52 protein-coding genes, 1 tRNA gene and 1 CRISPR repeat array (1 of these 54 running past the window's edge) are annotated in these 57,203 nt (G+C 56.7%); of the genes, 32 read left to right on the top strand and 21 right to left on the bottom strand.

The features are described from left to right. On the top strand, positions 1 to 30 hold the 3' portion of the coding sequence (locus tag RAH42_RS12390) for an LUD domain-containing protein (protein ID WP_317539619.1). Its footprint begins 573 nt before the window's first position; only the last 30 of its 603 coding nucleotides appear in the window; the start codon falls outside the window, past its left edge; it ends in the stop codon at positions 28 to 30. A gap of 185 nt (positions 31 to 215) precedes the next feature. Here RAH42_RS12390 and RAH42_RS12385 read toward each other — a convergent pair whose 3' ends face one another. Then, on the bottom strand, positions 216 to 587 hold the full coding sequence (locus RAH42_RS12385; protein WP_078016390.1) for a RidA family protein: 372 nt from the start codon (positions 585 to 587) through the stop codon (positions 216 to 218). 172 nt (positions 588 to 759) lie between these two features. On the opposite strand from RAH42_RS12385, the gene RAH42_RS12380 reads away from it, so the two are divergent. From RAH42_RS12380 to RAH42_RS12335, 10 genes are all read left to right on the top strand, one after another. Further along, complete coding sequence (locus RAH42_RS12380) at positions 760 to 1,608, top strand: endonuclease/exonuclease/phosphatase family protein (RefSeq protein ID WP_317539618.1); 849 nt, start codon at positions 760 to 762, stop codon at positions 1,606 to 1,608. Between the two features lie 3 nt (positions 1,609 to 1,611). After that, complete coding sequence (locus RAH42_RS12375; RefSeq protein WP_317539617.1) at positions 1,612 to 3,591, top strand: DUF2207 domain-containing protein; 1,980 nt, start codon at positions 1,612 to 1,614, stop codon at positions 3,589 to 3,591. Between the two features lie 285 nt (positions 3,592 to 3,876). After that, on the top strand, positions 3,877 to 4,974 hold the full coding sequence (locus tag RAH42_RS12370) for an ABC transporter substrate-binding protein (RefSeq protein ID WP_317539616.1): 1,098 nt from the start codon (positions 3,877 to 3,879) through the stop codon (positions 4,972 to 4,974). Continuing rightward, a complete protein-coding gene (locus tag RAH42_RS12365; RefSeq protein WP_078016386.1) occupies positions 4,974 to 5,993 on the top strand; it encodes an iron ABC transporter permease in 1,020 nt (339 codons plus the stop codon). The genes RAH42_RS12370 and RAH42_RS12365 overlap by 1 nt, the downstream gene beginning before the upstream one ends. After that, the gene (locus RAH42_RS12360) at positions 5,990 to 6,778 is read left to right on the top strand and encodes an ABC transporter ATP-binding protein (RefSeq protein WP_168170054.1); all 789 of its coding nucleotides are present in this window, start codon (positions 5,990 to 5,992) and stop codon (positions 6,776 to 6,778) included. The genes RAH42_RS12365 and RAH42_RS12360 overlap by 4 nt, the downstream gene beginning before the upstream one ends. A gap of 6 nt (positions 6,779 to 6,784) precedes the next feature. Then, a complete protein-coding gene (locus RAH42_RS12355) occupies positions 6,785 to 8,344 on the top strand; it encodes an aldehyde ferredoxin oxidoreductase N-terminal domain-containing protein (RefSeq protein WP_078016384.1) in 1,560 nt (519 codons plus the stop codon). Between the two features lie 152 nt (positions 8,345 to 8,496). After that, on the top strand, positions 8,497 to 9,297 hold the full coding sequence (locus RAH42_RS12350) for a transporter substrate-binding domain-containing protein (RefSeq protein WP_078016383.1): 801 nt from the start codon (positions 8,497 to 8,499) through the stop codon (positions 9,295 to 9,297). Between the two features lie 106 nt (positions 9,298 to 9,403). Further along, complete coding sequence (locus tag RAH42_RS12345) at positions 9,404 to 10,078, top strand: amino acid ABC transporter permease (protein WP_078016382.1); 675 nt, start codon at positions 9,404 to 9,406, stop codon at positions 10,076 to 10,078. After that, positions 10,078 to 10,848, top strand: coding sequence for an amino acid ABC transporter ATP-binding protein (locus RAH42_RS12340; protein WP_078016381.1), 771 nt, complete (start codon positions 10,078 to 10,080; stop codon positions 10,846 to 10,848). Before RAH42_RS12345 ends, RAH42_RS12340 begins: the two co-directional genes overlap by 1 nt. Continuing rightward, on the top strand, positions 10,832 to 11,935 hold the full coding sequence (locus RAH42_RS12335) for a uroporphyrinogen decarboxylase family protein (RefSeq protein ID WP_078016380.1): 1,104 nt from the start codon (positions 10,832 to 10,834) through the stop codon (positions 11,933 to 11,935). Before RAH42_RS12340 ends, RAH42_RS12335 begins: the two co-directional genes overlap by 17 nt. Before the next feature lie 234 nt (positions 11,936 to 12,169). Here RAH42_RS12335 and RAH42_RS12330 read toward each other — a convergent pair whose 3' ends face one another. From RAH42_RS12330 to RAH42_RS12295, 8 genes are all read right to left on the bottom strand, one after another. Continuing rightward, positions 12,170 to 13,531, bottom strand: coding sequence for a TIGR00366 family protein (locus tag RAH42_RS12330; protein ID WP_205948275.1), 1,362 nt, complete (start codon positions 13,529 to 13,531; stop codon positions 12,170 to 12,172). Positions 13,532 to 13,612: 81 nt separating this feature from the next. Further along, entirely contained in the window at positions 13,613 to 14,797 is a 1,185-nt protein-coding gene (locus tag RAH42_RS12325) for a thiolase family protein (protein ID WP_078016379.1), read from the bottom strand. A gap of 1 nt (position 14,798) precedes the next feature. Next, a complete protein-coding gene (locus tag RAH42_RS12320) occupies positions 14,799 to 15,497 on the bottom strand; it encodes a 3-oxoacid CoA-transferase subunit B (protein ID WP_078016378.1) in 699 nt (232 codons plus the stop codon). Continuing rightward, positions 15,481 to 16,170 carry a CoA transferase subunit A gene (locus RAH42_RS12315; RefSeq protein WP_078016377.1) on the bottom strand — a complete coding sequence of 230 codons (690 nt, stop codon included), beginning with the start codon at positions 16,168 to 16,170 and terminating at the stop codon, positions 15,481 to 15,483. The genes RAH42_RS12320 and RAH42_RS12315 overlap by 17 nt, the downstream gene beginning before the upstream one ends. Before the next feature lie 34 nt (positions 16,171 to 16,204). Then, positions 16,205 to 18,163, bottom strand: a complete 1,959-nt coding sequence (locus tag RAH42_RS12310; RefSeq protein WP_078016376.1) for a TRAP transporter permease — start codon at positions 18,161 to 18,163, stop codon at positions 16,205 to 16,207. Between the two features lie 96 nt (positions 18,164 to 18,259). Beyond that, positions 18,260 to 19,213, bottom strand: a complete 954-nt coding sequence (locus RAH42_RS12305; protein ID WP_078016375.1) for a TAXI family TRAP transporter solute-binding subunit — start codon at positions 19,211 to 19,213, stop codon at positions 18,260 to 18,262. A gap of 287 nt (positions 19,214 to 19,500) precedes the next feature. Continuing rightward, positions 19,501 to 20,838: an aminotransferase class III-fold pyridoxal phosphate-dependent enzyme gene (locus tag RAH42_RS12300; RefSeq protein ID WP_078016374.1), complete on the bottom strand. Its 1,338-nt coding sequence runs from the start codon at positions 20,836 to 20,838 to the stop codon at positions 19,501 to 19,503. A gap of 563 nt (positions 20,839 to 21,401) precedes the next feature. Beyond that, a complete protein-coding gene (locus tag RAH42_RS12295) occupies positions 21,402 to 22,985 on the bottom strand; it encodes a PucR family transcriptional regulator ligand-binding domain-containing protein (protein ID WP_158606310.1) in 1,584 nt (527 codons plus the stop codon). 283 nt (positions 22,986 to 23,268) lie between these two features. Here RAH42_RS12295 and RAH42_RS12290 point away from each other — a divergent pair, with 283 nt between their 5' ends. From RAH42_RS12290 to RAH42_RS12280, 3 genes are all read left to right on the top strand, one after another. Next, the gene (locus RAH42_RS12290) at positions 23,269 to 23,964 is read left to right on the top strand and encodes a 2-phosphosulfolactate phosphatase (RefSeq protein ID WP_317539615.1); all 696 of its coding nucleotides are present in this window, start codon (positions 23,269 to 23,271) and stop codon (positions 23,962 to 23,964) included. Between the two features lie 219 nt (positions 23,965 to 24,183). After that, on the top strand, positions 24,184 to 24,666 hold the full coding sequence (locus RAH42_RS12285) for a winged helix-turn-helix domain-containing protein (protein WP_317539259.1): 483 nt from the start codon (positions 24,184 to 24,186) through the stop codon (positions 24,664 to 24,666). 52 nt (positions 24,667 to 24,718) lie between these two features. Next, the gene (locus RAH42_RS12280) at positions 24,719 to 25,051 is read left to right on the top strand and encodes a transposase (RefSeq protein WP_317539176.1); all 333 of its coding nucleotides are present in this window, start codon (positions 24,719 to 24,721) and stop codon (positions 25,049 to 25,051) included. Between the two features lie 275 nt (positions 25,052 to 25,326). Here the strand turns inward: RAH42_RS12280 and rbr are convergent, their stop codons facing one another. The 5 genes from rbr to RAH42_RS12255 form a co-directional block, all read right to left on the bottom strand. Then, entirely contained in the window at positions 25,327 to 25,869 is a 543-nt protein-coding gene (gene rbr, locus RAH42_RS12275) for a rubrerythrin (RefSeq protein WP_317539614.1), read from the bottom strand. Between the two features lie 110 nt (positions 25,870 to 25,979). Then, positions 25,980 to 26,357 carry a transcriptional repressor gene (locus RAH42_RS12270; RefSeq protein WP_078016371.1) on the bottom strand — a complete coding sequence of 126 codons (378 nt, stop codon included), beginning with the start codon at positions 26,355 to 26,357 and terminating at the stop codon, positions 25,980 to 25,982. A 144-nt stretch (positions 26,358 to 26,501) separates the two neighbouring features. Next, on the bottom strand, positions 26,502 to 26,996 hold the full coding sequence (locus RAH42_RS12265) for a hypothetical protein (protein ID WP_078016370.1): 495 nt from the start codon (positions 26,994 to 26,996) through the stop codon (positions 26,502 to 26,504). 24 nt (positions 26,997 to 27,020) lie between these two features. Continuing rightward, positions 27,021 to 27,758, bottom strand: a complete 738-nt coding sequence (locus tag RAH42_RS12260) for a hypothetical protein (protein WP_317539613.1) — start codon at positions 27,756 to 27,758, stop codon at positions 27,021 to 27,023. Between the two features lie 8 nt (positions 27,759 to 27,766). Then, on the bottom strand, positions 27,767 to 28,315 hold the full coding sequence (locus RAH42_RS12255) for an HD domain-containing protein (protein WP_317539612.1): 549 nt from the start codon (positions 28,313 to 28,315) through the stop codon (positions 27,767 to 27,769). Between the two features lie 198 nt (positions 28,316 to 28,513). Between RAH42_RS12255 and RAH42_RS12250 the strand changes: the two genes are divergently transcribed. Together RAH42_RS12250 and RAH42_RS12245 are read left to right on the top strand one after the other, a co-directional pair. Continuing rightward, positions 28,514 to 29,377, top strand: coding sequence for an ISNCY family transposase (locus RAH42_RS12250; RefSeq protein WP_317539600.1), 864 nt, complete (start codon positions 28,514 to 28,516; stop codon positions 29,375 to 29,377). Continuing rightward, entirely contained in the window at positions 29,341 to 29,868 is a 528-nt protein-coding gene (locus tag RAH42_RS12245; protein WP_317539599.1) for a hypothetical protein, read from the top strand. Before RAH42_RS12250 ends, RAH42_RS12245 begins: the two co-directional genes overlap by 37 nt. Positions 29,869 to 30,083: 215 nt before the next feature. Here the strand turns inward: RAH42_RS12245 and RAH42_RS12240 are convergent, their stop codons facing one another. The 3 genes from RAH42_RS12240 to RAH42_RS12230 all read right to left on the bottom strand — a co-directional run bounded on the left by RAH42_RS12240 (position 30,084) and on the right by RAH42_RS12230 (position 33,773). After that, the gene (locus tag RAH42_RS12240; protein ID WP_078017064.1) at positions 30,084 to 31,802 is read right to left on the bottom strand and encodes a phosphodiester glycosidase family protein; all 1,719 of its coding nucleotides are present in this window, start codon (positions 31,800 to 31,802) and stop codon (positions 30,084 to 30,086) included. A gap of 35 nt (positions 31,803 to 31,837) precedes the next feature. Beyond that, positions 31,838 to 32,026: a hypothetical protein gene (locus RAH42_RS12235; RefSeq protein ID WP_168170123.1), complete on the bottom strand. Its 189-nt coding sequence runs from the start codon at positions 32,024 to 32,026 to the stop codon at positions 31,838 to 31,840. Between the two features lie 628 nt (positions 32,027 to 32,654). Then, positions 32,655 to 33,773, bottom strand: coding sequence for a putative CRISPR-associated protein (locus RAH42_RS12230; protein WP_240496170.1), 1,119 nt, complete (start codon positions 33,771 to 33,773; stop codon positions 32,655 to 32,657). 215 nt (positions 33,774 to 33,988) lie between these two features. On the opposite strand from RAH42_RS12230, the gene RAH42_RS12225 reads away from it, so the two are divergent. The 8 genes from RAH42_RS12225 to cmr6 all read left to right on the top strand — a co-directional run bounded on the left by RAH42_RS12225 (position 33,989) and on the right by cmr6 (position 43,100). Further along, positions 33,989 to 36,190 (top strand): hypothetical protein, encoded by a 2,202-nt coding sequence (locus RAH42_RS12225; RefSeq protein ID WP_078017066.1) that lies wholly within the window; start codon positions 33,989 to 33,991, stop codon positions 36,188 to 36,190. 269 nt (positions 36,191 to 36,459) lie between these two features. After that, entirely contained in the window at positions 36,460 to 37,674 is a 1,215-nt protein-coding gene (gene cmr1 / locus RAH42_RS12220) for a type III-B CRISPR module RAMP protein Cmr1 (RefSeq protein ID WP_078017067.1), read from the top strand. Beyond that, entirely contained in the window at positions 37,671 to 38,933 is a 1,263-nt protein-coding gene (cas10, locus tag RAH42_RS12215; protein ID WP_078017068.1) for a type III-B CRISPR-associated protein Cas10/Cmr2, read from the top strand. The genes cmr1 and cas10 overlap by 4 nt, the downstream gene beginning before the upstream one ends. Continuing rightward, a complete protein-coding gene (locus tag RAH42_RS12210) occupies positions 38,930 to 39,547 on the top strand; it encodes a hypothetical protein (RefSeq protein ID WP_078017069.1) in 618 nt (205 codons plus the stop codon). Before cas10 ends, RAH42_RS12210 begins: the two co-directional genes overlap by 4 nt. Beyond that, positions 39,544 to 40,689, top strand: a complete 1,146-nt coding sequence (locus tag RAH42_RS12205) for a type III-B CRISPR module-associated Cmr3 family protein (RefSeq protein WP_078017070.1) — start codon at positions 39,544 to 39,546, stop codon at positions 40,687 to 40,689. Before RAH42_RS12210 ends, RAH42_RS12205 begins: the two co-directional genes overlap by 4 nt. Positions 40,690 to 40,703: 14 nt before the next feature. After that, positions 40,704 to 41,624, top strand: coding sequence for a type III-B CRISPR module RAMP protein Cmr4 (cmr4, locus tag RAH42_RS12200; protein WP_078017071.1), 921 nt, complete (start codon positions 40,704 to 40,706; stop codon positions 41,622 to 41,624). Further along, positions 41,617 to 42,000 (top strand): type III-B CRISPR module-associated protein Cmr5, encoded by a 384-nt coding sequence (locus RAH42_RS12195; protein ID WP_078017072.1) that lies wholly within the window; start codon positions 41,617 to 41,619, stop codon positions 41,998 to 42,000. The genes cmr4 and RAH42_RS12195 overlap by 8 nt, the downstream gene beginning before the upstream one ends. Further along, entirely contained in the window at positions 41,997 to 43,100 is a 1,104-nt protein-coding gene (gene cmr6 / locus RAH42_RS12190) for a type III-B CRISPR module RAMP protein Cmr6 (protein WP_078017073.1), read from the top strand. The genes RAH42_RS12195 and cmr6 overlap by 4 nt, the downstream gene beginning before the upstream one ends. A gap of 525 nt (positions 43,101 to 43,625) precedes the next feature. Continuing rightward, positions 43,626 to 43,899: a CRISPR direct-repeat array (repeat unit 29 nt; unit sequence CAAACCTCCGCTCATGCGGAGATGGACCT). A 642-nt stretch (positions 43,900 to 44,541) separates the two neighbouring features. Here cmr6 and RAH42_RS12185 read toward each other — a convergent pair. Continuing rightward, the gene (locus RAH42_RS12185; RefSeq protein WP_317539611.1) at positions 44,542 to 46,101 is read right to left on the bottom strand and encodes an IS1634 family transposase; all 1,560 of its coding nucleotides are present in this window, start codon (positions 46,099 to 46,101) and stop codon (positions 44,542 to 44,544) included. 42 nt (positions 46,102 to 46,143) lie between these two features. Between RAH42_RS12185 and RAH42_RS12180 the strand changes: the two genes are divergently transcribed. The 4 genes from RAH42_RS12180 (at position 46,144) to RAH42_RS12165 (ending at position 48,854) form a co-directional block, all read left to right on the top strand. Further along, on the top strand, positions 46,144 to 46,431 hold the full coding sequence (locus RAH42_RS12180) for a hypothetical protein (RefSeq protein WP_317539610.1): 288 nt from the start codon (positions 46,144 to 46,146) through the stop codon (positions 46,429 to 46,431). A gap of 268 nt (positions 46,432 to 46,699) precedes the next feature. After that, on the top strand, positions 46,700 to 47,014 hold the full coding sequence (locus RAH42_RS12175) for a DUF4236 domain-containing protein (RefSeq protein WP_078014943.1): 315 nt from the start codon (positions 46,700 to 46,702) through the stop codon (positions 47,012 to 47,014). 204 nt (positions 47,015 to 47,218) lie between these two features. Continuing rightward, positions 47,219 to 47,428, top strand: a complete 210-nt coding sequence (locus tag RAH42_RS12170) for a TOBE domain-containing protein (RefSeq protein ID WP_078014944.1) — start codon at positions 47,219 to 47,221, stop codon at positions 47,426 to 47,428. Between the two features lie 220 nt (positions 47,429 to 47,648). After that, positions 47,649 to 48,854 carry a DUF3798 domain-containing protein gene (locus RAH42_RS12165; RefSeq protein WP_078014945.1) on the top strand — a complete coding sequence of 402 codons (1,206 nt, stop codon included), beginning with the start codon at positions 47,649 to 47,651 and terminating at the stop codon, positions 48,852 to 48,854. Positions 48,855 to 49,281: 427 nt separating this feature from the next. Here RAH42_RS12165 and RAH42_RS12160 read toward each other — a convergent pair whose 3' ends face one another. The 3 genes from RAH42_RS12160 to RAH42_RS12150 form a co-directional block, all read right to left on the bottom strand. Then, positions 49,282 to 50,304 (bottom strand): IS30 family transposase, encoded by a 1,023-nt coding sequence (locus tag RAH42_RS12160; RefSeq protein ID WP_317539274.1) that lies wholly within the window; start codon positions 50,302 to 50,304, stop codon positions 49,282 to 49,284. 363 nt (positions 50,305 to 50,667) lie between these two features. Continuing rightward, a protein-coding gene (locus RAH42_RS12155; protein ID WP_317539161.1) for an IS5 family transposase occupies positions 50,668 to 51,458 on the bottom strand; the annotation gives its coding sequence in 2 pieces (ribosomal slippage) (positions 50,668 to 51,087 and positions 51,090 to 51,458; 789 coding nt in all). 58 nt (positions 51,459 to 51,516) lie between these two features. Beyond that, on the bottom strand, positions 51,517 to 52,476 hold the full coding sequence (locus RAH42_RS12150) for an IS30 family transposase (protein WP_317539609.1): 960 nt from the start codon (positions 52,474 to 52,476) through the stop codon (positions 51,517 to 51,519). 529 nt (positions 52,477 to 53,005) lie between these two features. Between RAH42_RS12150 and RAH42_RS12145 the strand changes: the two genes are divergently transcribed. From RAH42_RS12145 to RAH42_RS12130, 4 genes are all read left to right on the top strand, one after another. Next, complete coding sequence (locus RAH42_RS12145; protein ID WP_078014946.1) at positions 53,006 to 54,220, top strand: DUF3798 domain-containing protein; 1,215 nt, start codon at positions 53,006 to 53,008, stop codon at positions 54,218 to 54,220. Positions 54,221 to 54,352: 132 nt separating this feature from the next. After that, positions 54,353 to 54,428, top strand: a tRNA-Ala gene (locus RAH42_RS12140). A gap of 140 nt (positions 54,429 to 54,568) precedes the next feature. Further along, complete coding sequence (locus RAH42_RS12135; protein ID WP_078014947.1) at positions 54,569 to 55,558, top strand: NADH:flavin oxidoreductase; 990 nt, start codon at positions 54,569 to 54,571, stop codon at positions 55,556 to 55,558. Between the two features lie 434 nt (positions 55,559 to 55,992). After that, positions 55,993 to 57,159: a hypothetical protein gene (locus tag RAH42_RS12130; RefSeq protein ID WP_078014948.1), complete on the top strand. Its 1,167-nt coding sequence runs from the start codon at positions 55,993 to 55,995 to the stop codon at positions 57,157 to 57,159. Positions 57,160 to 57,203 lie beyond the last annotated feature (44 nt).

Raw genomic sequence — 57,203 nt, 5'->3', positions numbered from 1 at the left:
GTGATCGTCGGCGAAAAACTGGGGTACTGAATTCGGAACAAATTCCACCGCGGAAGCGCCAAAACACGAAAAAAAAGCAAAAGACCATCGATATCGACAAATAAAAGCGCGAGTCTCAACGTCGAAATACACGCCGACGTCGAGACTCGCGCTTTCTGTTAAAAAATTTCCTCCGCGTCTCTGTGCCCTTTGTTTCAAAGCCGTGCGACACGACGTTACTTGACGGCCACGACCTCGATCTCGACCTTGCCGTCCTTGGGCAGTTTGGCGACCTGCACGGCGCTGCGGGCGGGGAACGGCTCCTTGAAGTACTGGGCGTAAATGCCGTTCATGACGGCGAAGTCGTTCATGTCCTTGAGGAAGACGGTGGTCTTGACGACCTTGTCCATCGAACTGCCGGCGGCTTCGAGCACGGCCTTGACGTTTTCGAGCGACTGCCTGGCCTGCTCTTCGATCGTCTCGGGCAGTTTGCCGTCGGGCGTCAGGCCGAGCTGGCCGGATGTGTAAACCATGCAATCAGTGGCGATGCCCTGCGAATAGGGACCGATAGCGCCGGGAGCTTTTGTCGTTGCGACTGCGCTTTTCATTGTGATGCTGCCTCCTTGGAATGACCGATATGAACTTCACGGGAAAAATCCCGGAACCTTTTTTGATTATACCCATCTGCGCGCGTTAAGGCAAATTCCAAACGGACGCTTCCGCGGACGCCGTCTGTGCTAGAATAGATTTTAAGATTTTTTGCCTTAAGGAGGAATCACCGTGAACAAAACGTTCCGCCGCGCTCTGGCCGCCGCGTTCGCCATGCTTCTAAGCGCCGCGCCGGTTTTCGCCATGACGATCGGCACGTTCAACATCGAATTCTTCACCATGAGCGGTTCCAGCGAAGACCGCTCCCAGCCCTACACGCCCGCGGACATGCGCGAGCTGGCGGATTCGATCCGCCGCAGCGGCGCCGACGTGCTGGCGCTGCAGGAGATCGAGGGCAACGCCACGATGCGCTTTTTCACCGCCACGGCGCTGCCGGGCTGGAAATATTTCGGCAACGACACCGACGGCACGCAGGACCTGTTCTTCCTCTGGAACCCGGCCAAGGTCACGCTGGTCGGGACGCCCCAGCTGTATTACGCCAACCGCACGGGGATTTTCGAAGGGCGCAAGTTCAAGCTCTTCGACCGCCCGCCGCTGGTAGCGCGCTTCAAGGACAACGCCTCGGGCAGGATCTACACGCTCGCGGCCGTCCATCTCAAGAGTATGACCACCGTCGGCAAGAGCGACGCCGAAGCCGCCCAGCGCTACAACCTTGCCAAGCGCGCCGCGCAGACGGAAAAACTCAACGAGCTTGCCGCCCGCATGGAAGGCCCGCTGTTCATCCTCGGCGACTACAACAGCCCCGATCCGCAGAAGGAAGTGAGCTTCCCGCTGCTGGGGCTGCGGCACGGCTACAGCTTCGACAACTGGAACAACAATCTCGACTACATCGGCTATGTCGGCATCGGCCGCGACAAGCTGGGCGAGGTGAAGGAGACCGAGACGCGCATCCGCCACCGCTCCACGAGGCGCAAGGATCATCCAGACCACGACATTATCGCCGTCGAGATCCGGGATTAGGCCATGAGCGCCCGCCGTTCCTCCTTTGTGCGGCTTCTCGCGCTGCTTGGCGCGCTCTGTCTCGGCGGCGCGGCGCAGGCGGCAGGCGAGCCGCGGCGCGAGCGCATCCTCCGCTTCGACGTCGGCGCCACGGTCAACGAAGACGCTTCGCTGACCGTGCGCGAAGACCTCGAGTTCATCGCCATGGGAGTCAAGATCAGCCGCGGCATCATTCGCGGCATCCCCGTCCGCTATCGCGACGAGAACGGCCGTCCCGTCGCCGTGGGGCTGAAGGTGCTGTCCACCTCCGTCGACGGGGTCGAACTGCCGTGGAAAGAATCAAACGAAGGGCGCGGCCGTTTTATCCGCATCGGCGACCCCAAACGGACGCTTTCACCCGGCGTCCACCGTCTGTCGCTGACCTACCGCACCACAAAGCAGCTGGGGTTTTTCGCCGACCACGACGAACTGTACTGGAACGTGACCGGCAACGACTGGGCCCTGCCCATTCAGAACGCCTCATTCCGCCTCGCCCTGCCGGGCAAGTCAGCGGGCGATGGATTCAGCCGCGTCGGCTGGTACGCGGGGCGCTACGGCAGCACGTCGAGCGACGGCGCGCGTCTCGACGATTCCCGCGCCGTCGTCACCACACGGGCGTTGCAGCCCGGCGAAGGACTGACCGTCGTCTATTCGTGGCCGAAAGGCGTCGTCGCGCCGCCGCAGCCTTCCTTCGGCGAGCGCTTCGGGGATTTCGTCTCCGCCCACGGCGACGCCATTGCCAGAGGGCTGATGTGGGCCGGCACGGCGCTGGCCGCCATCTGCCTCGCTTGGGGCGCGCTGCGCGCCCGCGGCAAGCACAGCGGCGAGATCACCGTGATCCCGCTCTTTCACGCGCCCAGGGACATGACGCCCTCGCTGGCGCGGCGCCTCACGCGCGGGACCGACGACTTTGCCAGCCTCGGCGCCGAGCTGATCGCCCTGGCGGTAAACGGTGCGCTGAAAATCAGCGGCGACCGGCGCAGCGGCTACCGCCTCGAAAAGACCGGCGGCGCGCCGTCCGACGGATTGCCCGCCGCGCTGATGGACACGCTCTTCCCTTCTTCCTCCCAGGAGGCGCTGAACGTGACCAACGCCCATCGCAAACGTTTCGAAAAGTCGCTCGAACTGATCAAAGGCGACGCCCAAAAACGCGCCGAAAGCAACTTTCTCGACCGGCGCGCGCCGCTGCGCCGCGCTTATTCGGCTTTGCTGGCCGGCGCGGCGGCGGGGGCGTTGTTCCTGCTGACCGAGGCCGTCTCCGCCGAGTGGGGAGCCGTCGCCCTGCTCCTGGGCGCGCTGGCGCTCCTGTCGCTGCGGCATGCGCGGCGAGAGCCCACGCTCGCGCCGCGAAGCTTCGCGCGCTCGCTGCGAAACTCCTTCGGCCTGAAGGGCTTCTTTGCGGCGCAGGCGGGCGTCCTCGTTGCGGCATTGCTGGCGATGGCCGCGGCGCACAGCAGCGACCGTCCCCTTACCTTCGCGGGCGCAGCGCTGGCGCTGCTGGGACTGCCTCTGGGGAAAAAGCTGATCTTCTGGACGGACAAAGGACGGAAACAGTTCGAGCAGGCGCTGGGACTGAAAATGTTCATCACCGCCGCGGAAAAAGACCGCCTGGAGATGCTGAACGCCCCCGACGACACGCCGCAGCTCTTCGAGGAACTGCTCCCCTACGCCGTCGCCATGGACTGCGCCCAAACGTGGGCGAACCGCTTCGAGAAAGTCCTCGCCGCCGCGGCCTGGCAGCCTTCGTGGAGCGACGGCTCCGCCTGGCGCTCGGGCGCCGCGCACGCCCTCTGGAGAAGCGACGGCATCGCCCGCGGGCTGAGCGATTTCTCCAAAGGCTTCTCGTCCAGCCTCGGCGCCGCCTCGTGCGCCCCCGGCTCGTCCTCCGGCGGCAGCTTCGGAGGCTCGTCCGGCGGCGGCTTTTCCGGCGGCGGGGGAGGCGGCGGCGGGGGACGCGGATGGTAATGCGTTTCATATAAAAACGCCAGGAAAGACGACGCGAAACGGCGGTCGGAATCCGATAAAAAATTATCGGTTCCGGCCGCCGTTTTTTAGAGTGAAGAGCTTTTTCAAGAGAGTCTTTCCACCTTGCGCTTAAGATTCCTTTACGTTATACTCACTACTGAAAATAATTTTAAACATGCCGCTCGACCAACGCGGATAAATTCATTGAAACGCGTTATTCAAAAGGGATCCCCGGGGCGAACGAAACACGCGCTCCGAGAAACAAGAAAAGGAGAATTCGGCACCATGAAAAGAATCGCGGTACAGCTCTTGGCAACGCTGGCGTTTTTCGGCGCGAGTGCGGCGGTCGCGCAGCCAAACGTTTCGGAATTTCCGCTCACAGTCACGGATCAAATCGGAAGGACGGTCACGCTGAAAGCGCTTCCGAAACGCATCGTTTCCGGCTATTACATTTCTTCTTCCGCCTGTCTGGCGCTCGGACTCAAACCCCGCCTGGCCGCCCTTGAGGAGAAGATTGAGGTGCGCCCTATTTACAAACTGGCCGCGCCCGAGCTGATCGGAACCGTGGGCAACGTTGGATCCGCCAAAAACTTTGACCTGGAGGCCTGCATCGCCGCCAAACCCGACCTCGTCATCCTGCCCAAGCGGGGCAAGGATTACGCCGCCACCCTTGCGGAGATGGACGTCCCCGTGCTCGTCGTCAATCCCGAGAACCACCGCCGCCTCGTCGAGATGATCACGCTCATCGGCCGGGCGACCGGAACCGCCGATGCAGCCAAAAAGCTGATCGCCCGTTACGACGAGATCAGCGCCAAGGTCAAGAAGCTGACCGCCGCGATTCCCGACGGCCAGAAACCCTCGGTCTATCTCTGCAGCCCCGCTTCGTACCTGAGCACCGCCCCGCGCGACATGTACCAGGCTTCGCTGATCGCCTCGGCTGGCGGGAAAAACGCAGGCAGCGTCCTCGACGGCGACTCGTGGACCAAAGTGTCCTACGAGCAGATCCTCGCTATGAATCCCGATGTCATTATCATCCCGACCAACAACATGGCCAGCGGACAGCCTGGCTTCACGGCCGCAGAGATTTCCGCGGACGAACACCTCGCCGAGGTCAAGGCCGTCAAGAACGGCATGGTGTACAACATGCCGACAGGCTTCGAGGCCTGGGACTCGCCTGTACCGTCGGGCGTGCTTGGCATGCTCTGGATGGTTTCGGCGCTGCACCCCAAGCTTTATTCCGCGGCTGAGTTTGCGGCGGACGCGGCCAATTTCTACAAGACCTTCTACGGCTTCGACATGGACGCCTCGAACCTCGCGCCCCGAAAACAGGACGCACCCGTCGCCTTCCTCGGCATGCGGGGCGCAGGGCGCAACGTCGCTTGATGAACGCTTCCGAACCTCTGGAAAGGCCGGTCGCGCCATTCTTCATCCTGACGCTTCTGGCGATTCTGGTCGCGGCGGCGACCTCGATCTGCGTGGGGAAATACCGCATCTTTCCCGGCGAGATACTCGCCATGTTCCGTGGCAGCGCCGACGTACCCGCGATGACCCGCAAGGTGTTTTTCACGCTGCGCCTGCCGCGGACGCTGATGGCCATGCTGGCCGGAGTCGGGCTCGGCTTCGCCGGCAGCGTCTACCAGACGATTTTCAAAAACCCGCTGGCCTCGCCCGACATCATCGGCGTGGCCGGCGGCGCGAATCTCGGCGCTGCGGCGGCCATTGTCGCCATGTCGGCCCTCAGCGTGCCCGCCATCGCCGTCGGCGCGTTCACCGGCGGATTTGCCGCCGTCGCGGGCGTCATGCTGCTGGTCAGGGTGACGCGCTCGCACTCCACCTCCACCTACGTTCTCGCGGGCATCGTGATCAACGCTCTGTCGCGCGCCATGATCATGGCGCTGAAATACTTCGCCGACCCGGAAAACGAGCTGGCAGCCATGGAGTACTGGGAGATGGGGACCTTCGGCAACATCACCCGCGCCAAGCTGCTGGCAGTGCTGCCGATGTTCGCGGCCGGGCTCGCCGGGCTGATCCTGCTGCGGCGTCAGATCGACCTGATGGGACTGAGCGAGGACGAATGCCGCGCGCTGGGTGTGCGCCTGAAGCCCACGCGAATCGCCGTACTGATCCTCTCCACACTGCTGGTGGCGTCGATCGTCAGCGTGACGGGACTGGTCGCTTTCGCCGGGCTGATCGCGCCGCACACCGCGCGGCTTATGCTCAGGCGGAACAACTCGACGACGCTCTGCATGAGCGGCGCAACGGGCGCTTTCATCGTACTCGCCGCGGACATCCTCGCGCGCGTGCTCTACAGTGCCGAGCTGCCCATCTCCATCCTCACCACGGTAATCGGCGTGCCGCTGCTGCTCTACTTCATGTGCATCGGAAGAGAGCGTCTGCTGTGAGCAGGATCTTTTCCCTGCGCGGGCTGCGCATCGCCTACGCCCGCGACGAGATCATCCACAGCGTGAGCTTCGACATTCGCGCCGGCGAGTTCTGCGCGCTGCTCGGACTCAACGGCAGCGGCAAGACGACGATCCTGCACGCTTCCTGCGGCCTACTGCCGATGTCCGGAAGCTGCGCTGTGAACGGGCAGGATTGCTCCGCCATGAACGAGAGAGAACGCGCGCGGCTGATCGCCTTTATCCCGCAGAACTGCGGCGTCATGGCCGGCAAAACGGCGCTCGAAATCGTCATGATGGGTTTTAACACGCAGCTGGGACTGTTCGAATCTCCCTCGAAAGCACAGAAGCAGGCCGCGCTAGTCACTCTGGACCGTCTCGGCTGCGCCGCGTTCGCGCGCCGGGATTTCGCCGCGCTGAGCCAGGGACAGCGGCAGATCGTAATCCTCGCCCGCTGCCTCGTTCAGAACACGCCGGTGATGCTCATGGACGAACCCGACAGCGCTCTGGACTTTCTGAACCGCCAGATGGTACTGGAAAAGATCCGATCGGTCATCCACAGCGAACGCAAAGCGGGACTGATCACCCTACACGACCCCAACTTCGCCATGCGCTACTGCGACCGCTTGCTGCTGCTCAAAGCGGGCGCTCTGACCGGCGAGATCACCATGAAGGACGCTTCGCGCGAGGAACTCAGAGAAAAACTGTCCCTCGTCTACGGAGACATTGAGCTGTTCCCCTGCAGCCACGGCTTCTTCATGGCCCCCAATACCACACGAAAAGAGTGAACGTCCGTGGAAAAAATCTATACCGTAGACCTCTCGACGGGACGCATCGAACACAGAGAATACGACATCCGCAGGGAAAAGCTCTACGGCCGCGGGCTGGCAGTGGCACTGCTGGCCGCGGAGACACCGCTGAAAACGGGCCGCTATGCGCCGGAGAATGCGCTGGTTTTCGCGCCGGGGCTGTTCGCCGGCTGCCGCGCCCCCAGCGCCGGGCGGATGACCGTTCTCGCCAAAGGCGGCGAGACCTCGATCCAGGTCTGCAACGTGACGGGCAACATGCCGCAGAAACTTGGCTCGCTGAATGTCTGCGCGGTAGTCATCAAGGGCGCGGACCGCGACGGCAATGCCGTGCTGCACATCGGCGAAGACGGGGCAGAACTGCTTCATATGCCCGAGCTTGGTGCTCTCTACACCGACGACCTCGTCACCGCGCTCAAATCCCGTTTCGGCCGCGAAGCGGCCATCGTCGGCACGGGAATGGCCGGTGACATGAGAATGCCGCTTTCCACCTTTTTCTGCACGTACCCCGACGGTGAACCCGAGTACAGCTGCCCGCGCAGCGGCTTCGGAGACATCCCGGGAAGCAAGGGACTGCGCGCGGTCGTCGTCACCGGCAGCGCCTACTTTTCGCGCGAATGCGCCGCGCCGGAGGAGTTCGCCCGCACCGGAAAAGAGTTGGCTTCGCTCATCGTCCGCAACGAAATCTGCGGTTCCGCTCTACCCGCACACGGTTCGATCACGCTGCTGCGCCTGCTCAAAAGCGGCGGCGCGATGGAGAAATCGCCTCCCCCGCCGCGCGTCGCCGCGTCTGAAAAGCGCCCGTCGTCCCGAAAGAAAAATTACTGCTGCGCCCCCATGTGCGTGATCGGCTGCCTCAACCGGCACAGCGCTGCCGACGGCGCGACCTACGACGCGCCGGATCAGAGCGAACTCGTCGCCGCCCTCAAAAACTGCTTCGGGATCGACGACGAAGATTTCACGCGGCGGCTCCAGCGACGGCTCCGCAGCCTGTGCCTAGTGCTTCCCGAGTTCGTTACGGCCGCCAGAAGCTACTTCGCCGCCAAGGGACTCGCTCCCAGCCAGCCGGCGCTGCTCGCGCTCGTCGACGAGATCGAACGCGGCAGCAAAGCCGGGCGTCTAATCGGTTCCCGCACGGAAGGTATCGCCGCCGCCTTTCCCGATAACCCGGCGCTGCGCAAGCTGACGGATCGGCCGGCCATCACCGACGAGAAAAGCTTCACCGTGAAAATGGACCTCGCCTACGAAGAACTCACCGGAGTCGACGACATGACACTGATGTACCGTCAGATCTTCGTCCTCGAGAACCTCGGCATCTGCATGTTCGCCGCCTTCGCCCTCGTGAGCAGCATGGAAGCCGTCGAGCTGCTGGCCCGCCTCTTCCGTTGCAAAACGGGGCTTTCCGGCGTCACTGGCGCAACACTGATCGCCGATGCCGCGAACTGCCTCGCCGCGGAGAGCGCCTACACCGCCGCCAACGGCGCCGCAGCGCCCCAGACCAACATTCCTTCGTTCACCAAAGTGCTGTACCGGTATTTTTCCAGATAAAAAACGGCCGGACGACGTTTTCAGAAAGGCTCGCAAGAGGAGGTGAACGCTTTTCCCTCGCTGGCCAGCGCCTCGGACGGCTCGGAAGCGCCGCCGTCATCGAACGGCAGCCGCTAGTTTTGTATTGATCGATCATCAAGGAGGAAATCCAAATGGGTCGCAAAAAAATGGTCGCGGTGCTGGCTCTGTTAATGGGAGCCCTCGTGTGCGAAAACGCGGAAGCCGCTTTGGCGAAAAAGGATCTCGGTATCGTCCGGGCCGGCATCGACGGAGCGTATCCCCCGTATTGCTACCTGAACAACAAAGACGAAGTGGACGGTTTTGAAGTCGCCGTCATGAAAGAAATCGCCAAAAGAAACGGTCTCGACATCCAGTGCCAGGTCACCGCATGGAACAGCATGTTCGGCCAGCTGGACTCGGGACGCATCGATACCGTCGCCGAAACGATCACGATCACCGAGGAGAGGCAGGCGAAATACGTTTTTTCGAAAAGCTATATCGAGGATAGCAACCGCTTCCTGGTCAGGGCGGGAAAAGAGGATTCCATCTCTTCCTTCAAGGATCTGGCGGGAAAGAAAATCGGCGTTGCCAGCGGCCAGTCCGCTTACAATCAGCTGCTGGCCATTCAGAAGGAACAGGGCGTGCAGTTTGAGATCGCGCCCTACGAAACGTCTACCAACGCCTACGACGTTTCTATTGGGAGAATTGACGCGTCTTACATGAATCCCGTCGCCGGCATGGATATGAGCAATAAGGGCAACATGAACCTCGCCGTCGCGTCTTGCCCCGCCTTTATGGCGGCTCGATGCGCCTACCCCTTCCGCAAGGATACGGAGCGCGGTCGGCTGCTGGCGCAGATTTTTTCGGACACTCTGGCGGAGATGGCCAAAGACGGCACGCTGAAAGCGCTGTGCGTCAAGTGGCTCGGCGTCGACATCTCCCGCGTCGAATAGAAGGACGTATCGCGTATCGTACGCCGCAGGAAGGTACAACGTACAGCGGGGCTCCGAGGAGTCCCGCTTTTTTACGGGACCAGAGATTCAGGAGAATTGATAAATCATGAATTTTAATTCGGCTTATGCCATTCGACAATTCCCGACCATCTTCAAATACGCAGGCATGACGTTCAAGATTGCCGTTGTCTCCATGCTGTGTACTCTGGCGCTTTCACTGGTGATCACCCTCGTCCGTTATTATCGAATTCGGGGATGGTGCACCGTCGTCGACGTTTACGTCGATCTGTTCCGCGACACGCCGCTTTTAGTGCAGCTGTTTTTCATCTATTATGGCCTCCCGCAGATCTTCCCAGTCTTCGTGAAGCTCTCCGGTTATACGGCGGCCGTTATCGGCCTGACGCTGAACGCGGCGTCGTACATGACCGAAGACATGCGCGGCGCGCTCGAGTCCGTACCACAGGGCCAGATCGACGGCGGGCTTTCCGTCGGCATGACAGATCTGCAAGTAATGCGCCATATCATCTTGCCGCAGGCCGCCAAAGTCGCCCTTCCCGTCCTGGGCAACGAGTTCGTTTCCCTCGTGAAAAACTCGTCGATGGCCTTTACCCTCGGCGTGCGGGAAATCATGGCCGAAGCCTCGCTGCTGGGCACTTCCAGCAGTCGTTACATGGAGACCTATATGGACGCCTTCATCATCTACTTCATTCTGTGCAAGCTGATTTCCCTCGCGCAGAAAAGGCTGGAAAGGCGTCTGAACAGGCAGAGAGGCGGCGTGTGATGATCAGCATCCGAGGGCTTCGCAAGCAGTTTGGCCCGTTGGAGATCCTGAAGGGGATCGATCTGGACGTCGCGAAAGGCGAAGTCATCGCGATCATCGGCCCATCGGGAACGGGCAAGACCACGCTTCTGCGGTGCATCAACTTTCTGGACGAGCCGACGGCCGGTTCCGTCGCCATCGACGGCCTGGAGCTCCAAGCCGGAGACCATACCCGCCAGCAAGTCTATGAACTGCGGAAGCGCGCCGCCATGATTTTCCAAAACTTCAATTTGTTCAGCAACATGACGGTCCTGCAAAATATCACGCTGGCGCTGAAGGTCGTTCAGAAGCTCGGCCGCGATCAGGCGATCCGGCGCGCGGAAGACGTTCTGGGCCAGGTCGGCCTAAGCGGCAAGAGGGACAGCTATCCCTCGACGCTCTCCGGCGGTCAGCAGCAGCGGGCCGCCATCGGACGGGCAATGGCGCTGGGCACGAAAGTGATGCTCTTCGACGAGCCGACCTCCGCTCTGGATCCCTGTTTGGTGGAAGAAGTCCTCGCCGTCATCAAACGCCTCGCCATGAAGCACAGCGTCGCCATGCTGATCGTCACTCACGAGATGCAGTTTGCACGCGACGTGGCGGACAGAGTTCTTTATATGGACGACGGGATCATCGTGGAAGACGCGCCTCCGAAGAAACTTTTTCATTGTCCGGAAGACGCGCGAACGCGTCAGTTCCTGCAATACTATCGGGGAACGGGAGGCGGTGAACGCTGTGAAGAGCTCGACTGACGACGCTCCGGCAACACATACGGAACGGCTGCAAAATCTGCTGCACGGAAAATCGTTGGATCGCCCGCTCTTTTCCGCGTGGGGACACGTAATGAACTTCTGCGACCGAAACGCCAAAGATTTTGCCAAGGCGACGATTGACTTTCAAGACGCCAACGATTTCGACTTCATCAAAATCATGTCAAACCCCTATTACCTGCTGGAGGACATGGGGATTCTTCTGAATGCCCCAGAGCGCTACGACCAGTGCGTCACACGTTCGAACCGGCTGCTTGTCCCTTCTCCGAAAGACTGGGGGACCATCGCATTTCCGGACGTGAACGCCGGCAGCCTGGCGCGGGAGAGGGAAGCGATCCGCCGCGTGATCGGGCATTATCAAGGCACGGTCCCCGTCCTCGCGACCATCTTCACTCCCGCCATGTGGATCGCGTACTCGTCGCTGCGGAGCGAGGATATGGATCAGTTCGGTTCCTATATCCCGCTTTTGGAACGATATCTGACGGGTCATGAACGCCACGTTCGCCCCGCGCTTGACCGCTTTGCGGAGCTCAACCAACGATACATGGAGGCGCTGCTGTCCGACGGCGTTTCGGGATTTTTCTACTGTACCGAGTACGCCAGGGATCTGTGGACCGACCGAACCGTTTTCGAAGATTTCGAGAAAAGGTACGACCTTCGGATCCTGGATTCCGTGCGCAAGGACTCGCTGTTCAACATCCTCCACGTGTGCGGCGTCGGCAAACTCCGCATGGACTGGGTGCTTGACTATCCCGTCGACGCCTTCAACTGGGACGACCGGCAGCCGGGCAATCCTTCGCTGGCCGACGTCAGAGCGGCAACCGAAAAGATCCTCGTTGGCGGTCTGGATCGTTTCCGAGACCTCGCGGGCGCGTCCCGCGAAGAAATCAAAACCCGCCTGCTGGAAAAAATCCGCCGCGCGACGGAGCAGGCGGGGCGGGACCTCATCGTCTCCGGCGGATGCGACTGGACGATCGGCGCGAGCCACCGCTTTTACATTTGGCGGGAAGTCATGGAGGAACTGAGAACAACGGGACAGGGAAGCGAAACGTTTAAGCTGTACCAGTAATTTTTCCAGATAAGAACCGGCCGGAAATCTTCACCTAAAAGAGATGACAATATCATACTATTTCTCGATAAAAAGCACTAACATAATTTGCAAGGCGCTGCGAGGGAGTTCAGCCGCTCAGAGCTACTTCGACTGCTGCGCAGTCTGCGCACCTCGCTTTGTGAATCTCCCTCGCAGCGCCTCTGTGTTCGGTATTTTAATTAAGAAATAGTATAACAATCGTTAAATCTATAGCTATAACAGAATAAAAGCCGCCGAGATAAAAATTCCTACCAACAATGCGATCGACAAGCAATATCCCATGATATCCCGTACGCCCAATCCCGCAATGGCAAGGATTGTCAAAGCCCAGAACGGCTGAATCTGGTTCGTCCAGCTGTCTCCCCAGCACAGAGCCATCGCGACTTTTGCTCCGTCGGCGTTCAGTGCCCGTGCCGCCTCCATCATGATCGGCCCCTGAACAGCCCATTGACCGCCGCCGGACGGGATAAAGACGTTGATCAGACCGCCGCTCCAGAACGTAAATAACGGAAGCGTCTTAGCCGAAGAGATACTCACAAAGAAATTGGCGATCGCTACTGTCAGACCGGAATCTCTCATCATTCCCATCATGCCCGCATAAAACGGGAACTGCAGGATGATGCCGCCGACGCTTTTCACCGCTTCGCCGACTGCTTCGGAATATCTCGCGGGCGAACCGTGCACCAGCAGTCCGAGCATCATGAACGCAAAGTTGATGGTATTCAGGTTGAGATTGAATTTCTGCTGGCCGGCAAAGAAATTATACAGATACCAGAAGCCTGCAGCGACAAGAAGAATCATGATAATGACACTATTATCAAGACGTTCGGCCGGACTTCTGTCCGCTTTCTTGATACGCCCAGCCCGCTCTTTTTCCTGGCGTTTTAACTCTGCCTCAATGATGGCGGAATCGAGTTCCACAGGCGGATACTTGTCATTTTTGCTCGGAGACAACAGGGCACACAGCCCGGGGATGATGAAAAACAGCACTACCGTAATAAACATGTTCCAGCTGCTGAACAACGTATCGGAAACAGGGATGATGCCGCACACTTTCTCCAGGAAATGTCCAGGTGTCGCGATCGACAGGGGGATTGCCGATGAGGGGCCGCGAAGCACATTGCCGCCGTAGACCGCAGCGATCATAAGCGGATAATGGATGCCCATGCCGCGTTTCTTGATTGCCACTTCCTTGGCGATAAGAGCTCCAATCACCAGTCCGAAACCCCAGTTGATATAACTGACAAGGCAGGAAATAAAACCGACAATGAAGATTGCAGATTTTGGCCCGCGCGGTACGGAGGCGAGAGCGCCAAGCATACTCTGCACAACCGGCGCGCTTGCCAGTGCGTGCCCTGTTACGACGATCAGCACCATCTGCATAGTAAAGGGGAACAGTCCAAAAAAGCCCTTACCCCAGTAATTTACCATATCAGCTGCGGACTTGCCGCAAATCATCATCCCCAGCACGCCGACAAGTCCGCTGAGGATAATGGAAAGGGTAAATGGGCGGGGAAGCCAGCGCTGGACTAAGCTAATAAACACATTGGTCATTGCCTGCAGAAACTTTCTCACTATTGTTTTCTCCTTCTGTGGGGGAACCGAAACAATTTTTATTCTGATGCCGTCACAAAGACGGCATCAGAAAAGAGCATCTTACAGTTTGCGCACCACCATAGCCACGCCCTGGCCGCCGCCGATGCAGGCGGAAGCGATGCCGAGCTCCTTGCCCCGCTGACCGAGCGCGTTGATCAGCGTGGTCGCGATCTTGGCGCCGGTCGCGCCGATGGGGTGACCGAGGGCGATCGCGCCGCCGTGGACGTTCAGCTTTTCCATGTCGAACGGCATTTCGCGGTGACAGGCGATGACCTGAGCCGCGAACGCTTCGTTGATCTCGATCAGTTCCATGTCGCTCAGTTTCAGTCCGGCTTTGGACAGCGCCTTGGGCATGGCGACGACGGGGCCAAGCGGGAAACGCTCGGCGTCGAGCGCTGCGGCGCTGTAGCCAAGGATCTCGGCCAGCGGCTTGAGCCCGCGTTCTTTCGCCCATTCGCGGTCGGCAACGATGACGATCGCGCCGTTGTCGCACAGGGCCGAACTGCTGCCGGCGGTGATGGTGCCGCCGTCTTTTTTGTAGATGGGAGGGAGTTTGGCGAGTTTCTCCAGCGAGGTATCGGTGCGGAAGATCTCGTCGGTGTCGCAGACGATCTCGCCCATCTTTTTGTCCTTGACGGCGACGGGGACGATCTCGTTCTTGAAAAGCCCGGCTGCCGTCGCGGCGGCGGCCTTTTGATGAGAGGCGAGCGCGAACTCGTCCTGTTCCCGGCGCGAGATTTCGTACTCGGCGGCGATTTCTTCGCAGAGTTCTCCCATCAGGTGCTGAGCGACGGGGCAGAAGAAGCCGTCTTTGTGCAGGGCGTCGAGGACTTTCTGTTCGCCCATGCGATAGCCCCAGCGCGCCTTGGGCAAAAGGTAGGGGACGTTCGAGGCGCTCTCCATGCCGCCGGCGACGATGACTTTGGCGTCGCCGAGGCGGATGCGGTCGGCCGCCAGCATGATGGCGCGCAGGCCGGAACCGCAGCGGATGTTCACGGTGAACGCGGGAACGGAGCTGGGGATGCCGGCGCCGTACATGGCGATACGGGCGGGGTTGGCGCCGACGCCGGCCTGCCAGCCGGTGCCGAGGATCACCTCGTCGACGTCTTCGCCTTTGACGCCGGCACGCTGAACGGCCGCTTTCAGTGCGACGGCTCCCAACTCGGGGCCGCTCAGCTTGGAAAGCGTGCCGCCGAACTTTCCCCCGGCCGTACGCGCTGCGCTGATAATGACAGGGTTGCTCATTTTATTTCACCGCCTCCGTTTCTGACACTTCCGTGCCTTTCATCTGCGTGATATTTTCAGCCTCGACATAGTTCGCTTCGGTGTGAGAGCGAACGTCTTCCTTGGTCACTTCGGGCGCGATCTCCAGCAAGGTCATCGTGCCGTCCTCGATGGAGAACACGGCGAACTCCGTGACGATCAGGGAAACCACGCCTACTGCCGTCAGGGGCAGGCGGCACTTTTTGAGGATCTTGGGATGGCCTTTTTTATCGCAGTGGGTGGTGGCGACGATAACGCGTTTGGCGCCGACGACGAGATCCATCGCGCCGCCCATGCCGGGCAGCAGTTTGCCGGGGATGATCCAGTTGGCGAGATTGCCTTCCTGATCGACTTCCAGCGTGCCGAGCACGGTGGCATCGACGTGTCCGCCGCGGATCAGGCCGAAGCTCATGTCGCTGCCGAAGAACGAGCAGCCGGGCAGCGGCGTGATAAAACGTCCGCCGGCGCCGATGAAGCGGTAATCTTTCTGCTCGGGTTCGGGGCCGGCGCCGAGACAGCCGTTTTCGGTCTGGATGACGAGGCGGCGCCCTTCGGGCACAAAGTTGGAAACCAGCGTGGGGATGCCGATGCCGAGATTGACCACGTCGCCGTCTTCAAACTCCAGCGCGATGCGTTTGGCGATGCGATTGCGGACGACGTCTTCGTTAAGTACGGGCAGCATAGTAGTTGTCTCCCTTCACGACCAGAATATCCACCAGGATGCCGGGGGTCACGACGTTGTCGGGGTCGAGCTCGCCCACGTCGACGATCGAATCGACTTCGGCAATCACCAGATCGGCCGCGGTGGCCATGGTGGGATTGAAGTTGCGGTTCGTGCCGAAATAGGTCAGGTTGCCCATGCGATCGGCCCTGTGGCCCCGGATCAACGCCACGTCGGCGCGCAGCGGCAGTTCGAGCAGATATTTTTTGCCGTTCACTTCAATGACTTGCTTGCCCTCCTCCACTTTGGTGCCGACGCCGGTAGGCGTCAGGAATCCGCCCAGACCGAAGCCGCCGGCGCGGATGCGCTCGACGAAAGTCCCCTGGGGAACGAGTTCCAGTTCGAGCGTGCCGGCGTTGTACTGCTCGCCGGTCTTCTTGTTGATGCCGATATGCGAGGCGATGACTTTTTTGATCTGCCCCGCGGCCACGAGCCGGCCGTGGCCGACGTCGGCGTAACTCGTGTCGTTGGAGATCATGGTCAATCCGCCGGTGCCGGCTTTTTCAAGCGCTTCGACGAGCGTGTAAGGAACGCCGCCGAAGTTGAATCCTCCGATCATGACGGACATGCCGTCTTTGACGTTTTTAACGGCTTCATTGGCCGACATGACCGGCTTGATCACATTTCGTGCCATATTCTTCCTCCTTAGTCCGATCTTTGAGAACCCCTTATTTTTCCACTGCAAGATTTACACGCTGGCGGTACTTCTGCCACAGGAAGAGGGTGGCGATAATGGCGCAGCCTATGACATTGCTGGTCAGCGTGGGATAGATGATAAAAAACGGCACGGAGACAAGAGCCATTCGCTGCAAAACGTTCAGATCGTCAACCAAAAAACCTTGGACGCCCGCTGAAAGTCCTACAATGCCAACCAAGGCGGTACCGCAACCGATAATGATGTGCCAAATATCACCCTGGAGCAGTAAATAGGGATTGTAGACAAACATATAGGGAACCAAAAAACCTGCCACCGCAGTCACCAAGGCAGTATAACCCGTTTTCATGGGGTTTGACTTCGCTATGCCGGCTGCCGCGTAGGTAGCGAGCGCCACAGGAGGCGACACATCGGCCAAAACGCCAAAATAGAGACAGAACAAGTGGGCCGATATCATCGGAACTCCCATCTCGTAGAGCGCCGGAGCTGCCAACGTAGAGGTGATGATATACTGCGCCGTGGTTGGGATGCCCATGCCCAGTATGATGGAGCCTATCATGGTAAGAAATAGCGCCAGCGGCAGGATACCGCGGGAAAGACTCAGCACGTAGGACGAAAAAGCCAGTCCCACGCCAGTAATGGAGATCACGCCTATGACAATGCCGGAACACGCACAGGCCGCCGCCACCTCGATTGCGCCGAGACCTCCCGCAATGAGAGCCTGAAGTATCCGGGCAGGCGTCAGACGGTGTTCAGGCTTGCCGAACCAGGATACGACAATGAGCATCACGATGGACCAGAACACAGCCTTGACAGGCGAGAACCCCTTGCCAAGAAACATGACCAGTACGATGATGGGCGCCAGCAGAAACCATCCTTCCTTAAGGGGTTTCAGGATGCTGGGCACTTCGTCGGCATTAAGGCTTGCCATACGTTGTTTGCCGGCACGAAAGTGCACCATGGCAATGATGGAGATGAAGTAAAGCGTAGCAGGAATGGCTGCCGCCACCACGATATCCCAATAAGCGATTCCCAAAAATTGAGCCATGATGAAGGCAGCCGCGCCCATGACCGGTGGCATGACTTGCCCTCCCGTGGAGGCCGCCGCTACGATAGCCCCTGCGAAATTAGACTTATAGCCCGACTGTTTCATCAAAGGGATGGTAAAAGCGCCGGTGGTCACTGTATTGGCGCAAGAACTCCCCGATACCATGCCCATAAGGCCGGAGGCAATTACCGCGGCCTTGCCGGAACCGCCACGACTGCGTCCCGCTACCGCTACGGCCAAATCGATGAAGAATTGCCCGGCTCCGGACAAGTTCAAAAACGCTCCGAAAAGCACGAACAGAAAGATGAACGAGGCCGATACGCCTAAGGGAGTGCCAAAAATCCCATCGGTTCTCAGATAGAGGAAGGGGGCTATTTCCTCCAGGGGAAACCCCCCGTGGGCCAGCATACCCGGGAAATAGGGGCCCCAAAATGCATAGGCCAAAGCCACAGCAGCCATGATGGGCAGAGGCCAGCCCATGGAACGCCGAGCGCCATCAAGCACCAACAGCGTCATGATTGTGCCTATCCAGATATCCGAAGGAATCGCCATTCCCTCGCGCATGGCGATATCCTCAAAATTGAGGAGGATATTGAGGCATCCTGCGATGGAAAGGGCGATCAGCACCCAATCCCAAAGGTCGACCTTGTTCTTGGGGCGACTCTTCGTACAGGGATAGCGCAAAAAGAGCATGGCGCTGATGAACATCCAGTGCCACCCTCGTTGATACATGGCCGAAAGCTGGCCAAAATAGGCCGTATAAAGGTGAAAACAGGACGCACAAAGAGCTAACCCGCACAGCAAGTAGTTTTGCCAGCCCGACAGAATTCGAAACTTGGCTTCCTCGGGGTTGTCTATTTTTACCCTCTCGGCCTTTGGAGGATCGATTTGAGACTCCCTCTCCTGCAAACGCGGTTCTACCATGAAATGCCTCCTTAAAAAATTAAGAGGGGGCCGGGAGAGTTTTCCAGCCCCCTTCCGGGACACCGAATCTTGCTCACTTGCGAAGGCTGGCACGTTTTATTTGAGAGTGTCAAACCCCTGCTCTTTGAAATACTTTACGGCGCCAGAAGCGAAGCGAATGATACCCACGCTGGCCTCTTTGGGATTGAAGTGCTCCGCCTGGGTCGTTACCTTTTTAAAAGCCTCGCGGTTTTCCACGATGGTCTTGACGAGACGATAGGAGAGGTCTTCCTTCATTTTGCCGTTGACCACCAGGAAGTTGCCATCTGCCACGGTCAGGCAGTCTTCTGCCTGATTGTATATATTCTTGTCAATAGTGTAAGAAAACAGGAAAGGATTCGCCTCGCATACTTTCTTGACCACGTCCTCAGGAATCGGAATCAATACTACGTCGCGTACCGCTGCCACTTCGAGCACCGCCGAACCGGGAGCCGCGAAGTTCCAGAATACCGCATCGATGTTGCCATCTACCAAAGCGGTAGCGCCCTCGGGTTGGGTCAGCTGCTCCCGCTTGATATCCTTCTCTGGATCCCATCCAGCCGCTGCAAGAATGAGGTTGGTCAACACCTGATCTCCGCCGCCGGGGGCACCTACAGAGACCCTCTTGCCTCTCAGGTCTTCGAAGGTTTTGATGCCCGTCCTGCCGGTAGTAACAATATGCTGGGGGGCCGCGTACATATTCATGAGGATGTAGAGATCCAGCTTGCCATCCTTTTCGAAGGCTTCAGTGCCCGTATAGGCCTGCCACAGCGTGGAGCCCATAACCATACCTATCTGCACGGCGTCGCGAGCCAGCAGGCGGCAGTTTTCGCGAGAGGCTGAAGTGGCCCGGGAAGTCGCTTTTACGTCAATTTTGGCGTTGTTCAAGATCTCCGCCATGGAACCGCCCAGTGGATAATACGTGCCGCCCACGCCGCCGGAGCCAATGGTGACGAAGTCAAGAGCGAGGGCAGAATTTACGATGGCAAAAAACAATGCACACGCCATCAACGTAATCTTCGTCTTTCTCATGGATAGTATGCCTCCTTCAAAAATGGAATAAATGGACGATACTCTCGAACTCATGGACCATCAAGCGCAAAAAAATGCCTCTTGTCTCTTGTGCATAAGACTAATCCTTGATAGAAAGTATTAGCATAGTTTTCTGGGCGCTGCGGGGGAGTTCAGTCGCTCAGGACTATTTCGACCGCAGCTCGCTTTGTGAATCTCCCCCGCAGCGCCTCTGTATTCGGCATTTTAATTGAGAAATAGTATAAGACATCTTCCCCGATTCCTTTCGGCGCTGGGAAAGACTTTAGCTATGCCAGCTTCGCTGCGGCGGCCGCAAGTCCCATTTCAAGTTTTTCAAGCAGCTCGTCAATCTGCTCTGACGTGGTGATCAGCGGCGGAGCTACCAGGAAATTGTCGCCGTCAATGTAGTCGACCATGCCACCGCCGGGATAGATGACCAGCCCGCGGGCAAGGCATTCTTTCATTGCCACGTTAGCAGCGCCGACATTCTTTGCAAACGGCGTCTTTGCAGCCTTGTCCTGAACCAGTTCAAAGCCCCACATGAAACCTTTGCCGCGGACATCGCCCACGATAGGATTGCTTTCGCCAATTTTCTTGAGCCCCTCGCCAAATTTGATCCCCAATGTAGCTACGTTCTCCACAAGCTTATGTTTCTTCATGTACTTGATCACGGCCGCAGTGGCAGCTCCGCTCAACGGATTACCCGTGTAGGTGTGTCCATGAGTAAAAGCCCCGGTACCTTTCTGGATCTCTTCAGCAATCCAGTTCGAGGCAATCACGCCGCCGGTAGGAATGTAACCTGCCGCCATGCCTTTTGCGGTCGCAATGATGTCGGGCTTCACTCCCCAGTGATTGACGCAGAAATTTTTCCCCGTGCGTCCCATGCCCGTCATCACTTCGTCGGCAATAAGCAAAATGTCATATTTGGTACAGATCTCGCGCACCAAAGGCCAATATTCGCCCGGCGGCACCAAGGCCCCCACAGAGGAGCCCACGATAGGCTCAGCAATAAACGCCATGACATTGCCGGGGCCTACGCGCTTGATGACCTCCTCGAGCTGACGGGCACAGCGCATATCGCAGGAAGGATGCGCCAGACCGAAAGGACAGCGGTAGCAATAGTGAGGCACAATATGGGGATTCTCTTTGAAGAGAGGGGCGTAGATGCGCCGCCTGGGAATTGAGCCGCCGATGGCCATAGTGCCCAGAGTACTCCCGTGATAAGCGTTCCACCGAGATATTATCGTCGACTTGCTGGAGTACCCTCCGTCCCGTTCGATGTAGTATTGGCGCGCTAGCTTGACTGCCGCCTCGATAGCCTCGGAACCTCCGCAGGTAAACCACACATACTCCATACCCTCCGGTGCCAGCGAAGCCATTTCTTCTGCCGCCTCCGAGACGCTGTCCAGACGCCAGCGTGACGTGTGGGCGAACTCTATTTTGTGCATTTGCGCCACTACAGCTTCGATAACTTCTTCGTTGCAGTGTCCCAAATTGCAGATCAGAGCTCCGCTGCATCCATCCAGATATTTCTTTCCTTCCTTGTCATAAATATAAATACCCTCGCCTTGGACCGCCGTGAGATATTCCGTCTTAAAACTCCGCGGAAACAACTTGCCAGTCATCTTCGCTCCAACTCCTTTCCAAGACTTATGATTTATGGCCCCCTGCAAAGAATGCGCTTTATGGTGATGCAGGACAAACTCGCCTCTCGTTTGAGAGTTCTTTCACACCTCGTGACATCCTTCAAAACCAAAAGCTTCGCTGTTCATCGTCATCGGGAAATCAGCCATTTAGCGAGAGAGACTTCTTGGCGCTACAAATAATACTATAATTCATATTTAATCAACAAAACCGACAAACATTTTCTCTCTCCAAGATACTCAAAGCAGAGCCACAAACAATTTTATGGTACGCTTACCGCTTTCTTTCTACATGACCCATACTCATTTCATTACTTAGATAGCTGGTTTAATATTAATAGAAAACACAACTGCAGTCTTTATTCAAACAAACAGAAATAATAAACAAATTTTGTAGAAAACAACAAGAGGTCACTTCGAGAATAAACCGAAGTGACCTCTTTAATTACCATCTCAAGAATACCAGACGCACATCATAGGTAAAAAAATGAAAGTAATCTCTCCTGTTTTCAAAGGCTGTCTTCATCGTCTGAAATGAACGTCGGTCATTCTCGGCTCATTTCAAAACAGAACAGCGCGCGGGCCAGCATCGCCCGGTCTCTGTAGCGGAACAAATCGAGCCCCGTCAAATCCTTCATGCGCTGCACGCGGTAACGAAGCGTGTTTTCATGCACGTGAAGAACCCCTGCAGCCTCGCTGAGGTTCTCCGTTCGGTTCATTGCCCTCAACGTATCCTGAAAAGCGGTATTGCCGTGGTCGCGGTCATACCGAAGCAGAGGATCAAGAACTTTCTTCACGAGCAGGCGGCTCTCCAGCGTATCCGCCCCTTCGATCTGGGACAGTTCGAAGAGCCAATCGTCACAGCAAAGGAGCGATTCCGGCCTGTCATATCGGCTGCAGACCGCGCGGAAACAGTTTTTCGCCATACGGTAGCTGTCGCGGATCTCTTCGATCCTCCTTACCGACGGTCCGACCGATAAAACGGCCGATGGATCGGGGGCCAGCAGTTCTTTGGCCTTGATCATATACTGAGGCAGTTTCTGCCCGCCGGTCGACGAACACAGCAGCACGCATTCCGATGGGGTCACCCAGAGCAATATCTTATGCGGGATCAGACGTCCAAGGCTCCCCATGGTAAACTGCGCTCCCCGCCGAAACGCCTCGTCCAGTCCCGGACGGGCCGAGAACACCAGCACGCGGAACGCTTGTTCGGCGTCCAGTCCGCAACGTTCCAGCGTATGGCTGATGAACTCTCTTTTATCTTTGGGATTGTAGAGCAGGCTGTTCCACAGGCTCATCAGCGTCCGGCGCGTATCCTCGAAGCGCTCGTTCCACTTCATCGTCAGTCTCATCTGCAGCTGTTGGATCATCAAACGTTCCTTGTCGCCCAGAGCCGGCTTATGATGCACGACCAGATAACCAAGACAATAGTTCTTGCCTGTCAGCGGGAAGATATGCCACGGAGGTTCATGAAACTCTCCCTGCGTCACGCAGGCCTTGCGAAAGACTTCGTGCGCTCCCTGCAAAAGCGTGTTTTCAGCTCGCCCGATCTGCCGTTTTTGCGGCCATATGGGCCCCTGCAAGTCGGGAGGAAGAAGAAAGCAGAGCGCGCGAATCCGCTCGGAGAGCTGCGACAAAAGGACGGAATCCCGGCTGTCTTTCATCGCCAGTTCGTAGAGGTCGTGAAAATACTGGTTCACCTCCATCAAAACGCTGGCCTGGTAGAGATTGATCTCGGCCATGATGGACTGGATGAGCCACCTGAACTGACAGTCTGCGCGAATCTCGAACAGAGGGACGTTTTTCTCGTCGGCGATCTTGATGAACTCAGCGGGGATTTTGTCGATATGCGGCCCGAGTTTGAACCCCATCGCCGATACAACGTTCGTCAACGCCCGAAAACCTTCCAGCGCCAGAGGCGGATTGGTTCGCGCCAAATAGCCCACGCTGAAGACAAACTCCTGCCCTTCGAGGCGGCTCGCCAGTTCCGGCGATTCCCAGACAGTGGTATATGCTACCGTGCGGTCGAGCCCTTTCTCGCCGGCGACAAGGCGCGTGTATTTCTTGAAATTGTGCAGCCGCGCGATCTGCCGCACCGTCACCGCCTGCGGAGCTCCAAGCGTTTTCACATGATGTTCCCCCTTTCCTTGAAGGCAAATTCGCCCGCGTCTCAGCATCATCATACAAAAAAACAACGAAATTGAAAGGCCCTGCCCCGTTTTTATGCCGCAGCGCCGTTACTCCAGAGCGAGAAACGCGGCGGCCCGCGTTTTCGCCGGACGGTTTTCGGCGCGGAGTACGTCGCCCGTCCCAAAAGCCCCATTCCCAGACGGCGCCGTTCATCATATAATGGACGGGAAGCGCTCCCGGAAGAGATTCACGCGGCGCAATCCCACGAAAGCGGGGGATCCGATGGACATACAAATTCTCGAACTGCTCGACGGCGCGCGGCGGGCCCGCGGGCTGACGGTCGTCATCGACGTGTTCCGCGCTTTTTCGCTGGAAGCCTGGCTGTTCGCGCGCGGCGCGGCGTCGATCTTCGCCGTCGGCGCGGAATACGAAGCCCGGCGCCTCAAAGCAGAACATCCCGGCGCCGTGCTGATCGGCGAGCGCGGCGGCGCGATCCTGCCGGGGTTCGACTTCGGCAACTCGCCGTCGCAGACGCGCGGCGCGGATTTTCGCGGAAAGACCGTGATCCACACCACCAGCGCCGGCACGCAGGGGCTGGCGGCCGCTTCCGGCGCGGCCGAGATCGTGGCCGGCAGCCTCGTCAACGCCGCGGCCACGGCGCGCTATATCCGCAGCCGCGATCCCGAGCGGGTGTCGCTGGTGGCGATGGGCCTGGCGGGCGTCTCCGGCACGCCGGAAGACCGCCTGTGCGCGCGCTGCATCGCGGCGCGGCTCAGGGGGGAAACGCTGGACATGGAACGCGAACTGGCCGCCGTGCGCGCCGACCCGGAGGGGCGGAAGTTCTTCGATCCCGCCCGGCAGGACGTGTTCCCCGAGGACGACTTCTGGATGTGCGTCGACGCGGACCGCTTCGACTTCGTGATCCGCGCGCAGCGCCTCGGCGACGGGCTGTTCCGCATGAGCGCGCTCGCGTGCTGATACTATTTCTCAATTAAAATACCGAACGCAGAGGCGCTGAGAGGAAGATTCATAAGGCGAGCTGCGCAGCAGTCGAGCTCCTTCTGAGCGACTGAACTCCCTCGCAGCGCCCTGCAAACTATATTAGTGCTTTTTATCAAGAAATAGTATGATACTATTTCATTATAGTATAGCCAAAGTATCCGTACCTCAGTTATAATGCACCCGAGGTGATGGAGAATGCCCGTAAAATACGAGATCACATCGGAACAGCAGGCGGAAATCGAAGCAGCGCGGAAAAAGAATCGCAACAAGAAGATCGAAGCCAAACTGAGAATCCTCAGCTTGCGCGCCGAAGGGAAAACCCTGAAAGAAATCAGCGAAATCACGGAATACCACTTCACGAACGTCAGCAAGATCATCTCGCAGTTTATCCATCGCGGTCTCTCGTATGTGCTGCAATGCCATTACCTCGGCAACCATCGGAACATGACCTATGAGCAGGAAGAAGCCGTACTTGCTCCTTACCTGGAGAAAGCCGGGAAAGGAGAAATCGTTTCGGTGGCGGAAATAGCCCAAGCCTATCAGACCGCGGTGGGACATACTATCAGTCCGACTCAGATTTACGCGGTCCTGAAACGTCATGGCTGGAGAAAAGTCATGCCGCGCAGCCGTCACCCCAGGAAAGCGAACGAGGAGGCCATCGAGGCCTCAAAAAATTAACGCTCAAGTTCAGGAATTAAAAGAGTTATCCACAACAGGGAACGTCAGACTGATGTTTCAGGACGAAGCCGGCTTCGGCAGAATCAACACGCCCAAATACTGCTGGTGCAGGAAAGGCATTCGACCGAACGTTCCCTGCCTTCACATCCGCGAATACCGCTATGCTTACGGTGCCGTAGAGCCGCTTACGGGAGAAAGCCTCTTTCTGATCATGCCCAACTGCGACAGCGATTGCATGAACGTTTTCCTGCGGGAACTTTCACACCGATTTCCGGAAGACCATATTCTGCTCTGCTGTGACGGAGCTGCCTGGCACAAGTCCAAAGCGCTTCAGGTTCCTGCCAACATCACCCTGTTCCATATTCCCCCTATACCCCCGAGATGAACCCCATTGAGCAGATCTGGAGAGAGCTGCGCTGTCAGGGCTTTCGAAACGAGATTTTTTCGACGCTTGAGAACGTTGTCGAGCGTCTGTGCCGCACGATCAGAAATCTCACCGCTCAGACCATAAGGAGTATTACCGCAAGACAATGGATTGTTAGGTGCTTTAAATGAGAAATAGTATGAAACACCCGCGTTCCACGCGGAACAAAAAACGGCCGGAAGCCGACGAATGGGCGTTCGTCAGCTTCCGGCCGTTTTCACTTTTCCGCCTTTTCCCTAGTAGTTCTCGGCGTGGATCTCGAAGTAGCTCTGCGGATGGGCGCAGGCGGGGCACACGGCGGGCGCCTTGACGCCGACGACGATGTGGCCGCAGTTGCGGCACTCCCAGATCTTCACTTCCCCCCTCTGGAAGACCTCGCCGCTTTCCACGTTCTTGAGCAGGGCGCGGTAGCGCTCCTCGTGATGCTTTTCGATGACGGCGACAAGGCGGAACTTGGCGGCCAGCGCGGGGAACCCCTCTTCCTCCGCGGTCTTGGCGAAGCCGTCGTACATGTCGGTCCACTCGTAGTTCTCCCCCGCGGCGGCCGCGGCCAGATTGGCCTTGGTGTCGCCGATGCCGTCCAGCTCCTTGAACCACATCTTGGCGTGCTCCTTCTCGTTGTCGGCCGTCTTCTGGAACAGCGCCGAGATCTGCTCGTAACCTTCCTTCCTGGCGACCGAGGCGAAATAGGTGTACTTGTTGCGCGCCTGCGATTCGCCGGCGAACGCCGCCTGCAGGTTCTTGAGCGTCTGGGTGCCTTCATACTTGTTCTGCGCCATTTCCAATGATCCCCCTGATCTTTTCAAAACATGTCTTCCTCCGTCCCCCCGGACGGAGGAAAATTTCCCCCTGGCTGCCGGCAGGACCGCCAGCCTTCCCACACACGCGCTTACGGCGCCGTCCCCTCCGCCTTGCGGCGGCATTCGGGGCAGACGTAAAAGACTTTGAGGTCATAGGACGTGACACGTTCCCCCAGCTGCTCTTCCAGCCCCCCGGTCAGGTCGGCCAGCGTCACGTCCGCCAGCTTGCCGCATTTCTGGCAGATCAGATGATCGTGCTTCTCGATCCGGTCGTAACGCTCTGGCGACCCCTCGACGTGAACGCGGCGGATCAGCTTTTGCGCGCAGAGCGCGTTGAGATTGTTGTACACCGTCGCCAGAACGACCTTCGGCTGCGTCTTTTTCAGCTCCCAGAAAATCTGTTCCGCCGTCAGGTGGCTGCGCGAAGCGTTCACGATGTCGAGAATTCCCCGAGCGTATTTTGTCATGGCCTCGCCTCTTTTCTAGAATTATTCTAATTCTATTTTTTGATCTGTCAAGCGCCTCTTTTTTTCCGCCCGGCGCAAAAAAACGTCGGCTCGGTTTCGTCAGCCACTCCGGAACGAAACTGCGCCGACGGCGTATTTTTCCTCTCACGCCGCAGTAATATAACCCGTGGATTTCAGCCGTTCAATCGCGGCGTCAATCTCCTCGTCAGAATATTTGCTCCCCTTGATCTTTTTGACGCCGGCCGAGATCTTTTGAGGATTTTTATGTACCTGAAGGTAAACATAAAGCGCCGTTGCGATCAGTTCAAGCCTGCTGGGCGTTTCTTTAGCAAACTCGTCGACGATTTCGTTAACGGTTTCATCGTTATAGTCGTTGCCAAATGAACTCTTTCTCACGGAAATCCGGTGCTCTGTCGGCGTATAGTCGATCTTCAAAATACCTTCATCGCTCAGTTCCCTGACCGCAAAATCGAGATCCGCACTGTAAGGCCCATAGAAATGAATGCCGTAATCACAGCCGACATCTATTCCTTTCATTTCAACAAGGAATACGATTTTCTGGAGCTTTTTTTTGCAGGGATTCTCGCTCTTACAAGAAATCCTGTCGATGATTTTTACGACAGCCGCTTCGTTAACCATGGGCTCCCCTCCATTTCACATTATTTACTCGCTTCGAATCTTTTGTATTTCCTTCCTAACCTCAGCAGCTATATTTTTATCTGCATAGATCCGATTGATGCTGATCGGTTTTACAATGGACTCCCAAATAATGGACTCCTCCATAATGTTTTTGACATCTCCCGTCCCCTCGTCAAGGATCATGATTCCCCTACCGCTGTCATCCTGTGGGGCCAATAGTGCCGGCGCTAGTCTGTGCGCCGCTTTATCGACGCTGTCATAGAGCACGCGACCGCCGTACTTCCTTTTTAGCTGATTAAAGATCAGCTTTGTGTTCTGTTTATCGACCTGGTCGGCATGGGTTTTGGATTCAAATACACAGGTCATGATCCCCCGGTTCTTAAAGGGCACGACGTCGCTATCTTCCGATCTCGCAATCAGATCGAGTATTCGCGCGTCATTCCATCTCAGGTATTCTGAAACGTCGTCGGGATATTTTCCTCCCGGCAAGACAGCTTTCAAACTCTTAACAAGAACCTTGTCCAAATAACGGCGCGTCTTATGGAAATAAACCTGGATAAACATGAAATACCTGGCGAGTATAAATTCTTCAAGAGCCTGAACGCCGCCCCTTTCGATGGCGAGCTGAAGCTGATTATTCTGTTTATACGCCGTCAGGGTCGATATGAACCTGTCCAGATCGTAAGTGCCGTACGTAACGCCGCAATACAAAGAGTCGCGCAGCAGGTAATCCATCTTGTCACAATCGAGTTCGCCGTCCATGAAATTTTTCAAAAAAAGAAATCCGGAACAATGAATTCTTCGTTCAGAATATCTTTTCCCTCGTAGATCATCCACACAAGTTCCGGTGTTATATCATAACGGTCACCGTGCTGCTTTTTGAATTTCGCGCCGATCTCGCGGATGTACCCCGAAATTTCCGTCCCACAGATCACAAGCTTTGTAAAATCCTCATGCTCCTTGCCGGGCTCGAACAGCTCTTCCGATACGTGAGAAAAGGGTGCGTGCCCCAAATCGTGGGTCAAGCCGATAAGCCGCAGCAACTGACGGTACCATGCTGTTTTATGTGCGTTTTCCTCTTCGTCGTCAGAAAAGAGATTCGGCACTTTTCGCGTCACGGAATCGAAAACTCGCGAAGTCAGGTGCATCACGCCGATAGAATGTCCAAAACGGGAATGTTCGGCTCCATGATATACCAAATACGTGGTCGCCAACTGGCGTATGTTTCGGAGACGCTGAAAAGGAGCGGAATCTATAATTTTCAGTTCATCGTCGGAAATGTCAATAAAACCATGGATCGGGTCTCTGAATTGGTACATCACTGTTTCTCCTGTTTTTATTTTTAGAGAAGGAACATTCTGAGCCTATAAGCTTCCATATATACTCTTATATATTTGCTTTCAGTTTATCAAAACCCGATTCAGAATTCAACCATCCGCCGGAATCTGTGTCGTTGCTCAGTGATAAAGTCACCCATAACTGTTCCAAGAAAATGTCACTCTGAGATAATACCGTTCATGAAACAGGAGCGAATGACATTGTCACAAAAGGAACTGGATCGTATCAGGATTATCGGAGCGCTTGTCGAGGGACGCATGACGAACAGGGAGGCGGCGGAAAAGCTGGGGCTCTGTCAACGGCAAATCATCAGGATCAAGAAGAGGTTCGCCGCTCAAGGGGCGGCAGGGCTTGTTCATGGCAACCGCGGCAGAACGTCTCGGCGCAGGATCGGAGATGAGGTTCGGGAGTCGGTGCTGAAGGCGTATGAGGAGGTCTATTACGATTTCAACTTCTCTCACTTTGCGGAATGCCTGAACGAACGGGAGGGGATCGGGATCAGCCGTTCGAGTGTCGTCCGCATTCTGAAGGACGAGGGGATCAGGAGCAAGAAGAGTGCGCGGCGGCGGCCGAAGCTTCACCGTTCCCGACCGCGGAAGGTGGCCGCGGGGATGTTGTGGCAGACTGACGCCACGTCGTTTGAATGGTTTGGCAGGGGGAACGGGCGCGCGACGCTGCACGCTTATATTGACGATGCGACGGGGATCGTGACTGGCGCCTGTTTCACTGAGAACGAATGTATGGCGGGCTATGTCGCCGCGCTGGGGATGGGGATCGAGGGGTATGGGCTGCCGATGGCGATTTACAGCGACCGGCATACGATTTTCCGCTCTCCAAAGGCACGGGCGCAGGATGATGAGGATCGGATCGAAGGGAATGAAGAAAATGAAGGGAATGAGGCGGGGAAGGAGGAGCCGTTAAGTTGTTTCGGACGGGGGCTGAAGGATCTTGGGATCGGGCAGATCTTTGCCTTGACGCCGGAGGCGAAGGGGCGTGTCGAACGTCTTTGGAACACGATGCAGGACAGGCTGCCGGGGAGCTGAGGCTGCTTGGCGTCTCGGATATCACGGCGGCCAACGAGGTTTTGCCCAAGCTCATCGCCAGGCACAATCGGAAGTTTGCCGTCACGCCGGCTGAGGGAGAGGACGTTTATGTGAAGCCGGAAGGAAAAGTCGATTTGGATTTTCTCTTTGCGCGTCGCGAATCTCGCAGGACGGATCACGGCGGCATGATCTCCTACGGAGGTCGTCGGTACGTTCCGGCGGCGGACGATTGCCTCGGGATGGCCCAAACGACGGTTGAGGTGCGTGAAACGTCGACCGGGCGGATCTGGGGTGTTTCCAAGGGCAGACGGATCGAGATGAAGGAGGTTGAAAGTCAAAAACGAGTCGACTCCGATGAGGCATCGGCAAAGAAACGGAAAAGCGGGCTTGTGAAAGCGCACAAGCCCGCTCCGGACCACCCATGGCGGCGTGGCGTCGTCAAAAGGCAGGGATATCATAGCACATGTCGGGATAAATGTACGTTCGCGTAGACGTTGTTATGGCGGCACGATGGGGAGTTCTTTCGAGGTGTCTTGCTGTGATGAGAGTGTGATGGGGTGACTTTTTCAATGAGCAGTTATGGTGACTTTTTTATTGGCTATTGACATTGACGACAAAGAAGAGATCGTCGCGTGTCCGGCGCGGGACGTTTTCGCCGGAAAGACGCTGGCGGATCTCCGTTACGCGCGGCGCGCTTCTCCGGGCGCTACTTTTTCAGCACCATCAGGCCGTAGGGCATGCGGCGTTCGCGCCCGTCGCTGACGGCGTTGACGACGTGACCGTCCCACCACATTTCCGACGAGCCGCCGCCGTCGAGATTGAGCAGGGCGGTCAGTCCCAGCTGACGACCGAGCTGTTCGGCCTCGTTCAGGAACAGGCCGCGGCTGTGCCACGACGAGCGGCCGTCGACTACGATCCAGACCATGCGCTTGCCGTCCCAGCCAAGCAGCGTGCGCGGATGGCGCAGCGTGAGGATGCTCAGGCTCAGCATTTCGTCCCAGAACTGGTGCCCGGGCGCGTACAGCAGCGGCCCCGCCTGCACGGCGCTGGCGACGTCGATGGGCGGAGTCTCGCGCCACTGCGTTTCGAGCGCAACGCGGTCGCCTTTCTGCAGCGTGAACCTGGGATCGCGGCTGACGATCAGCCACTCGTCGGGCCCCATGTCGCGGCTGAATTGGAGCGCCGGCACCGCCTCCTGCACCAGTCCGTCGTGCACGCGGGCCACGAAGCCGTTGTTGCCGGCGCGGGCCTCGGACGCGCCCAGCGCGGGCGTGAGGATCGCCGTGGAGCCATAATCGACCTTGGAATTGAGCAGCACGGGCACAAACGGGCCGCCGTTGACCGACAGGCGCATGCGGAATTCGCCGCCGCCGAAGTACATCTTGCCCCGTTTGTCCCATGCCGCCATGGAGCGGTTGTAATAGGGCAGCGTCACCGGCAGTCCGCCGGCGAACAGCGTGCCGATGGGGCCGTTGCCGCCGAAATAGCCGCCGTTCACAGCCGCGAGCGCCTTGTGGGCGGCGGCGATCTCCGACAGCTTGGCGAGCGTTTGGGAACTGACGGCGCGGTTCATGCCGATCACGGCGTCGGCCGGATCAGCCGGCGTGAAAGACGTCCAGAACAGGGCGCTGCTGTCGCCGGACTCCGGCAGGATCACGGCGCTGAATCCCTTGCCGAGGCGAGTCGCCCATTCGTAGGCCTGGCTGCGGTCGGCCACCAACGGCGTGAAAACGCCGTAGCTGAAATCGACTTCCTGCACGCTCAGCGGACAGGCTTCGCTCGTCTTTTTCCGCGCGAAAGCGCTGGCCTGCGCCTCCGTGTCGAAGATGCCCAGCTGCACGCGCCAGCCCTGCGGCGGGCGGCCGACGTTTTCGCGATGGATGCGCAGCGCGCCTTCGGGGCGTTTGATCTCGTGGTCCCAGACCAGACTGGCGCGGCAGCGCCCCGCCCATTCCAGAACTTCGCTCAGCTGCGCCTCGGTGATGCTGTCCCACGGTTTGGAAAACACGCTCCGCGGTGCCGCCGGCCGGACCGACTTGGCCAGCGCTACGTAGCCGGAAATGTAGGCCGGCAGACTTTTATCCTCCGGCGGCAGCGCCCAGGCCGCCGTTTCCGCCTCGTGGCGGAATCCCATGGCCTGAAACGCGAACATCAGCGCTTCGGCGTTCGTGCAGGCGATCTCCGGCGAAAAATCGTCGGCCGGGTAGAGGATCCCCAGCGAAAGCGCCGACAGCAGCGCCGGCCCGTAAGGCGTCGTCTCGTCCACGTCGCCGAAGGTCTTGCCCGTCTTCAGCGGCAGGTCGAGGACCTGCATCAGCTCGCCCAGCACCTTCCCGCGCGGCACCTCCGCGCCGGCCGTCCCCGCGGCCGCGAGCAGCAAAGCCAGAGCCGGAACGGCGATCTTTTTCAACGACATGAATGACATGTTCTCAGTCTCCTTTTTCTAAAACAGATGACGCCTTATTTTATCATCTCCCGGATATTTCGTCGGAACCCGAACGTCGTCAGCGTGGCGGCGAAATACGGCACGTTGTATCGACGCGGCATCGCCAGCTTCCAGGCGGCTGAAAACCGGACATGCGGCATGAAAGAGCGAAGAGATTCTTCTGCCTCCGTTATATGAACGCCGCCAACCGTCGGCCGCAGCATAGAGTTCCCCGCCAGCGGACAACCTCCGGGAAACTCCGATACGGAAAAAGTCTCCGGAGCTTCGGCTCCGGAGACTTACACAAAAGAACGTGCCTGATCATCGTTACGTCGCGATGCAGTTTTCCTCCCGATGTCTCTCGTCTCCGCGTAGAAGAAGGTTTGGACTCCGCAGCGGCTCAAGCTGCGGGCAAAAGAGGTCCATCTCCGCGTAAGCGGAGTTTTATCTTCGGTTTGTAAGCTGAAGGATATGATGCCCCGCTTCTTTCGGAGAGTGCTCCCTGGAGAAAGTAAAAAATTCAAGACTCTGTCGGATCGTATTGACGCGTGTCTCTATCTTTGTTTGTTGTTTTGTTTTCGTTGCGGCGGCATGGAACTGCCGATCGCTCTGTTACAGAGAGGAAAAAATAACAGCCACTCTGTGTATTTGTCGTTCGTGTGGGAAGCGTAATATCTGAATATTTCGAAATGGATCTTCTCCGTTGCCTTGCCGCATTTTGAGCTTCAAACTGTCTGCCTCAGCGGGGCTGCAGAGGACGGGAATCTGGTGGCAGTGATTCCTTTTGCCTGCGGAAAGCGCTGTTTCCGTTGGAACTCTTTTTCAGGCGCCACGCCCGTCACGGCCGCTGTATCAGTGGCCGATGCCGACGGCGAAGCGGTCGATGACCCATTTTCGACGGTCTTGTTCGTAATGACAGAAGGCGCGCCAGCCGTTTTGCGTGCTCCATATGTTGAATTCGTGCGTGGACGGAGGCTTGGGATTCCCTTTCAGTGCGCGGAAGTCGAGTCTTTGCAGATTTTGTCCCGTTTCCAGACAGGCGCCGAAGTTGTCGATGGCGTCATTCAGCCTTCTTCTTTGCTGCGGATCGAGCTTTTCGGCGTCATTTTTCGCCCCGGGGGAGAACTCGAACGAATCGATCATTGGCGGCTGCAGTTTCTCTTGGTACAGTTCTTTCTTGACCTCGTCGAAGATCACTTTGCCCCATACCGACAGAATACATTGTCCGTCCATGACAGTCAGCATGGTTTCCGGCAGGCCGGCGCACTCTGCGGCGGGCAGATCGCGGTAATTCATGCGGCGTACGACGGCAAGGTGGGTGCGGATCGCCTTTTGGGCCGCGGAGGAGATGTCGAGCGGCAGACGGGGGATGGTGATGATCTCGTGCCCTGATTCAAAAATGTAGAAGATCTCGTCAGCATAGATCATTCCCAGCGTCTGCATGTATCCCTGCAGCGTTTTGAAACCGCCGATCAGGTTGAAAACGATGCGGGAGCCGCTCTCCCGGGCTGCAGACAGCGTGGTGCGGCACCATTCGATGAGGTTGTTGACGCCGCGGTGAAACGATTCGACGGAAGCGGTATTCAGGTCCTCGACTTTTACGACGTCGGCTGCCATTCCGCGTTTTCTGCTCCAGTCGGCGAGGATTCGAGCGGTCAGTTTGCCCTGAAACGTGTCGGTACAGACGAAGTACGCCATGTCTCCGGCGCTGTTCTGCGCTGCGGGACTGGTGCGGCGGTAGTTGAGGAAGCCGTTCAGTTCGGCGGAACAGCGGCATATCCGGGCTTCGTCGCTTTCCCCGAGCAGAGTCTCGCGCCGCGAAGCGGCGATATTTTCAAGCCGGTCGCGCTCCTCCGGGGAATAGTCCTGTTCAAGCTTGTTGGCGTTTTCGCGCAGAAAAATCCGATCGGTCTCCGACGCCCCGTTAGTAAGAATGCTTGTGCCGCAGGTTACCACATAAATTGTTCTCATGAGCACGATCCTTTCGAACGCGATGAAAATTTTTTCTTGAGAAAAGTTTGGACGCATAGTATTATACTAACATATATTAGGTATAACTGCTTAAGATTGAAAAATCACGAAAAAACAACCTTTTGTCTGTTGAAGCGGCGTAACTGTAAAAGTTTTCGACGGCATGAAACGGGCAGTCGTCGGACGGCTGGCTCGTCGAGGAAGAAGGGCAGCGTATGAAGCGCGTTACGGTGATTTGCACGGTGGGAATGTCCGCTGCATTCTGGCTGGACAAGAATCTGAGTGCGGAAAAAAAGGAGCAGGAGGCGAAACGCCTTTGCGACGCTTCTGAGAAAGGCGTCAGGGAACTTATCGGAGGTTCGGCGTCTCCCAAGACGGAGCTTTTGATGAAGATACTGGATTCTTCATCGTTGTCTGGCGAGGAAAAAAAGGCGCTGGACAAACGGGATTTTCGTTTCCCTTCGGCGGAAGTGCAGACGCTGTACCGCTGGCTGCGGCGCATCCTTGAGAGGGATGGCGAAGCTGCGTTCGAGCGGCTGCACGTCCTTCTGCTTCCCTCGGAAACGGCGGTGTCGAAACTGACGGCGCTCTGTGTTCGGGTATTTCTCGAAAGACTGGTCAGACTCTGCTTTAAAGGAAGAATCAAGAAGCTGGTCTGCGAAGAGGGGAAAAAGGGCGAAAAGGGAGGTATACGTCCGGTCGCCATCGACGTTCGGGACAAGGAGAGCTTCAACCAGTCTGTTGTCGATCTCTATCGTGAATTTGACGAATGTCTTGAGAAGAAGGAGAACGGGGAAGAGGTCGTGATCTGTTCCACAGGCGGCTACAAGGCGATTTCCGCGTTTGCCGCCGCATACGCGCAGCTTCATGGGCTGCCTTGTCTGTATACGTTTGAAGATTCTCCCGAGGCGTATGAGCTGATGAGCATGCCGCTGGGATATGCTTACGCCGCGCTGGACGAGGAGATCAATATGCTCAGAGCGCTCGACAGAAACCCGGAGATGATGCAGGCGCCCTCTTTGCCGCAGTGGGTGCGGGATTCTGGGAAAATGGCGGGGGCCCTAATTAAAAGTTATGATGCGATGCGCAAAAGGCCGTTCGGCACGGGGCAGGCTCTGTTCGAGCGGCTGCGGCGCTGCGGCGGCGAAGGCAGGAAATGGGCGGAATATCTCGAAAATCTTTTGGTCTGCAAGTGGGAACACCTGTGGCTGGGCGACCAGATCCCGGAAACGGTCGAGCACAGCCGCCGGCATTCCAAACGTCTGATGGAGTTCACCGTCAATCTGTTTCGCTGCGCGGAAGAACCTCTGAAAAAAGCTGGTTTCGACGACGAGCATCCCGAGATGTTGGCGCTGCTGATCGCGTCGATTTACCTGCATGACATCGGCCACACGGCTCTGACCTACGCGGGGGCCTCGGAGCGCGGATGCGACAAAGATTTTCCGCTCGGCCTGTTTCCCTCGGCGGTGCGCGAGATGCACCATCTGCTGACGGCGTCGCTGCTGCGCGAGGAGCCCGATCGCTATTTCAGACCGGGCGGAGCGCCTGGAAGACCGCTTGACGAGAACGGGGAAAAGCAGGCGTTTCTGGCCCGTTATGTCCCGCTGGTAGCCGAATATCACCGTCATTACACGAAACTGTGCTGCGCCGACGGCACAGCGCAGGCGAATGAGGTCGTTGAACCGGTTGGCGAAACGCTGTGTCCGGACGACTTTAAACAGACGCTGGAACCGCTTGAAGAGAGGCTTGACAAGATTTTGCGCGTGGAGGATTTTCGACATGTCCGGACCGGGGAAACGCGGGATGCGATAATTCAGCGTTTTCTGCGGCTGACGGCGCTGATGCGTATTATCGACGCCTGCGACGTGCAGGCCGACCGCACGGTCAGTCAGGAGTACATGGAAGCGCGGCATCGGCGCACGGAAAACGAAGCGAATTTTGTCGGCCGCCAGCTTGAAGGGTACGCGGATGCGCTGCCTAAGGGTCTGAAAGTCAATGTGCAGAAATTGACGCAGGAAAAAAGCGACGTGGACAGAATGAAATACCTGTGCAAAGAAATTTACAAAGGCGTTTTCCGGACGCTGGGAGGTATGAAAAAAACGGAAGGCTGGCTGGCCGTGCAGCGTGATCCTCAGTCGTTGCGGCGCTTTCTGGCGCTGTCGCTGGCGAACCGTTACGCGTTCAAGCGCGAACAGGCGCTTCATTTCGACAAACACCGTCAGGTGGGCTTTGTGCTGCCGGTGTGGGATTCAGGCGACTGCGTGAGAATCGACATTTACGGCCTGGATGGAAACGCTGAAAACGGCACGCTGCCAGAAATCGAAAAAGACATTCGAAAAGAATATCGAAGCGTCGAGAAACTGCTGAAAGACGTGCTGCGGTTCAAGGCTCACGTTGTCGAGCGAACGGGCTCTTGATCGATGAGCGCCCCAGACGGCAGGCGCGCAGGCAACGCCGCGTCGAGGCGCGGATTCGGCGTGGCGCCTCCGGGGATCAAGCGGAATGCGCATGGTATTTGCGGGAGCATGGACGCGGTGGGCTCAAAAATTTTTAATATGTTAGAGTATATTTGACTTGCTGAAATGAAATACGGCAGGACAAGGTCGAAAGGTGTCGGGCGCAGCGCGCCGTCCGCGGTGTGCGCGGTTGTTTTGTCTGTTTGGGAGGAGGCGGCAGAGTGAGGAGTATGGCGGAAAAACTTGGCGGAGCGCTTCGATTGGGGGCCTTGCCCGCGCGGGAATGCAAGGTTTACGCGTGCAGCGTCATCACGCCCATGTTCGGCGGCGGCGCCAAGGCCGGAGAGGTTGGCAGAGAATTTCCCGTGCGGGCGCCTTCCATACGGGGGCAGCTGCGCTTTTGGTGGCGGTTGCTGCACGGCGTTCGCGGCCTGCGGGGCAACGCGTTGAAAGAAAAGGAATGCGCGCTCTGGGGCGGAGTGTTCGCGGCGTCATCCGACGGGGACAAAGCCGCTTTGCAGCATACCAGCCGCGTCGGAGTGTTCATAAAAGAGGGGGCAGGCCAGTCTGTCGTATTGAAACCGGTGAAGGACGCTCAGTACGCCCTCTTCCCGTTTAGGGATAAATCAGGAGTCCTTCCCGAGTTTAATTTTGATCTGGGCGTCGTCTGCGAGCCGCAGCTGTGCTCCGAGCTCAAGGAACAGTTGGAACGCAGTCTGCGCGCCTGGGCCAATTTCGGCGGCGTCGGCGCGCGCACGCGGCGTGGCTGCGGGGCGGTTTTCTGCCCTGAACTGGCTTTTGAGAACGAAGAAGAAGCGCGCGCTTTGGCCGTCTCGTGCGGACTGCGCGTGTGGACGAAAGAGTGCGACTCCAAGCAAAGCATTGTCGCTTGGAAGGAGGCTGTCGGGTGTTTGCGCGAGTTTAGGCAGGGAAAAGACGTAGGGCGAAACGGGACACGCGGCCGCTCGCGCTGGCCCGAGGCGGACACGATCCGTAAGCTGACGGGCCAGCGCGATCCCAGACATGAGGCTGTTTATCCACCGGATCATCCGTACGGTTTCCCCCGCGCGGTCTTCGGCATGCCGATCGGCTTTAGATTTAAGACGTCGGGCGATCCGAAGTCGTGCCAGCAGCTGCTCCCTGTCGGTGCGCAGCGCATGAGCAGCCCGGTGATTCTGCGTCCGCTGCGCTTGAAGGATGGCCGTGTTCTGAGCATGGCTGTCTTTCTGCCCGAACCGGATCTTTCCTGTGGTCTGAGGTTGAGCGGAAACAAACTTGGGGGAAGACTGAATAAACTGGATAAAGAATGCAGCGACTACCAGGGGGCAAAGTTCGCGAATTACAAGGGTTCTCCGATGGAAAATCGTTCCAGCACCGGCAACGCGTTGGAGGCGTTCCGCGCCTATTTAAGAGAAAAAGGTTTTAAGGAGGTGACGGGGAAGTGAGCGAACGGAACTATTTACTGCAGATCGCCATCGGCCCCGTGCAGGATTTTATCGCCGCCGCGCGCCGCACGCACGACCTCTGGATGGGGTCGCGGATGCTTTCCGAGCTGAGCAAGGCCGTGGCCTGCTGCGTGAGGGATCTGGGCGGATCTCTGATTTTTCCCGACGCTGTGCAAGACTCGTCCTTGTCGGACGGCATCGCCAACGTGATCCTTGCCAAAGTGACTGCCGCCGACGCCGAGGAACTGGGGCGCATCAAAAACGAGGCAAAGAAGGCCGCGGAGGCGCGGCTGGCTGAGTACGGGCGCGAAGCGCTCGACACGCCGCTTGGCAAAGAGGGCGGAAAAGTCGGAGATCTCGTCGTCATGGAGCGCTGGAACGGGCAGCTGGACGATATTATCGAATTTTACTGCGTCTGGACGCCTCTCGACGGACGTCCGTACGACGAAGCACGCAGAACCGCGGCCAAACTTCTGGCCGCGCGCAAGAACATCCGTGACTTTAGCCCTTCCCCGTGCGCGGATCGCGTGGCCAAAAGCTCGCTGGACGGACTGCGCGAGAGCGTGTTCAAAGATGGCAAGAGTCTTTCCGACGCGCAGCAGCGCGCCATGACCCGCACGCTGCGCCTCAAGCGGAACGAGGCGCTCGACGCCATCGGCGTGATCAAGCGCATCTCCGACGCGAAGAATTTTCCTCCTGTTTCCCGCGTTGCCGTCGATCCCTGGGTGCGCGGCGTGTTTGCCGCGGCTGGCAAGATGAAAGAAGCGGACCGCAAGACGATCCTCGAGGCATGCGAGGAACTGAATTTGTGCGGCGTTCTCTCCGCGGTGGGGGCGGATTTTTACGAGAAATTCCCTTACGGCGGCGAAGCGCTGATGCGCGGACGCTATGCCGGCATGAAAAAGGATGCCGAAAACGAAGGGAAGGACGTAGCTGAGAGAGTTGCGGAGCAGTGCCGTAAAATTGTCGGCGTGCTGTCGAAACTGAAGCCCTGCGACCGCCCCTGCGAGCCGTATCTTGCCGTGCTCAGCGCCGACGGAGACCGCATGGGAGCGATTCTGGACAACATGAAAGACGCCGAATCGCACCGTTGCTTTTCAAAAAAGCTTGCCGATTTTGCCTGTCGGGCCAGAAACGTCATCAAGGGACATTACGGCGTTACCGTTTACACCGGAGGAGATGACGTGCTTGCCTTCCTGCCGTTGGATACCGCTCTTGACTGCGCCAGGGAACTGCGGTCCGAATTCGGCATATCATGAGTTCCGACGTTCCTTTCGGCTGCCGGCCGACGCTTTCCATCGGCGTTTCCATCGCTCATGCTCTGGAAGATCTGGAGTTGCTGCTCAAGTTTGCCCGCCGCGCCGAGAGCGACGCCAAGAACGGGCTCCACGGCGAAGCCGCCGTCGGCAGGGATCGGAACGGACTGGCCGTTGCCGTCCGCGCTCGCGGCAACATTGCCGTAACGGTGCGCGAGCAGTGGCCCGCTGCCAGCGAAAACGACGGACGAGAGAAGCCTTTGGTTCAGCGTTCTCTGGCCGAACGGCTTGACTGGTGGGGCGACCGCTTTGCCGGAGGCGAGATTCCCGATAAGTTCCCGCACGAACTGCTCGAGACGGCCCGCTTTTACGAGAACTGGGACGACAGAGAGTCGCTGGCCGAAGCTGTGAAAGCCGACGTCATGCGCATTTTCGCGCGCAAGGACACGGACCTTTCCGCCGAAAACGAGGCGGAAATCGCCCGCTACATCGGACGCAAGCTCGGGGATGGCGCGGGGGTCAAAGAACTCGCCGATGAGCTTGTCGTCGGCCAGTGGATTGCGTTTGCCCGCCGCTATACGCGGAAGCCGACTCCGCAGAAGGAGGCCGAACGATGAAATACCGGATGATTCCCATCGAGCCGCTGATTGCTCGCGATGCGCGCACCTTCGGCTCCGGAGGCGGCGGCGCGCGCGTCCGTTCCCTTGACTGGCTGACGCAGACGGTGGCCGCCGGTTCCGTGCGCACCGCGCTCTGGAAGCTGACCGGGGAGACTCCGTCATATCTGCGCTCGATCGCTGTGCGCGGTCCGTTTCCCGAGATCGGTGGCAAATTTTATTTTCCCCGGCCTCTGGATTTCGTCCAGACTCAGGAAGGCAAGCCGTACCAGCTCCTTCCTGCGGAGTTAGAAGACGAGCAGTCTGCGGACATGCCGCTTGAAGGGCTTTTGCTGCCGTCGCCCGATACCGAGGAAAACTTCAAGCCCCAAAAACGGGGCGGATACTGGTCGCTGGATCTTTACGCCCGCTGGCTGTGCGAGGGAAAAAGAGGACTGACGGAGCGCTACGGGCGCGACGGGCGCGTTGATTTCGGCGACGACTGGCTCGACGACATTCCCAAGGACGAACGTACTCACGTCAGCATCGCGCCGGAAACGGGCGCTGCCGGCGACGGGAAGATCTTTTCTTCCACGGGACTCGATTTCGTGCACCGGACGGCGGAGAGAACATACGCCTCCATTGCGGCGGCACTGGAGATCGACGAACGAGCGGCCCGCTTGCTTGGAGATTTTACCGCTCCCGTCGGCGGGATGCGTCGTCTTGCCGATTTTCGGCAGACAGATGACGACGCGGCATGGCGCTGCCCCCCCTGCCTGGACTGTCTGCGCGGTGGTGACCGGATCCGCATGATCTTGGCGACGCCGGCGCTGTTTGCGAACGGCTGGTATCCCGGCTGGATCGGCGGGGATAAGACCCCGCCTCGCGAAGGAATTTTGCCTGGTACGGATGTGCGGGTGCGGCTGGTATCCGCCGTTGTCGGTCGCTGGCAGCCTCTTTCCGGCTGGTGTCACGAAAAGGGCAGAACCGGCCCCAAGCCCATGCGGCGCATGGTCCCGGCCGGCAGCGTCTATTTTTTCGAAGTTGTTGCGGGGAACTTTGTCCCTGATCGGGTCTGGCTCCGTTCCGTCTGCGACGAGCCGCAGGATCGGCTCGACGGATTCGGCCTGGCGTTGTGGGGCGGCTGGCGAGAACATAAATAGGGGAGAGGACGAACATGGGAGAAAAAACTTTCGTTGAAAAAAGTTATTGGCTTCATGCGCTCAGCCCGATTCATATCGGCGCGGGACGCGGACTTGGCTATATCGATCTGCCGGTCGTGCGCGAGAAGGTGACCAACTGGCCCTATATCCCCGGCAGCAGCGTCAAAGGCGTGATTGCCGCCCATCACAACGTTTCCAACAATTCGGAAAAACGAGAAGGCGATGCCAGGATCGCTTTCGGCGCGACGGGCGATGATTGCAGCAATTCCGGTTCGCTCGTCTTCACTGACGCGCATATCCTCTGCCTGCCCGTGCGCAGCTTTTACGGCACCTTCGCCTGGATAACGTCGCCCTTCTGCCTGGAGCGCTGTGCCCGCGACGTCAAAGAGCGCTCCGCGCCGCCCGTGATTCTTCCTGACGAATTTCAGGCTTTTACGGCTCAAGACACGGCGCTTACCAAAGAGCCGGGCGGGAAGATGTATCTTGAAGAGCTTGACCTTGCCTCGGCTTTTAACGAAAACGCCGAAAACTGGGCGGAAAAAATCGCCCAGACACTGTTCGGCGATGACGAAGGCTGGAAAAAAACTTTTAAAGCGCGCTTCGCCGTCGTCCACGACGACATCTTTACCTTCCTGTGCGAAGCCGGGACGGAAGTGACGCCGCACATCAAGGTCGACCAGGAAACCGGCGCGGCTGCCGACGGGGCGCTGTGGTATGAGGAAACGCTGCCGGTCGAGACGCTCCTTGTCGGCCGGGTCTGGTGCGATAAAATTTACGGCGCGCCGGAGGACGAAACGCCCACGAGCGGGGAGCTTTTAAAGCAATTCTGCGGTTCCGAGCTCTCCCTGCAGCTGGGCGGCAAAGCGACTACCGGCAAGGGGCACGTCCGCTGCCTGTTCAAGGACATCGAAAAGGCCGGTGAGCTTCATGAGTGAAAAAGATGAAGTTATGCTGACCAACGGGCAAAAAATGGCGCGGGCCGCTTTTACCGCCGTGAAAAAAGTTTGCGCAGGCGGGAAATATGAAGACTATAAACGCTTTGCCCTTTCGTTCCCGTGCTTGATCCACAGCTGCGGCCTCGTCCAGGCGGCGACGTTTGCCGACGCGAAGGGACAGACCAAGTACCTTGAAGGTTTGCAGGAAGTTTTGCAAAACGTCGAAACGGGATGTTCCGACGACTTGGTCGCGAGCGCCAGAGAAGCCGATTTGAAGGAGTACATGCGTCTGAGCCGCCGGGCATTGGAAGCTGCCGCCTGGATCAAACGCTGCTGCGAAAGCCTTGACGGCGCGGAAAACGGAGGCCCCCGATGAACAGTTGCCGAAAAGCGCTTGATTGCTTGTGCAAGGATGACGGCGCTTCAAATGCTTCGCTGGTCATGGAGCGTTTTCTGGCAGAAATAGAAGACGCGAGCAAAGATGCCCGCGGCGGGGATAGCGCGATCATGGCTCGTACGAGGCTTTACGAGCAGATGAAAAAGGCGCTGAAATGTGCGAAAGACGTTTATGAAACGTCCTATCGGCGGCGTGAAAACGCCTTTAAGGCCGCTGGAGCTATGCTGCTCGAGTTCCGCACGACGGCGCCTCTGGCCGTCGGCCTGGGCGGAAAAAACGTGTTGGAAAACGGACTTTCCCTGGAACACACGTATGGCGTTCCCATCATTCCCGCCAGCTCTCTGAAGGGCGTTCTTGCCGCTTACTGCGCCGAGGCGCTGAAAAACGCTGCGCCCGGCGGGGAGGCCGCCGCCGCGTGGCTCGAAAACAGCAAAGTTATCTTCGGAAGCGCCGCCGCGGACGGAGCGTCGGCGAAGGGATACGTGCGCTTTCACGACGCCTGGATCACCCCCGAGAGCCTTGAAAACTGTCTTCACGACGACGTCGTCACGTGCCATCACAGCGGCTATTACAGCAAGCAAGAGCCTGCTGTCCCCAGCGATTTTGACGACCCCGTTCCCGTCAGCTTCGTTTCCGTCAGAGGTACGTTTCTGGTCGGTTGCGACTGCGAAGAACCCGACGCCGGCAGGAAAAAAGACCTTCTGGCGGGAATCGAGAAACTGTTCGAGCATGTCTTGGGCGAACGCGGCGTTGGCGCGAAGCGCAGTTCCGGATACGGACGGCTGAACCGTCAGCAGTCAGCGCAGGAAGCAAGCCGGGAGACTCTGCGGGAAATGGCCCGAAAGGGCGGCATGAGGTATATCGAGGGCGACATCGTTGAAGCAATGTGCTGCGGTTCCCGTAAAGTCAAAGGGAAGATTAAGCCTCGATATAAACTTGTCGACGAAGACAGCGCGCAGAACGTCAGCTTTTCTCCGGGAATTCCCCACGCTCGTGAGGGGGAAACTTTTCGGGCTGAAGTCATCGCGTGTGATCTCGAAAAAAAGATTTACACCCTGAAGCTCATCGAAGAACCATAATTTCTTCTATTGGCGCGAAGGAGTTTGACATCCGTATCTCTGCCGATGGACAGCGCGTTTTTTGCCCGCACTGCAAACATGTTGTTTCCGTCGTAAGAGCGGAGCTCCTTGAGACTCGTTGGCGTTAAAAATATAGGCTTGCCTTGACGGCGAAATGTTATGCGAGAATCGTACGTGGATAGTTGATGAACGCCGTCACGCGTTTGGAAGAAGAAATGGATGACGACAGCTCTAAGTGCAGACGGCCCGTCTTGTAGAAAGAATAGTTGCCCAAATTATGCGGCGGAACATTCAGATAATTTCAGGGCCAGACGACACAGATAACACACAGTGTCTGTCGATATGAACATCGTGTTTCCGAAGGAAGCCCTCCGATGTGCTTTGCGCAAACAGCGCTGCACTTTTTATATATGTGGTGAATGCTGTTGCTGTCCATGGTGCAGATCTGTGCCCTATCGTACGGCGACCAGGAAATTCCTTGGGAACTGCGTTGAAGAGATAAGTTGAACATGATACACACTGAAGACAAACCTCCGCTCATGCGGAGATGGACCTTTGATCGATTATCTGCAGCGGCAGGGGCTCTGCAAACCTCCGCTCATGCGGAGATGGACCTGAGCGAGCTTGAAAAAGCGCAGGCCGCTCTGGCAAACCTCCGCTCATGCGGAGATGGACCTCCAGTTGATGTTGTTTTCGGAGGCTTCCCGTGCAAAACTCCGCTCACGCGGAGATGGACCTTGCCGTTTTCTTCCGCGTTTGTCCTTGATGTACAAACCTCCGCTCACGCGGAGATGGGCTCCTAAAAGCGACGGCCGCACGTGCGGCCTAACCCTTTGCACATATCCGCCAGTGGTCGTAAGCTATGACTCATCCTTGAACGTTGACGTTGGCACAGATGCCCCTGGCAACGGAAGTGGATCCGCAACCGGGGGCAATTATCACAAGCTCATTTTTGTGAACTTCTCGCTGATGTCTGACGTTCAGGGCTGAAATAATCAATTCATAACCGTCGATGAAGCAAATTAGATGATAATCTCTGATTCGATGCCGTTATTGTCCTTTGCGATTGCCTGCAGGCTCTTTCCCATGGATCCTTAGGTCTCCGCATTCAACAAGTTTTTTTGATCCATGACCTGATCATGAGCTGCATATATTTGTCGAGTTTTTAACTCCCGGTCGAATTGGGGAATTGTTTAGACGTCGTATCTCATAAAATTGACTTCTTTCCAGAGCCTCTGATCGGCCGACTCTTTTTGCCGCTTTTTATGTATTCATCGTAAGCATCTTTGACGACGGTAATATCGTATTCCTCGATGCGGTCAAACAGGGCCCTTTTAACCTGGATTCCCGAAACACCACCCTAGGAGTTCATCGTTAACTCAACTTTCTGGTTTAGCCAAGAGAGGTGTCACGCCCATCGCTCTGTAGATCTCTTCCTGTTTCATGAGCACTTCTCCTGGTATAGGGCCTTCCCGGGCTCTGTAAAGCACTCAATGACATCCAGTTCGTCGAGTAACTCGTGCATGGTGTAATCTGCATATAGTCCGTTTTCTTCCATTTTTTTCTTGAGGTAGGAAAGGTAAATAAGTGAGAGAAACTCGACAAAAAACTTGCCTTCAAGCGCTCTTTCGGAAGAAACCAGGGTTCTTCGCAGATTCAATCGTTCTTTCACGTTCCAGAATGCCTTTTCGACCACGTCGCGCATCCGGTAAAGCTGGATGGCTGTTACGGGATCTTTGACTTCGTTGCTAATGAGGGCGAAGAAACCGTAGCGCTCGCAGGCCGCGTCCATCGCTTCTTGCTTATAGTCAAGCGCAATGCCGCGTTTGGGAGTTTCTTTCACCTTGAAATATTTTCGGTAGTCCTTTTCGTGTTCCGGTTTTCGGTGACCGCTCAGCAGTTCCTCCTTGAGGCTGTCCAACCTGCGGTTCAAAGCTTTGCCGTCATCCGCCAGTTTGTCGGGATTGAAGTACAGGTGCAGATACATTCTTCTCTTTCCGCTCAGAACATCTCCCTTATACGGCCTTTCCTGTTCGTAGTCCCAGGCGATCGTCTTGCTGAACACATACAGTTCCAGCCTGCTGTTGTAGGCGGCGTAACGGTCCTTTTGGGATCCAAGCTCACGGATGAAATCTTTGGCAAAGCTCAGAGCGGTTGAGATTCCACACAAAAATTTCACATGCGCTTTGTATAAGGCATTAATGTTGTCCGCACTGTAATACCCCCTGTCCATGACGAGCTTCACCTTGGAGTAACCAAGAATGTCCAGTTCCCTCAGCAGCTCGCGAATGGTCTTCACATCCGGAATGTTTCCGGCCAGTTTCCGGTAATAGAAGGGCAAGCCGGACTTTTCGCCAAACAGTAGAGCCAGATTCACCTGCGGCAGTTTCTCACCGTCCTTGTTGTTCCCGTACCGGACTTCTCTCAGGGCTTCGGAATAGCTGGAAATAGAGGTGCTGTCATAAGCCCAGTACTCTTTTTCCACACGCCTTTTCCCTTGGAGACGGAAGAACTTCATCTTGCCTTCTTCCGTTATGGACTGGAATAATTCAGAACTCCGCTGGGAAGGGATATCCTTGCCGTAAGGATGGCGGTGGAGCTTGCCCCACTTCTTAAAACGAAAGAGCGGATTCTGGTCTTCCAGGATAAGGTAGTAGGCGATGGAGAGGAGTTGCTTGTACTGCCCGGGGAAGCAGGCCTTGAGATCTTCCGTCACTCCGGTCACTTCCCCGATCTGGTCAAACAGGTAGGTCGCTCCGAAGAAGAGTCGATCGGGTGTCGACACGGGAACCGCCCCTTGCTTGGCAGGAGGATCCGCTGCCTGTGTGCTGCGACGTTTCCCACGACCATCTGTCGCTACGACTTCACCCGTTTGGAGATCTAATCTGCCTACCAACCTTCGCTTGGAGCGCCCTTGCTTCTTCTCCTTGTCCCAATACGATACCGATTCGTAAACATACGTGATCCCGCTTCTTTTATCTAGCTGCTTCACCAAAGCCATCTTCCTGCCTCCTTATCTAGTTACGTATGATAATACGTAACGATGAAAAAGACAAGAATTAACCCGCCAAAACTCAGTGTCTTAGCGGGATTCAGCTGGGCTGGTTGTCTTTTTCTAGTGTGGGGTTACGGGAATCTAGGTTTTAAAGACTTCTCCGATGAACATCGAATGCAGCTTCACGTAGCTGGCGGCAAGATGTTTTTTTTCATCGGTCAGCCGAATGAAAAAGCCATATCTTTTTCATCTCCTTTTCTACAGTTCGTTGCACTATCAAAAGAGGCTGCGCGTTCAGCATCGCCAAGTTTTTCTTGGATGAGAAGATGGGCCTGAAACGGTAATTGTCTCTTTGTCCTCGACTTATCTTCGACACCACGTGCCGTTACAACGGGCTGCCGCCGGGGTATCCATAACGGCGAGAAACAGCTGGCACTGAAGGTCTGACGGGGGCTTCCTTCATGGCGTTCTTCCACGGAAAACTTATTTGACAGCGTCTTGCCGTAAGTTATAATTTATGTACAAATTGAGTCGTATATGGAGGGCTGTTTTGCGGACGCGCGTTTTTGCGGGGCGCGGATATATTCGAAGGAGGCTGGACAACATGGGGTTGCGCTTTAAAAAGAGCATCAAAATTCTGCCCGGCATCAGCATCAACATCAGCAAAACCGGCGTCAGCGCCACGATCGGGCCGAAGGGGAAGAGCATCAACGTCGGCACGAACGGCATCTTCGGAAATCTCGGCCTGGGCAAGGGCGTTTCTTATCGCAAGAAGTTGGGCGACGTGATGCCCAAGAACGCGGGAACCGCCGGTTTCAAGCGGGTTCTCAAGATCGTCATGCTGATCGTGATCGCGGTTTATCTGATCTGGCAGTATGCGGGGCCGTTCCTCGGTGGATTTTTGGGCGGCGCGAAATGATTTTTTCGGAGAGACGGGTTCCGGTTCGAAAGAGCCGGAACTTTTTTGTCCGGAGCCGGCGATTGAACTGCAAAAATGTTGGGCGGCGTTTGGATATCTATTCTTAAAAGAATAATATTTATAAGAGATTCATTGACAATCGGGTGAGGCGATGATAGTTTAATATTGATTTATGGTCAAAATAAAATCGAAGGAGGCTTTTTTATGAAATACGGCGTTCGCAACGACCTGATGGCGACGGTCCAGGCGGTGAAGAAGGGCGAGATTATGTCGCAGATCGAATGCACCCTTGATGCCGCAGGCAAACTCAGTTCCGTGCTGACAAGTGATTCAGTGGCCGAGCTGGATCTGAATCCCGGCGACAGGGTGCATTTGTTGATCAAGGCGATTCACGTGATTCCCGCCAAGGATTGATCTTTGGTTGATCTTCCCCGCAGCTGCGGTGGCGCGGCTGAATTCGCAAGGGAGTCCGACATTGCGCCGGGCTCTTTTTTGTTTTTGTCGGAATCAGGCGCGCTGCGGCATCTGCCGGGTGGGGCCGTAGTTTTTTGCCGAAGATTGCCTCTTTATGTTCAATATATTAAAATTACTCTGTGGCGCGGAGCAAAATTTATGGAAAGAGGTGGCGGAAGGTATGAGAAAATATTTTGCAGCGGCGTTGGTTCTGGGAGCGGCTTGGTGCTCGGGAACGGCTTTTGCGGCGGAGCCGGCGAAGTTCCACATCGGCGTCTGCACGGGAACCGTTTCGCAGTCGGAAGACGAATTGCGCGGCGCCGAAGCGCTGATCAGAAAATACGGCGACGTGATGCACGGCGGCATCGTCAATCACGTGACCTATCCCGACAATTTCATGACGGAGCAGGAGACGACGATCTCACAGATCGCTTCTTTCGCCGACGATCCGCTGATGAGGGCCGTCGTCGTCAATCAGGCCATTCCGGGCACGACGGAAGCGTTCCGGCGCATCCGCGAAAAGCGGCCGGATATTCTGCTGTTCAGCGGCGACCCGCAGGAGGATCCTCAGGTGATCGACAGCGTCGCCGATCTGTCTACGGGCAACGACATGATTTCGCGCGGCTATCTGAACGTGGTTCTCGCCAAGCGGCTGGGGTGCAAGCATTACGTGCATATCTCCTTCCCGCGTCATATGAGTTACGAGCTGCTTTCGCGCCGTCGTAAGATCATCGAGCAGACCTGCAGGGACATCGGCGTCGAGTTCCATTTCGAAACCGCTCCCGATCCTACCAGCGACGTGGGCGTGGCGGGCGCGCAGCAGTTCATTCTCGAAAAGATGCCCAGCTGGCTCGACAAATACGGCAAGGATACGGCGTTTTTCTGCACAAACGACGCGCAGTCGGAGCCGTTGCTCAAGTGCGTTCTCGAGCTCGGCGGCTATTTCATCGAGGGCGATTCGCCCCTGATCGGTTTTCCCGGCGCGCTGGGGCTCGACCTGTCCGACGCGGCGGGGGATTTCGACGCGATCCTGAAGCGCCTCGAGGATACTGTGGTGGCGCGCGGCGGAAAGGGCCGCATGGGATTGTGGCGCTATCCACTCGGCTTTTCCACGACGAAGGCGCTGGGCGAATTCGCGATCGACTGCGCCGATCGGGGCGTCACGCATCAGAAGTTCCGGCGTTACTTCACCGTTTCGAAAGTGATCGGTTTCTTCAACGAGGAATCGGGGAGCTCGTCATGGAAAGGGCGCTGCTATGCCGACGCCCAGACGGGCGTGGAGGCGAAAAATCACGTGCTGCTCCTTCAGGACACCTACACGCTTGGCGTCGGGCCGCAGCGCATGACCGAAGTCGAGATTCCCGAAAAATATCTGCAGATCCACTAGGCGCGCGGCAGCGGGGAGCGCTCTTTTTCGAATAAAGAGCGCTCCCCGTTTTTTTGTTCCACGGGATTTGTTTCGTTTTGGTCTTGCCGTATGGTTCGAGAAAAATCGGCTCGCTGCGGATGTGGCTTTGCATGTGCTTTGCGGCGTCGCTTGCGGCGGAAATATTTTATCGGTAAATTTTCAGAGTAAATGCAACCTCGTCAAAGTAAATGCGACAGGGTTGCATTTACTTTGACAGGACAAAAGCAGCAAGCAGTCATTACGAACACATAATAACGATCAAGATTGCGCTAACGGAACAAATTCAAGGGGATGAAAAGCTGTTACGAGGAAATTGTCCGAAAAAAGTGCATACAAAAGTGATCCTCAACTGAAAGCAAAATTTTCAGTTCAGAGTTAATGCAATCAAGAAATTAAAAAGGAGCCGTTATTTACCGGCGAGAAGAGTCCGCTTTAAACAGATATCCTGTGGCGGAATAAGTTCGAGTCCGAGTAAATGCAATACATCCTCGCCATACAGGTTGATAAAGATCTCTGCAGGAGATTTTCCGTTAAATTTTTTCCTCCCGTATGAGTTTATATGAGACATCATCAGGTTGATATCAGTTTGGGATAAATTGTCGAAAGTTGTTCCCTTGGGAAGGATCCTTCGAATGAGAGTATGATTATTTTCAACCTTCGTTTTTTCCTGCGGTGCTTGTGGATTGCAATAGAACATATATGATTTTCTTTCTCCGTCCGGACCTTTTTCGATAGCCGTCGGATTGGAAAACTCTGTACCGTTGTCAGCAAGAAGGACCTGAAACATGGACTTATAGCGTTTCCTGCCCAGAAGAGTGAAGAGCATTGTAAAAATCTGCTCAACAGATTGAGCAGTATTTTTATCTCTCAAAAAAGCCAGCATAAAGTTGCAGTTTCTTAAGATGACAGTCAGAAGAACTTTTCCTCCTGTGGTGCCAACGACACTGTCGATTTCGGTAATAAGCATGTCCGGATGTTTCTCCGAAAAAGAGAGAAAATCATTGTAGGTACGGCCTTCACGACATTTTTTATCCACCTTCATGTTATTTCTTTTTCCCTTTCTCTTCTTAAAACGGACAGCTCGGGGCAAGTCTATTTTCCGTGCCTCTAAAATACCCGAAAGCAGGAGCCGTCTGGCGGTACTTTCAGAACAGGGAACAGTATCTCGATTATTACGGATAATATGATAGAGAGACTGCCCCTGTTTGATGAGAGGAGAGAAAAAAGAATCAATATCTGCAAGCTCGGCATCGGAGATATTGAAGCCTTCACGAGCCTCATGCAAAGTTTTCTCGTAAGAGTCATTTGCAGATTTAGCAGAATAGATCCGTTTTTTTAAAGTGCAGCGGTGACGGTTGGGGCAGCCGTTACAGACATACGGAGGAACCGAAAGCTGCGGGCAGACCTCCTCCTTAAAGTCAGGACACATCGTATTACATCTTGAGCACCGGAAACACAGTGAACGGCATTTCGGAGAGGTGTTACAAAGGGAAGTAACGGAGCAGTCATACCGGTGAAGGCAGCAGTTTACTGTCCGGCCATAACAGCCTTTGAAGACAGTCTCTGCATGTTTTCTGATCTCTCTGGAGATCGTACTCGGCGACTTCAGAACCGTTGAGGCAATACTTCTGAGAGATTCTCGCCGGTTGAGGGCGCTTTCAATGGCTTTTCTTTCAGCCAGAGTCAAATGTTTGTTCATGATGATGAACTCCTTTCCGAGATCTGTTGTCTCGTAAGAAAGTTCTTTCATCAATTCAGACTAGGGCTTGTTTAAAAAACATTTCAGCTTGTATTATTTCAATAAAATAACACTGGCAGCGACAAGAACAAAAGCGAAAAACGAAGCGTCAAGTTTGTCATAGCGGGTGAAAATTCTACGGAACCATTTGATTTTCTGAAAGAAACATTCAACCAAGTGTCGTTCCTTGTAAACATGCTCATCTATAAACCACGGTTCGGGATTATCGCTCTTCGGCGGGATAGTGTAACTTCCCTCCCGAGAAGTAATGTACTCTCTGATGGCTTGCGAACCGTAAGCCTTATCGCCGATGACGTTGCTCCCTCTGATTTCCGCTTGCCCGAGCAAGGACACGGCATGGCGGGAATCGTGGTCATTGCCGGGACTGAGCAGGAGCGCCAGCGGATTGCCTAAACCATCTACTATCGCATGAATTTTCGTATTCTTGCCGCCTCTGGACATGCCAATCGCTTGAGCCCCTTTTTTCCCCCTTCCGGGGTTTTCCCTCTCCCGTTGGCACTTTGATGTACTTTGCAGGACGTGGAGTCGATAGAGAGATTTTCCATGTCGGCATCAGCGCTTAGGGCGGCAAAGATCGCCTCGAATATTCCCCGCTGTTTCCACAGCCTGAAACGTGCGTAAACTGCCTGCCATTTGCCGTAACGCTCCGGAAGATCTCTCCATGGCGCTCCACTTCTGGCAAGCCACAGAATCCCATTGATGATCCTGCGGTTATCGTATTTTGCCGGGCGTCCACGTTGACCTGATTTCGGGTGTTCGGGCGGCAGCATTCTCTTGATTCGATTCCACTCGCTGGAGGTCAGTTCATATCTTCTCTCTTCCATGAGAAAAGTTTAAGCGATTGGATCGATTTAGGCAACTTTGACGTTTTTTAAACAAGCCCTAAATGCAAGCTCCTTTTAATTCAGATTTAATGCAACGGGGTACCGGATGTTGGGTTGCATTTACCTTGAAGAATTTCAATGAGTTTATATGAGACATCATCAGGTTGATATCAGTTTGGGATAAATTGTCGAAAGTTGTTCCCTTGGGAAGGATCCTTCGAATGAGAGTATGATTATTTTCAACCTTCGTTTTTTCCTGCGGTGCTTGTGGATTGCAATAGAACATATATGATTTTCTTTCTCCGTCCGGACCTTTTTCGATAGCCGTCGGATTGGAAAACTCTGTACCGTTGTCAGCAAGAAGGACCTGAAACATGGACTTATAGCGTTTCCTGCCCAGAAGAGTGAAGAGCATTGTAAAAATCTGCTCAACAGATTGAGCAGTATTTTTATCTCTCAAAAAAGCCAGCATAAAGTTGCAGTTTCTTAAGATGACAGTCAGAAGAACTTTTCCTCCTGCGGTGCCAACGACACTGTCGATTTCGGTAATAAGCATGTCCGGATGTTTCTCCGAAAAAGAGAGAAAATCATTGTAGGTACGGCCTTCACGACATTTTTTATCCACCTTCATGTTATTTCTTTTTCCCTTTCTCTTCTTAAAACGGACAGCTCGGGGCAAGTCTATTTTCCGTGCCTCTAAAATACCCGAAAGCAGGAGCCGTCTGGCGGTACTTTCAGAACAGGGAACAGTATCTCGATTATTACGGATAATATGATAGAGAGACTGCCCCTGTTTGATGAGAGGAGAGAAAAAAGAATCAATATCTGCAAGCTCGGCATCGGAGATATTGAAGCCTTCACGAGCCTCATGCAAAGTTTTCTCGTAAGAGTCATTTGCAGATTTAGCAGAATAGATCCGTTTTTTTAAAGTGCAGCGGTGACGGTTGGGGCAGCCGTTACAGACATACGGAGGAACCGAAAGCTGCGGGCAGACCTCCTCCTTAAAGTCAGGACACATCGTATTACATCTTGAGCACCGGAAACACAGTGAACGGCATTTCGGAGAGGTGTTACAAAGGGAAGTAACGGAGCAGTCATACCGGTGAAGGCAGCAGTTTGCTGTCCGGCCATAACAGCCTTTGAAGACAGTCTCTGCATGTTTTCTGATCTCTCTGGAGATCGTACTCGGCGACTTCAGAACTGTTGAGGCAATACTTCTGAGAGATTCTCGCCGGTTGAGGGCGCTTTCAATGGCTTTTCTTTCAGCCAGAGTCAAATGTTTGTTCATGATGATGAACTCCTTTCCGAGATCTGTTGTCTCGTAAGAAAGTTCTTTCATCAATTCAGACTAAATGCAAGCTCCTTTTAATTCAGATTTAATGCAACGGGGTACCGGATGTTGCGTTGCATTTACCTTGAAGAATTTCAGAAATATTTTATCGTAAAAATGTTTATGTCGCCCTTCTTGACCGTTAATTTAAAATAGATTAAAATTGCCACGTGGCTCGTAATTTATCTTTTAACAGTTGAAAGAGGGGGCAAAAAATATGAAAAAATACCATCTGGCAGCGGCGTTGCTTTTGGGCGCGGCGGTGTTCGCGGGGGCGGCCTGCGCGGCCGAGCCGGCGAAGTTCCACATCGGCATCTGCACGGGCACGGTCTCGCAATCGGAGGACGACCTTCGCGGCGCCGAAGCGCTGATCCAGAAATACGGCGACGTCACCGACGGCGGCATGATCAAGCACGTAACCTATCCCGACAGCTTCATGACCGAGCAGGAGACGACCATTTCCCAGATCGCGGCTTTTGCCGACGACCCGTTGATGAAGGCGGTCATCGTCAACCAGGGCATCCCCGGCACCACCGAGGCGTTCCGCCGTATCCGCGAGAAGCGTCCCGAGATGCTGCTCTTCGTCGGCGAAGCCCATGAGGATCCCAGCGTCATCGACAGCATCTCCGATCTCACCGTGGGCAACGACAACCTGTCGCGCGGCTATCTGAACATCGTCCTGGCCAAGCGCCTGGGGTGCAAGCACTTCGTGCACATCTCCTTCCCCCGCCACATGAGCTACGAGCTTCTTTCCCGCCGCCGCATGATCATGGAGCAGACCTGCAAGGACATCGGCCTCGGCTTCCACTTCGAGACCGCTCCCGATCCCACCAGCGACGTGGGCGTTGCCGGCGCGCAGCAGTTCATCCTCGAAAAGATGCCCACTTGGATCGACAAGTACGGCAAGGACACGGCCTTCTTCTGCACCAACGACGCGCAGACCGAACCGATGCTGAAGAGCATCGTCGAGCACGGCGGCTATTTCATCGAGGCCGACCTGCCCTCGCCGTTGATGGGCTATCCCGGCGCGCTGGGGCTCGATCTCGCCGACGTGAGCGGTAACTTCGAAGCGATCCTCAAGCGCGTCGAAGACACCGTGATCGCGCGCGGCGCCGGCGGACGCATGGGCGTCTGGGCCTACTCTCTGGGCTTCACCACCTCCAAGGCGCTGGGCGAATTCGCGATCGACTGCATCGAGCAGGGCGTCACGCACCAGAAGTTCCGCCGTTACTTCGAGATCCCCAAAGTCATCAAATTCTTCGACGCCGAGTCGCCGAACTCCTCGTGGAAGGGACGCTACTACGCCGACGCGCAGACCGACGTGGAGTCGAAAAACCATATCCTCATCCTTCAGGACACCTACATGCTCGGCGCCGGCCCGCAGCACATGACCGACATCGAAGTGCCCGAAAAGTACCTGAAGATCCATTAGGGAAAGACGCAGCGCCCCGTTCCGTTCGTTGAACCGCGATCCGTTGGGCGCGGGGGAATATTGTGCCCTCTTGCAATTTTGATGGAGTCGTGCTAATATGCACGAGTCATCCGGGACACGGGTGACGCATCTGGGGGTATAGCTCAGCTGGGAGAGCGTTTGAATGGCATTCAAAAGGTCAGGGGTTCGAATCCCCTTACCTCCACCAGACGAATGTACGGCGTCCGAAGCGATTCGGGCGCCGTTTTTTGTCGCTTCGTTCCGGTCTTGAAATCGGAGGCCGGCTGCCCCATAATGAAAGCCGAGCTGTTTTTCTTCACAAAATCGGTGCTGAAAGAGGCGATGTAGATGCGACTTTTGCGGGAACCTGTGACGATCAAAAACGTGACGCTGAAAAACCGTCTGGTGATGCCGCCCATGGCGACGGAAAAGGCCGATCGCGGCGCGGTGACGGCGGCGACGCTGGCCTGGTACGACGAGAAGTCCCGCGGCGGATTCATCGGCCTGGTCGAAACGGAGCACTGCTACGTCAGTCCGGAAGGGCAGGCGAGTCCGTGCCAGCTTTCGATCTCGCGCGACAGCGACGTTGAAGGGCTGAGCCGGCTGGTACGGACGGTGCACGCCAACGGCTCGCCGCTCGTGGCTCAGCTGAACCACGCCGGCAGCTTGGCGAAAGAAGAGGTGACGGGGCTGCCGGCGTACGGCGCTTCGGCGGTGACGAACCCGCGCCGCGGCACGCGCGTCCCCGTGGCGCTGGACGCGGCCGGGCTGGACAAAATCGTCCGCGATTTCGCCGCGGCCGCCCGCCGCGCGAAAGAGGCGGGCTTTGACGGCGTGGAGCTCCATTCGGCTCACGGCTATCTGCTCGACCAATTTTATTCGCCGTTGACGAACCGGCGCGGCGACGAATACGGCATTTCGCCGGAAAACCGCGTGCGCCTGCACGGCCGTGTGATCGCCGCGGTACGCGAGGCCGTCGGCGACGATTACCTCGTGGCGTTGCGCCTGGGCGCCGGCGATTACATGCCCGGCGGAGCGACAGCGGAGGACGGCGCGCGGGCGGCGGCATTCTTCGAGCGCTGCGGCGTCGACATGATCAGCCTGTCCGGCGGCATGTGCGGTTACATCGTGCCGGGGCTGGACGGCGAGGGCTATTTCAGCCGGCTTTCCGCGGCGGTGAAGGAAAAGGTTTCCGTCCCCGTGCTGCTGACCGGCGGCGTCGTCACCGGCGCCGGCGCGGAAAAACTGCTGTGGGAAGGGAAGGCCGACCTGATCGGCGTAGGGCGCGCGATCCTGCAGGACTCCGGCTGGGCGGCCCGCGTCATGAGCGGCGCATAAGAGGGAACGGTCCGTAAGAGCCGGCCGAAGCGCGCCCTGCTGGCGGGACAGGGCCGCCTCGTGGAAGAAGAAAGTAAAAATGCCGGAGCTTTGCCTTGTTCAGGTATTGACTTTTTAGTGTCCGGGTGTAAAAATATTTTCGTCGCGGTGCGCGGCGTTAACTGAGAAAGAAAGGAGCGTTCCCGCGTCATGAGAAGAATGAGCTCGCAGCAGTTCTACTTTAGCTTTTATTACGGCGTCCATGGCGTGGGAATCCCCTTGAGGTCCGACGTTTAACGCGTCGTGGCGCAAAGATCAAGGACCGGTCCCCATGCGGGAGCCGGTCTTTTTTTATTCTCCCGTTTTTACCGAAACGCCTTTTCCGGAGAGGCGTTTTGCGTAAAATAAGCGCTTGAAAAAATTTTCGTTGCCAATTCCCGAAAGGTGGGGTATTTATGGATCAGTTAAGCGCATTGACGGTCATCGCTCTCGTGTACGCTGCGGCGAACCTTCTGGCGATGAAGACCCGTGCCCGCGTGAGCATGATGTTCATCTGCTCGGTGATTTTCCTGGCTTTGTTCTGGAGCGGGGTGCCGACGACTCTTTTCGAGGACAGCAAGATGGTGCCGCTGGCCACGTCGTTCATCGCCCTGCTGATGGTGCAGATGGGCAGCATGATGGATGCCCGCAAGCTGCGGGAGGAGTGGAGGACGGTGGCGGTGTCGTTCCTCGGCATGTGCGCCGGCGCCGGCGCGATCCTACTGGCCGCGTCGCCTTTCATCGGCTGGGACTATGCCGTGGCGGCGACCGGCCCGGTGTCGGGCGGCGTCGTGGCCGGGCTGATCATGACCGAGGCGGCCGACGCCAAGGGGCTGACGGCGATCGGCGTGTTCGTGACGATGCTGCTGACGGTGCAGGGGTTCTTCGGCATTCCCATCGCTTCCAACTGCCTGCTGCACGAGGGCAAAAAGCTCAAGGCCCGTTTCGCCGCCGGCGAGCGCGCGCTGGCGGCGGGGCAGCCCGGCACGTCCAAGTGGGAGAAACTGATCCCGCCGATGCCCCAGCGCTGGCAGACCAGCTACGTTTACATCGCCAAAGCGTTCGCCGTCGCCTGGCTCAGCTTCAAGGCCGCGTCCTTGCTGGGCGACGCCGTGCATCCTTTTGTGATGGCGCTGCTTTTCGGCATCGTCTTTCACGAGCTGGGCTTCATCGAGACGAACATCATGACGCTGGGCAACGCGAACGGCATGGTCATGTTCGCGATCATGATCCCCATTTACATCAGGCTGGCCAAGGCGACGCCGCGCATGATCCTCGATCTGCTCGGGCCGCTGTTCATCGTTTTCGGTGCCACGGTCGCCGGCATCTTTATCGCTTCCATCCTTTTGAGTAAAATATTCAAGTACAGCTGGGGCCTTTCCGCGGCGCTGAGCGCCACGTGCATGATCGGTTTCCCCGGCACGCTGATCATCTCCGAGGAAGTCGCCGCTCAGCTGGGCGGCAGCGACGAAGAGCGGGAGTTCGTCCTCTCGCACGTGCTTCCCAAGATGCTCATCGCCGGATTCACCACGGTCACCATCGCCTCCGTGTTCCTGGCGGCGTTCCTCGTCAAGTTTTTCTAGTTTTGCGGCTGAAAGCGGCTCCGCGGCGCGGGGCCGACAATTCA

Origin of the sequence: Pyramidobacter sp. YE332 (assembly GCF_033060595.1) — a bacterium.
In the GTDB taxonomy this organism is placed as follows: domain Bacteria; phylum Synergistota; class Synergistia; order Synergistales; family Dethiosulfovibrionaceae; genus Pyramidobacter.
The sequence above is the reverse complement of the archived record's forward strand: the minus strand, read 5'-3'. Positions and strand labels throughout refer to the sequence as shown.

What these genes read in the sequence shown, in the direction of transcription:
- RAH42_RS12325 (WP_078016379.1), bottom strand. Translation starts at nt 14,797, where the DNA reads ATGAGCAACCCTGTCATTATCAGCGCAGCGCGTACGGCCGGGGGAAAG.
- RAH42_RS12375 (WP_317539617.1), top strand. Translation starts at nt 1,612, where the DNA reads ATGAGCGCCCGCCGTTCCTCCTTTGTGCGGCTTCTCGCGCTGCTTGGC.
- RAH42_RS12265 (WP_078016370.1), bottom strand. Translation starts at nt 26,996, where the DNA reads ATGGTTAACGAAGCGGCTGTCGTAAAAATCATCGACAGGATTTCTTGT.
- RAH42_RS12225 (WP_078017066.1), top strand. Translation starts at nt 33,989, where the DNA reads ATGAAGCGCGTTACGGTGATTTGCACGGTGGGAATGTCCGCTGCATTC.
- RAH42_RS12235 (WP_168170123.1), bottom strand. Translation starts at nt 32,026, where the DNA reads ATGCTGCGGCCGACGGTTGGCGGCGTTCATATAACGGAGGCAGAAGAA.
- RAH42_RS12165 (WP_078014945.1), top strand. Translation starts at nt 47,649, where the DNA reads ATGAGAAAATATTTTGCAGCGGCGTTGGTTCTGGGAGCGGCTTGGTGC.
- RAH42_RS12170 (WP_078014944.1), top strand. Translation starts at nt 47,219, where the DNA reads ATGAAATACGGCGTTCGCAACGACCTGATGGCGACGGTCCAGGCGGTG.
- RAH42_RS12185 (WP_317539611.1), bottom strand. Translation starts at nt 46,101, where the DNA reads ATGGCTTTGGTGAAGCAGCTAGATAAAAGAAGCGGGATCACGTATGTT.
- RAH42_RS12260 (WP_317539613.1), bottom strand. Translation starts at nt 27,758, where the DNA reads ATGGACGGCGAACTCGATTGTGACAAGATGGATTACCTGCTGCGCGAC.
- RAH42_RS12300 (WP_078016374.1), bottom strand. Translation starts at nt 20,838, where the DNA reads ATGACTGGCAAGTTGTTTCCGCGGAGTTTTAAGACGGAATATCTCACG.
- RAH42_RS12385 (WP_078016390.1), bottom strand. Translation starts at nt 587, where the DNA reads ATGAAAAGCGCAGTCGCAACGACAAAAGCTCCCGGCGCTATCGGTCCC.
- RAH42_RS12255 (WP_317539612.1), bottom strand. Translation starts at nt 28,315, where the DNA reads ATGTACCAATTCAGAGACCCGATCCATGGTTTTATTGACATTTCCGAC.
- RAH42_RS12365 (WP_078016386.1), top strand. Translation starts at nt 4,974, where the DNA reads ATGAACGCTTCCGAACCTCTGGAAAGGCCGGTCGCGCCATTCTTCATC.
- RAH42_RS12195 (WP_078017072.1), top strand. Translation starts at nt 41,617, where the DNA reads ATGAGTGAAAAAGATGAAGTTATGCTGACCAACGGGCAAAAAATGGCG.
- RAH42_RS12240 (WP_078017064.1), bottom strand. Translation starts at nt 31,802, where the DNA reads ATGTCATTCATGTCGTTGAAAAAGATCGCCGTTCCGGCTCTGGCTTTG.
- RAH42_RS12280 (WP_317539176.1), top strand. Translation starts at nt 24,719, where the DNA reads ATGTTTCAGGACGAAGCCGGCTTCGGCAGAATCAACACGCCCAAATAC.
- RAH42_RS12285 (WP_317539259.1), top strand. Translation starts at nt 24,184, where the DNA reads ATGCCCGTAAAATACGAGATCACATCGGAACAGCAGGCGGAAATCGAA.
- RAH42_RS12305 (WP_078016375.1), bottom strand. Translation starts at nt 19,213, where the DNA reads ATGAGAAAGACGAAGATTACGTTGATGGCGTGTGCATTGTTTTTTGCC.
- cmr6 (WP_078017073.1), top strand. Translation starts at nt 41,997, where the DNA reads ATGAACAGTTGCCGAAAAGCGCTTGATTGCTTGTGCAAGGATGACGGC.
- RAH42_RS12150 (WP_317539609.1), bottom strand. Translation starts at nt 52,476, where the DNA reads ATGTGTCCTGACTTTAAGGAGGAGGTCTGCCCGCAGCTTTCGGTTCCT.
- RAH42_RS12230 (WP_240496170.1), bottom strand. Translation starts at nt 33,773, where the DNA reads ATGAGAACAATTTATGTGGTAACCTGCGGCACAAGCATTCTTACTAAC.
- cmr4 (WP_078017071.1), top strand. Translation starts at nt 40,704, where the DNA reads ATGGGAGAAAAAACTTTCGTTGAAAAAAGTTATTGGCTTCATGCGCTC.
- RAH42_RS12350 (WP_078016383.1), top strand. Translation starts at nt 8,497, where the DNA reads ATGGGTCGCAAAAAAATGGTCGCGGTGCTGGCTCTGTTAATGGGAGCC.
- rbr (WP_317539614.1), bottom strand. Translation starts at nt 25,869, where the DNA reads ATGGCGCAGAACAAGTATGAAGGCACCCAGACGCTCAAGAACCTGCAG.
- RAH42_RS12345 (WP_078016382.1), top strand. Translation starts at nt 9,404, where the DNA reads ATGAATTTTAATTCGGCTTATGCCATTCGACAATTCCCGACCATCTTC.
- RAH42_RS12180 (WP_317539610.1), top strand. Translation starts at nt 46,144, where the DNA reads ATGAAAAAGACAAGAATTAACCCGCCAAAACTCAGTGTCTTAGCGGGA.
- RAH42_RS12130 (WP_078014948.1), top strand. Translation starts at nt 55,993, where the DNA reads ATGGATCAGTTAAGCGCATTGACGGTCATCGCTCTCGTGTACGCTGCG.
- RAH42_RS12340 (WP_078016381.1), top strand. Translation starts at nt 10,078, where the DNA reads ATGATCAGCATCCGAGGGCTTCGCAAGCAGTTTGGCCCGTTGGAGATC.
- cmr1 (WP_078017067.1), top strand. Translation starts at nt 36,460, where the DNA reads ATGGCGGAAAAACTTGGCGGAGCGCTTCGATTGGGGGCCTTGCCCGCG.
- RAH42_RS12270 (WP_078016371.1), bottom strand. Translation starts at nt 26,357, where the DNA reads ATGACAAAATACGCTCGGGGAATTCTCGACATCGTGAACGCTTCGCGC.
- RAH42_RS12175 (WP_078014943.1), top strand. Translation starts at nt 46,700, where the DNA reads ATGGGGTTGCGCTTTAAAAAGAGCATCAAAATTCTGCCCGGCATCAGC.
- RAH42_RS12160 (WP_317539274.1), bottom strand. Translation starts at nt 50,304, where the DNA reads ATGTGTCCTGACTTTAAGGAGGAGGTCTGCCCGCAGCTTTCGGTTCCT.
- RAH42_RS12135 (WP_078014947.1), top strand. Translation starts at nt 54,569, where the DNA reads ATGCGACTTTTGCGGGAACCTGTGACGATCAAAAACGTGACGCTGAAA.
- RAH42_RS12205 (WP_078017070.1), top strand. Translation starts at nt 39,544, where the DNA reads ATGAAATACCGGATGATTCCCATCGAGCCGCTGATTGCTCGCGATGCG.
- RAH42_RS12315 (WP_078016377.1), bottom strand. Translation starts at nt 16,170, where the DNA reads ATGGCACGAAATGTGATCAAGCCGGTCATGTCGGCCAATGAAGCCGTT.
- RAH42_RS12210 (WP_078017069.1), top strand. Translation starts at nt 38,930, where the DNA reads ATGAGTTCCGACGTTCCTTTCGGCTGCCGGCCGACGCTTTCCATCGGC.
- RAH42_RS12290 (WP_317539615.1), top strand. Translation starts at nt 23,269, where the DNA reads ATGGACATACAAATTCTCGAACTGCTCGACGGCGCGCGGCGGGCCCGC.
- RAH42_RS12320 (WP_078016378.1), bottom strand. Translation starts at nt 15,497, where the DNA reads ATGCTGCCCGTACTTAACGAAGACGTCGTCCGCAATCGCATCGCCAAA.
- RAH42_RS12145 (WP_078014946.1), top strand. Translation starts at nt 53,006, where the DNA reads ATGAAAAAATACCATCTGGCAGCGGCGTTGCTTTTGGGCGCGGCGGTG.
- RAH42_RS12250 (WP_317539600.1), top strand. Translation starts at nt 28,514, where the DNA reads ATGAAACAGGAGCGAATGACATTGTCACAAAAGGAACTGGATCGTATC.
- RAH42_RS12370 (WP_317539616.1), top strand. Translation starts at nt 3,877, where the DNA reads ATGAAAAGAATCGCGGTACAGCTCTTGGCAACGCTGGCGTTTTTCGGC.
- RAH42_RS12310 (WP_078016376.1), bottom strand. Translation starts at nt 18,163, where the DNA reads ATGGTAGAACCGCGTTTGCAGGAGAGGGAGTCTCAAATCGATCCTCCA.